Raw genomic sequence first — 54,432 nt, 5'->3', positions numbered from 1 at the left:
CACCATTCCGGTGTCGAGCCGGTCAAGGCCCTCCAGGGCCGTGTTCAGGTCGGCGGTGTGGACGGAGGTGACCAGGCCGTACGGCACGGAGTTGGTGATCCGCACCGCGTGGGCCAGGTCGTCGGCGGGCAGCAGGACGGCGAGGGGGCCGAAGACCTCTTCGCGCAGCAGCGGGTGGCCCGGCGGGACCTTCTCCACCAGAGTCGGGGTCGCGTACCAGCCCGGCTGGTCGGGCACGGTGCCTCCGGCCAGCACGGACAGGCCGTGCCGGGTGTCGACGGTCCTGTCCCGGGCGCGCTCGTCGATGAGGGGACCGCACACGGTCGCCGCGTCGGCCGGGTCGCCCACCGGTACGGCCCGCAGCGCGTCGGCCAGGGCCGTGCGCAGCGGGTCGAGCGCCGCGCCGACGGCGATGACGCGGCTCGTGGCCGTGCACTTCTGGCCCGCGTATCCCGCGACAGCCGCGGCGATGTGCGCGGCGGCCCGCTCGATGTCGGCGTCCGGGAGAACGATCGCCGCGTTCAGGCCGCCCATCTCCGCCTGGACCGGAACACCGCGGGCCATCGCGGTACGAGCGACGGCGCTGCCGACGACGGTCGAACCGGTGAAGGAGACCACGTCGGCGGCGGAGACGAGCGCGTTGCCCTCCGTCGCGCCGCCCGGCACGACCGTGAACACCCCTGCGGGCAGCGCCTGTCGGACGATCTCGGCCAGGCGAAGACCGCACGCCGTGGCCTCGGGTGCGGGCTTGAGGACGACCGTGTTGCCCGCCGCGAGCGCCGGGGCCGCCTTCCAACTCGGAATGGCGAAGGGGAAGTTCCACGGAGTGATCAGCCCTGCCACGCCGTGCGGACGACGCCGGGAGAGCAGAAGGCCGGGACCCGCCGCGGCCTCGTGGACCGCGCCGACGGGCTCGTAGGGAGCCTGCGCGTAGTAGCGCCAGATCGCGACGGCGCGCGCCACCTCGGCCCGCGCCTCGGCGAGTGGCTTGCCGACTTCGCGTACGGCGAGCGCGGCCAACTCCTCCCGGGCGGCGTGGAGTCCGTCGGCGACCGCGCCGAGGGCGGCCGAGCGGGCCGCGGCCCCGCCGGACAGCCACTCCGGCTGGGCGGCATGGGCCCGCTCCACGGCGCCGACGGTCTCGAAGGCGCCGGGTGCCGGGGTCCGCAGGAGCACGTCGTCGGGGTCGGCCGGGTTGTGCGAGGTGATGAGGGGGCCGGCGGCGGTCACAGGAGAAAACCTCCGGGGAAGGGGTCGTCCGGGTCGAGGAAGTACTGGGCGGTGCCGGTGATCCAGGCGCGCCCGGTGACGGTCGGCACGACGGCGGGCAGGCCTGCCACGGTGGTCTCCTCGACCAGGCGGCCCGTGAACCGGGTACCGATGAAGGACTCGTTGACGAAGTCGCGGCCGAGGGGCAGCTGCCCGCGCGCGTGCAGCTGCGCCATGCGGGCCGAGGTGCCGGTGCCGCACGGGGAGCGGTCGAACCAGCCGGGGTGAATGGCCATCGCGTGCCGCGAGTGTGTGGCGTCGGAGCCGGGGGCGGCCAGGTAGACGTGTTTGACGCCTGCGACCTCCGGGCGCTCGGGATGCACGGGCCGCTCGGGCGAAGCGTTGATGGCGTCCATGATCGCGAGCCCCGCGGCAAGGAGTTCCTCCTTGTGCGCCCGGTCGAACGGCAGCCCCAGTGCATCGAGTTCGACGAAGGCGTAGAAGTTGCCGCCGAAGGTGAGGTCGTAGGTGACCGTGCCGTACCCGGGCACGGATATCTTGCTGTCGAGGGCGACGCCGAAGGCCGGCACGTTGGTCAGCGTGACCGCCGTGGCCGCGCCGTCCGACACCTGGACCTCGACGCTCACGAGCCCCGCGGGGGTGTCGAGCCGCACGGTGGTGACCGGCTCCGTCACGGGCACCATGCCCGTCTCGACCAGGACGGTGGCGACGCCGATGGTGCCGTGCCCGCACATCGGGAGCAGCCCGGAGACCTCGATGAACAGGACTCCGTAGTCGGCGTCCGGGCGGGTGGGCGGCTGGAGGATCGCGCCGCTCATCGCGGCGTGACCGCGCGGCTCGTACATCAGGAGCGTCCGGAGGTGGTCCATGTGCTCGATGAAGTGCAGCCGCCGCTCGGCCATGGTGGCGCCGGGGACGACGCCCACGCCACCGGTGATCACACGCGTGGGCATGCCCTCGGTGTGGGAGTCGACGGCATGGAAGACATGTCGCGTACGCACGGGCTTCCTCTCGTTCGGTGGACGGTGCGGTCAGGCGACCGGATGGCGGTCAGCGGTGGCCTTCGGCGACGACCTTCTCGGTGGCGGCGCGCACGCCCGCGTCGATCTCGCCGACGAGCGGGAAGCGCGGCGGACGGGTGGGGCCGCCGCGGCGTCCGACGAGGTCCATGGACAGCTTGATGGACTGGACGAACTCGGTCTTGGAGTCCCAACGCAGCAGCGGATGCAGGGACTTGTAGAGCGGCAGGGCCGTGGCCATGTCGCCGGAGACGGCCGCGTGGTAGAGCTCCGCGCAGCTGGCGGGGAACGCGTTGGGGTAGCCGGCGATCCAGCCGACGGCACCGGCCAGGGCGAGTTCGAGCAGGACGTCGTCGGCTCCGATCAACAGGTCGAGCTCCGGGGCGAGTTCGGCCAGCTCGTACGCCCTGCGGACGTCGCCGGAGAACTCCTTCACGGCGACGACGTCACCCTCGCGGTGCAGCTCGGCGAGCAGCTCGGGCGTGAGGTCGACCTTGGTGTCGATGGGGTTGTTGTACGCGACGACCGGCACCCCCACGCGGGCGACCTCGGCGTAGTGGGCGCGGACGGCCGACGCGTCGGCGCGGTAGGCGTTCGGGGGCAGCAGGAGCACCGAGCCGCAGCCCGCTTCGGCGGCCTGCTCGGCCCAGCGCGCGGCCTCGCCGCTGCCGTAGGCGGAGACGCCGGGCATGACCCGCGCGCCGTCGCCCGCGGCCTCGACGGCGGTCCGTACGACGCGGGCCCGTTCCTCGTCGGTGAGGGTCTGGTACTCGCCGAGCGAGCCGTTGGGCACGACGCCGTCGCAGCCGTTGTCGAGCAGCCAGCGAACGTGTTCGGCGTAGGCGTCGTGGTCGACGGACAGGTCGTCGCGCAGGGGCAGGACGGTGGCGACCATGATGCCGCGCCAAGGGCGGGCGCTGCTCCAGGTGTTCGCGGTGTTCGCGGTGTTCGCGGTGTTGGCGGTGTTGGCGGTGTTGGCGGTCATGTCAGGGCGACCTCTCTCTCGAGAATGTGACATTTCACTTATGTGGTGAGGGTGCTGTCGGAGCCATCAGGGGCGTCGGGGTCGTCAAGGACATCGGGGCCGTCAGAGACATCACGACCGTCGAGCGCCGCCAGCGCGGCGAGCGGCACAGGGGTGGCGAACGGGCGGCGTTCCAGCGAGGGTTGACCGGCCTCGCCGCGCGACGCGAGACAGGCCACCGCCGCGCCGCACATCCGGCCCTGGCACCAGCCCATACCGGCCCGGGTGAGCAGCTTGACGCTGCGGGCGTCGCGTGCGCCGAGGTCCTCGACGGCCTCCCGGACCCGCCCTGCGGTGACCTCCTCGCAGCGGCACACGTCGGTGTCGTCCGTGAGCCAGCGTGTCCATCCGGGGCCGGGCGCGTGGGCGGCGGTCATGGCATCGGCGAAGGCACGCATCCGCCGCCTGCGGCCCGCGAGTTCCCGCATCCGGCCGTGTCGTACGGTCCGGCCGAGGATCCGCGAGGCGACGGCGAGTGCCGCCAACTCCCCCTCCACCCTTGCCAGTTCGACGCCGCCCACTCCCCCGGTCTCGCCCGCCGCCCACATGCCGCGCACCGAGGTCTCCTGCAGGCCGCTCAGGGCCAGGGCCCTCGTGCCGTCGGGCAGGGCGCGCGTGGCACAGCCGAGCGCGGTCGCCAGGTCGATCTGCGGGACGAGGCCGTGCCCGACGGCGAGCGCGTCGCACTCGATGCGGCGCCCCGACCCCCGTACGGGGCGCCAGTCCCGGTCCAGGCGGGTGACCGTGACGGCCTCCACGCGGTCGGCGCCGTGCACCTCTGTGACCGCGCTGCGCTGCCGCACGGGCACCCGGTTCCGCAGCAGCGCGGCGCCGTGGACGAGGGCCTCGACCGCCTTGTGCGGGTTGGCGGCGAGAGTCCGCGGGTGCCGCCCGTACCGCAGATAGCCGGACGCCTCCACGACCGCCGGGACCTGCGCACCCGCCGCGCACAGCGAGGAGGCGACCGCCAGGAGGAGGGGGCCACTGCCCGCCACGACGATGCGGCGGCCCGGCAGCACCAGGCCGGACTTGAGCATGGCCTGGACTCCTCCGGCGCCTACGACGCCGGGCAATGTCCAGCCGGGGAAGGGGAGTTGACGTTCGTAGGCGCCGGTGGCGAGCAGTACCGTGCGGGCGCGCACGAGGGCGGGGCGTTCGCCGCCGCCGTCGGGGCCCGTGAGGGCGTGCACCGCCCAGATACCGGCCCCCGCCTCGGATTCCGTGTCCACCGCATCCCGCGTCAGACTCCAGACGTGATGTGCGGGAAGGTGTCTCACCTCGCTCCGTGCGAGACGTCGGCGCAGGGCGGCGTACGCGGACCAGTCGTGGTGCAGCGCTTCGGGCCTGGTCGCGCCGCTCGCCGGTGCGGGGTGCCGGTAGAACTGACCGCCGGTGTGGGTCGTGGTGTCCAACAGGGCTACGGACAGGCCGAGTTCGGCGGCCGTGACGGCTCCGGCGAGCCCGGCAGGGCCCGCGCCGATGACCGCGAGGTCGTACGGCTCGGCGGCCCCGTGACCGTGCGGTTCAGACGGCGAGTCCGGCACGGCCGTGTCCTTCCTGCGTGGTGACGGCGTCCCCCGGCCGGGCCGGGACGAGGCAGGCCCTGCGGTTGGGTTCGCCGTTGATCGTGGCGAGGCAGTCGAAGCAGTGCCCGATCCCGCAGAACGCGCCGCGCGGGCGCCCGCCGTCGCGCGTGGTGCGCCAGGCCAGGATTCCGGCTCCCCACAGCGCGGCGGCGACGGTCTGGCCGGGCAGGGCGGTCACGGTGCGGCCGTCGAAGGTGATGGGGAACGGCGGACCGGGCTGAGCGCCGACCAGGTCGGCGGGGGTGCGGGCCATGGGCGGGCCCCTCTCCTGTCGTGACGGGTGGACTCAGGCGGGTGAACTCAGGCGGGTGGGCTCAGGCGGGTGGACTCAGGCGGGTGCGCTCAGGCGGGTGCGCTCAAGGGGGAACGGACCCATGGGATCGGGGGAACGGACTCAGGGGGCGGGCTCGGAAACCTCGGCCGAGGGGAAGCGTTCGGGTCTGAACGGCCCCATGTCGAGGGGTGGTTCACCACCGGTCAGGGCGCGGGCGACGGCCAGCCCGGTGGCGGGAGCGAGCCCGATGCCCGCGCCCTCGTGGCCGCAGGCGTGCAGGAGGCCGGGGACGCGCGGATCGGGGCCGATGGCGGGCAGGTGGTCGGGCAGATAGGGCCGGAATCCGGCGTACGTACGCATCACCCGCACCCCGGCGAGCACCGGGAACAGGGCGGCGGCCTGGGCTGCCAGGCGCCGCAGCACCTCGGTCGAGAGCGTGCGGTCGAAGCCGACCCGCTCCCGGCTCGCGCCGATGAGGACCGGCCCCGCGGGGGTGCCCTCCACCACGGCCGAACTCTGCAGCGCGGCGGACCCGCTGGCCACGTCGGCCACGTAGTCGGCGGCGTACACCTTGCGGCGCACCACGCGCGGCAGCGGTTCGGTGACCAGGACGAAGCCCCGCCGCGGCCGCACGGGGAGCTCCACCCCGGCGAATCGGGCGACCTCGCCGCCCCAGGTACCGGCCGCGTTGACGACGTACGGGGCGTGGTGTTCGCCGGTGGCCGTCCGCACGCCGCGGATCTCGCCGGAGGCCCCGGTCAGCAGTCCCGTGACCTCCTCGCCGACGCGGAGGCGGATGCGGTCACCCCCCGCGCGCAGCAGGTGCGCCGCGGCGAGCGCGGGCATGACCTGCGCGTCCTGGGGATAGTGGAAGCCACCCGCGAGCCCGTCGGCGAGGTGGGGCTCCAGGTCGTGCAGTCGATCGGCCGGGATCTCGTCCGCCGTGACGCCCGCCTTGCGCTGCCCGTCCGCGAACTCCCGCAGCGCGCCGAACCCGGCCTGGTCCGAGGCGACGACCAGGCCTCCTTTGGGTTCGTACTCGATGTCCGGCGGAAGCTCGTCGGCAAGGTCCTGCCACAACCGGGCGGACACCAGGGCCAGTTCGAGCTCGGGGCCCGGTTCCTTGTCGGAGAGCAGGAGGTTGCCCTCGCCCGCTCCCGTCGTGCCGCCCGCCACGGGGCCGCGGTCGAGCACGGTGACGCGGAGGCCGGACCGGGCGGCGTAATGGGCGCAGGCCGCACCCGTCACGCCCGCCCCGATGACGATGACGTCCGCGGAGTTCCTTGTCAGCACGCCAGTAATATTTCACATGGCACTCGTGCTGCCAAGAGCCCGCGATCAACGGCCTCCGCGAAGGCGCCACCGGTTACGCGAAGGTGCCACCGTCGGCGAAGACCCGCTCGGCGAAGCGTTCGCCGATGCGGCGGTGCGCCGCCGCGTCCGGGTGGAGCTGGTCGGGCAGCGGGAGTTCGACGGAGTCCGCCGCGCCGTAGAGGTCACGGCCGTCGAGGTAGTGCAGGTTCGGGTCGTCGGCCGACCGCTGCTCCACGATCCTCGCCAGCTCGGCCCGGATGACGTTCAACGTGAGCTTCCCGCCCGCCGGTTCCGCCGGGTCGCCCATGGCCTTGAACAGCAGCCGCCCCTCGCTGACGTTGCTGAAGTCCGGGGCGCTCGGCCCGGGAGTGTCCTCGTGGATGGGGCACAGGATCGGCGAGACGACGAGGAGCGGGGCGGTGGGGTGCCCCTCACGGACGGTGTCGAGGAATCCGTGCACCGCCGGGCCGAAGGCACGCAGCCGCATCAGGTCGGCATTGACCAGATTGATGCCGATCTTGACGCTGATCAAGTCCGCAGGGGTGTCCCGCAACGTACGGGCGGTGAACGGGTCGAGCAGGGCACTGCCGCCGAAGCCGAGGTTGATCAGCTCCACACCACCGAGCGAGGCGGCGAGCGCGGGCCACGTGGTGGTGGGGCCCGCGGCGTCGGAGCCGTGGCTGATCGAACTGCCGTGGTGCAGCCACACCTTGCGGCCCGGGTCCGGCGCGGGTTCGACGGGGGCGTCGGTGCGCAGGGCGACGAGTTCGGTGGTCTCGTTGTGCGGCAGCCAGAGCTCGACGTCCTTCATGCCGCCGGGCAGATCGGCGAAGCGCAGCGTGCCGGGCTGCCCGGCGGTGTGCTCGACGGTCCCCTTGGACATGTCGACGGTCAGGGTGTTGCCGCCCGTGGCGCTCGCCCGGCCGACCACGCGGCCGTCGACGAGCAGCTCGTACACGCCGTCGGGGCGGGGCGGGGCGCCCACGTAGGAGCGCTTGGTGGGCAACGTGTCCAGCTCGACCGCGGTGGCGCCGGTACGGAAGGCCAGCCGTACGCCGGACGGTTGGGCCTCGGCCATGGCCAGCTGAGGGTCGGTGTTCTGGGCGCGGGCCCGCGCGGGCAGCCGGTGCGGGAGTACGCCGTGTTCGGTGTGCTCCACGTCGAGGGCGCCGCGCAGGAGGTCGGCGGTTATGGGTGTATTGATCCAGTGGTGCTCGGTGTGCATTGCCTCAACCTGTTGATCTCAGTGTGTGAACTAGTCGGCCTTCTCGGGCCAGTTCCTCAGCAGCGCGTCCAACGCGTCGATGACGCGCGTCCAGGTCTCCTGCGAGTCCGGGGCGCTGTGGCTGAAACCGCCGCCCAGCTCCAGGCTGACGTAGCCGTGGAAGACGCTGCCGAGGAGGCGGACCGCGTGCGTCTGGTCCGGCTCGGTCAGGTCGTAGCCCCTCAGGATCGCCCGCGTCATCTCCGCGTGCCTGCCGCCCGCGCTGGCGGCGGCCGCCTCCGGGGTGAGCCGCATCTGGGTCGCGGCGTACCGGCCGGGGTGCTCCCCGGCGTAGTCGCGATAGACGTTCGCGAGGGCGGCCAGGGCGTCCTTGCCGGCCCGCCCCGCGAGCGCGGCGGCGCCCCGGTCGGCGAGTTCCGCGAGGCCCAGCAGGGCGATACCGGTCTTGAGGTCCTGGGAGTTCTTGACGTGCGAGTACAGGCTCGCGACCTTCACGTCGAACTGCCGGGCGAGCGCCGAAACGGTCACCTGGTCGAAGCCGACCTCGTCGGCCAGCTCGGCCCCTGCCCTGACCAGTCGTTCCGCGGTCAGCCCTACACGCGCCATGACGTTCCCCTCTCTCGGCATCACCGATTATGCATTTACCTAAAACCTTTAGGCAAATCGGTATGCGCTTAAGGGGTGAGGGTGCGCGGCGCGCCTGCGGCCTGCGTCAGGACTTCGCGGTCACCGAGCACACCAGCGCGTCGTCCCGCACGTCCGCGACGATCGTGTCGCCCGGATTCGCCTCCCCGCTCAGCAGCAGGCTCGCGATCCGGTTGTCCAGCTCCGACTGGATGGTGCGGCGCAGCGGCCGCGCCCCGAACTCGGGCTGGTGGCCGTGGGCGACGAGCAGCTTCTTCGCGGCCTCCGTCACTTCGAGCGTCATCCCCTGGGCGTGGACGCGCCGCTTGCTGCCCTCCAGGAGGAGATCGACGATCTCGCCCAGGTCGTCCACGGTCAGACCGTGGAAGATGACGGTCTCGTCGATGCGGTTGAGGAACTCGGGCGGGAAGCGGCCCTGCAGGTCCCCCATGAGATCGCCCTTGATCTCGGAGACGTCTCCGTGGTGGGCGAGGATGCGCTGGGCCCCGATGTTGGACGTCATGATGATGACGGTGTTGCGGAAGTCGACGGTCCGGCCCTGCGAGTCGGTCAGGCGCCCGTCGTCCAGGACCTGCAGCAGGGTGTTGAAGACGTCCGGGTGGGCCTTTTCCACCTCGTCGAAGAGCAGCACGCTGTACGGCTGTCTGCGCACCTTCTCGGTCAGCTGCCCGGCCTCCTCGTGCCCGACGTATCCGGGCGGGGCGCCGACGAGGCGCGAGACGGTGTGCTTCTCCTGGAACTCGCTCATGTCGAAGCGGACCATCCGCCCCTCGTCGCCGAAGAGCAACTCGGCCAGCGCCTTGGCCAGTTCGGTCTTGCCGACGCCCGTCGGGCCGAGGAACAGGAAGGAGCCGACGGGCCGGTTCGGATCGCCCATGCCGGCCCGGTTGCGGCGCACCGCCTCGGCGATGGCGACGACGGCCTCGTCCTGACCGACCACTCTGGAGTGCAGCGCCTCCTCCAGCTTGAGGAGCTTGTCCTTCTCGCTCGCGGTGAGCTGGGCCACCGGGATGCCGGTGCGCCGGGCGACGATCTCGGCGATGTCGTCGGCGGTGACGTCCATGACGCCCTCGCGGCGTTCGGTGACCCCGGCGAGCTCGGCCTCGGTCTCGGCGATCTGCTTCTTCAGGTCGGAGGCCCGCTCGAAGTCCTCGGCGGCGACGGCCTGTTCCTTCTCGCGGCTCAGCTTGGCGATCCGGTACTCGCGGGAGACGACCTCGGTCGACCGGCCCAGGGACTTGAGGCGGACCCGGGCGCCCGCCTGGTCCACCAGGTCGATGGCCTTGTCCGGCAGGAAGCGGTCGCCGATGTACCGGTCCGACAGTTCGGCGGCGGCGACCAGTGCGTCGTCGGAGAAGCGGACCTGGTGGTGGGCCTCGTACGAATCCCTGAGGCCCTCCAGGATCCGGACGGTCTCCTCGACGCTCGGCTCGGGCACCATGACCGGCTGGAAGCGGCGTTCCAGGGCGGCGTCCTTCTCGATGTACCTGCGGTACTCGTCGATGGTGGTCGCGCCCACGACGTGCAACTCGCCGCGCGCCAGGGCCGGTTTGAGCATGTTGCCCGCGTCCATCGCGCCCTCGCCGGAGGCTCCGGCGCCCACCACCGTGTGCAGTTCGTCGATGAACAGGATCGTGGAGTCCTCGGCCTGCCTCACCTCGTCGATGACCTTCTTCAGGCGCTCCTCGAACTGGCCCCGGTACTGGGCGCCCGCGACGAGCCCCGACAGGTCGAGGCCGATCACGCGCTTGCCCTGGAGGGTGCGCGGCACCTCGCCCGCCACGATCCGCTGGGCGAGCCCCTCGACGATCGCCGTCTTGCCGACTCCGGGCTCGCCGATGAGCACCGGGTTGTTCTTCGAGCGCCGGGAGAGGATCTCGACGGTCTGCTCGATCTCCTCGGCCCGCCCGACGACCGGGTCGAGCTTGCCCGACCGCGCCTCCTCGGTCAGGTCGCGCCCGTACTCGTCGAGGGTGGGTGTGGTGCTCGCGCGCTCCGGCTGCGCCCCGTCGGCGCGGGCCGCGTGGTCGGCGGCGCCCCGCAGCTCGCCGACGTCGGTGCCGTACGCGCCCAGGGCCTTCGCCGCGCCGGAGTCGGGGGTGTCGAGCAGGGCGGCGAGGATGTGTTCCTGGCCGATGTAGGACACCCCGGCGGCCTGCGAGCGCTCGAACGCCTTGAGCAGGACGCGCTTGGCGGCGGGTGTCATCCGCGGGTCGGCGGACGGGGTGGCGCTCTCGCCGGGCAGCGCCGCCGCGAGCTCCTCGGCCAGCCGGTCGGGGTCGGCCCCCGTCTTCGCGAGCAGGGCGCGCGCGGGATCGACCTGGGTGGCCGCCCACAGCAGGTGCTCGGTGTCCAGGTCCCTGCTGCCGTCGGCCACGGCGCGCGCCGTGGCCGCCTCGATGAGCTCGCGCGCCGAGTCGGTCAGCAGCCGTCCGATCGGCACCCGCTGGACCTGCGGCGGGGAGGACGCGGGGGACGTGCCGAAGAACCGGTCCAGCATCTCGGAGAACGGGTCCGGGCCACCGAAGGACCCGAAGGAGGACATGGTCATCGAAGCCGTCCTGAGGTGGGAGGAGGGATGCGGCACGGGCCCCCGACAGCCCCGGTCCACTGGTCCTCAGTGGACCAACAGCCCCTGCGGCACGCAATGCGGCCCCGGGCCACGACCCCGCCGAACGGGTGACGCCCCCAGGCCGACCCCCTCGGGCCGGCTCCCTCACGCCGGTGGCTTCGCGGTGAGCCGCTTCTCGAACCAATAGTGGGCGTACGGCTCGTCGTTGAAGGCCGGGACTTCCTGGAAGCCGAAGGAGCGGTACAGGCCGAGCGCCGCGCTGAGCGCCTTGTTGGTGTCCAGGCGCAGGGCGTCGCGCCCGTGCTCCAGGGCGCGCGCCTCCAGCTCGGCCAGGAACCGGCGGCCGAGGCCGAGGCCCCTCGCCTCGGGCGCGACCCACATGCGTTTGATCTCGGCCGGGGTGTCGGTCGGCAGCTTGAGACCGGCGCAGCCGACGGGCTCGCCGTGGGCCCTCGCGACCAGGAACAGGCCGTGCGGCGGGCGGAGTCCGCCCGCGTCGGGCAGCAGGCTCCGGGCGGGGTCGAAGCCGGTGTCGAAGGCGCCCTGGAGTTCGGTGAAGTAGGAGCGCAGGCAGTGCAGCGCGTCGGGGTGGTCCGGGTCGACGGCGTCGAAGGTGACCATCGCCGCCGTGAGCAGCCGGTCGACCTCGGCCATGGCGGCGACGAGGCGGGCGCGCTGCGCGGTGTCGAGCGGGCGCAGCAGGGAGCTCGCGAGAGCGTCGCTGCGGTCGTCGAGCAGGGCACGCTCGGCACGGCCTGCCTCGGTGAGGCGGACCGTGCGAACCCGCCGGTCCTCGGGCAGCGGTGCGACCGTCACCAGGCCGTCGGACTCCAGGGCGCGCAGCAGGCGGCTGACGTAGCCGGAGTCGAGGCCGAGGCGCTCACGCAGGCGCCGCACGTCCCGCCCCTGCTCACCGGTCTCCCGCTCACCGGCCCCTCGCTCGCCGGTCTCCCGCTCACCGGCCTCCCGGACGCCGATCTCCCACAGCAGCCGGGCCTCGCCGACGGGGCGTTCACCGCCGAGGTAGCGGTCGTGGAGCACGCCCATGCGCTCGGTGACGGTGCGATTGAACCTTCGTACCTGATCGATCTGCCCGGCATCCATTCTCTGACCTTAGTCAGAGAATGGATGCCGGGCCAAGCGGACCTGCCCGTCAGGTCAGGGCAGCGTGATGTATCCGGGGGCGGGCAGGCGCGGTGCCGTGGCGGGCTCGTGGATGTCGGCGAGGGCCATGAAGAGCAGGGCCACGGCGAGGGCGCCGGGGTCCGGGACGCCGAGGGCGTGGTCCCCGACGTAGCTGGCGCGACCTCGCCGGGGCCGCAGGGACGCGGTGGCCAGGGCGCCGCGGATGGCGGCCTGTGCGGCTTCGGTGAGCGGCGCCTCGGAGGCGGCGTCCCCGGTGGCCGCGGCGAGCGATTCGGCGGCGGGCGCGAGGGCGTCGACCAGCGTGCAGTCGCCGGGCACGGCCCTGCCCACGCGGTGGATGGCGGCGTGGCCCGCCGCCGCGGCCTCGGCGAGCGCGGCGACCGACGGGGCCGAGCCGGCCGCGGGCGACGCGGCGGCCAGGTGCTGGAAGAGGAGCCCGAACAACGGGCCGCTGGTGCCGCCGACGTCGTTGAGGAACGCCGAGGCCAGCGCGGCCGTGCCGTCCATGCCGCTCTCGTCGGCAAGCTTCACCGCGCGCCGTACGCCACCGGCGAGGTTGTCGCCGAAGTCGCCGTCGCCGACGAGCTGGTCGAGCTTGGTCAGGTTGTCGCGGACCTGCGTGACGGTGAGCGCGTACCGGTCGAGGAGGGCGCGGTCACCGCCCGAACGCGGCGCGTCGGCCGGGGAGTTCACGCCCTCCCGCGCGGCCGGCGCGGACAGGTCGGGTGCGTGGGTGGGGGCGTGGGTGGGGCGGGGCAGCACGAGCGGGGTCCGGCTGGGGGCGGTCCACAGGTCGGCCCAGCCGTCCTCGAGCCGGGTGAGGGTGAGCGAGAAGCCCGCCATGTCCAGGGCCGCGGTGAAGGTGCCGGGGACGACGAACACCGGCCGGACGCCGCGCGCGGTGAGCTCGTCGTTCAGCAGGACGCCGATGGCGTGGAGCTCCAACTCGGTGGTGGCGCCGAGGCCGTTGACGAGGGCGATCACCTCGTCGGGCCCGTCGGGCAGGGCGTCGAGCAGGTCGTCGGTCATGCGCCGGACGAGGTCGCCGACGGCAGGCCTCGCGATGGTGCGGGTGCCGCGCTCGCCGTGGATGCCGACGCCGTAGTCCAGCGTGCCCTCGTCCAGCGCGAACGCGGGGGCCAGCGTCGTGGGCGAGGTCTGGGCGCGGGCGGCGACCGCGATGCTGCGGGAGCGGGCCACGATCCGCCGCCCCAGATCGGCGAGTTCCTCCAGCGTCGCACCCCGGTCGGCGGCCGCGCCGAGGAGCTTCTCGAGGACCACCGTGGCGGCGGTTCCCCTGCGCCCTGTCGCGCTGTCCGCGCTGTCCGTGGCGAGGTCGTCGTCGACCAGGACCGTGGCGACGTCGATCCCGTCGTGCCGCAGGCGCTCCGCCGCGATCTGGAAGTTGATCACGTCGCCCGTGTAGTTCTTGACGATGAGCAGGACGCCGCCGCTCTTGGCCGCCGCCGCGCTCGCCTCGTAGATCTGGCGGTTGTGCGGGGAGGCGAAGACCTCGCCGGGACAGACGGCGTCCAGGCCGCCGCGGCCGAGGAGTCCGGTGTGCAGGGGCTCGTGGCCGGAGCCGCCGCCCGAGACCAGGGCGACCGTGCGGGCCGGGTCCGCCTCGGTCGCCCGCAGGTACAGCGGGCTGCTGTTCACCTCGATCATGCCGGAGTGCGCCAGGGCCAGCCCTCGGGCTGCGGTCAGAACGGGGTCGGTCTCCGGCAGGAAGTGGCTCATCGGGCGAATCTCCGTAGCTGTGCGACTCATGGATGTGTACGTCGACGGATGTGTACGTCGATGGATCTGTACGTCGATGGATCTGTACGTCGACGGATCTGCACGACGACCGGCGTGGGCGTCCGGCGGTGTCCGGTGACGTCCGGCACTGTCCGGCGACGTCCGGCACTGTCCGGCCCGCGCGAGGGCGCGGCCCGCCCCCTTCCCCGACCGGCACGTCCGAGTACCGATCGCCTCAGGTGGCGAGGCGCCCACCATGGCCGTCCGCCCGCCCACAAGGTCGGCACCGTCCACTACCGGCACTCTCGCGTTCCGGTTACCGACGCCGTGTGCGAGGCTGACACCCTGCACCGGCCCGGACGAGGAACCGCGAAGGGCACGCGGCGCACTTCGTACGACGATCCCGACTTTGCGAGGTCTTTACAGTTGCTGGACGCGCGACGCGAGGACCTCGGACGGATGCTGCGCGCCTGGCGCATGGCGAGGGACCCCCGCCTGCTGGACGACCCCGTCCCCTTCCGCGGCCACCGGAGCTACCTCACCCAGCTCGACATGGCGCTGCTGCTCGGCGTCTCCGAACGCTGGTACCGCGCCCTGGAGCGGGGCGAGGACCGCAAGTACGCGCGCGACATGATCGCCGGAGTGGCGCGGATCCTGGGCCTCTCCCCGGGGCAGGCGACCGCCCTCTACCGCGGCACGGGCCACCAGCCGCCCCGGCACCGGGCCGACGGCGCCCGTCCCGACGCCGCGATGCTGGACCTGCTGCACCAGCAGCGCAGGGTGAGCTGGATCTGCGACCAGGCCTGGGACGTGGTGGAGGCCAACGCCGTGGCGGCGCGCCACTGCCCCTGGCTCGTCCATCCCGAGGCGAACGCCATGACCTGGGCGTTCTCGGCCGAGGCCCGGTATCAGCTGCGCGAGTGGGACACGAAGTGGGCCGCACCGCTGCTCGGTCAGCTGCGTCTGGCCTGGCAGCGCTGGCCCGACAACGAACGCCTCGACGAGGTGGTGCGGAGCGTGCGGCGCGAGCCGGGGGTCGCCGAGCTGTGGGACGGCACCGCCGATGTCGGGGACGCCCCGGGCGGCGACGCCGCGCGCCCGATGTTCTTCCCGCTGGTCGCGCCCGATCCCGTGGACGTGCGCGTGGCGACGTACAGCCGCTTCGGCGACACGGCGCTGCGCTGGTTCGTCCTCACGCCGGTGGACCCGGCGGTCACCTTCCCGTGAGCGCCCGGAGGGAGAGGGCGTCGTCCCGCGCCTCCCCCTCGGTCCGCCTCCCGTGCCGGGCGCGCAGGGCCAGCAGGACGACGCCGACGACGGCGCCCGCTCCCCCGTACCCGATGACCATGTCCGTCTCGACGGCCGACTCCCCGATGTGGGCGGCGCCTTCCCGCGACACCCACACGCGGCGGCCTGTGACGTCGCTGGTCCCCTCGCCCTCCTCGTCCCACTCCCCGTCCTCGGGTACGCCCTCGATGGCGCCGCGCACGGTCCGGCCCGCCGGGTCCCGCCAGGCGAAGTCGTCGAGTTCGCGCCCGTCGGTGACCGTCGCCCAGTAGCCGGCCCGGTAGGCCTGCGTGGCGACGAGCGCGTGGCGCAGCGGCACCGCGAAGGCCACCAGGGCCGCCGCCCAGAGGACGACCGCCGTCACCGTGCCGAGCGTGCTCCGGCCGCGCTTGCCTCGCCGCATGTTCCCCACCGTGCCCCGCCCCCGCATCTCGCCCGAGCCGCCACCCTAGGCGAAGGCCCTGGCGAAGGTCTCGACGGCGGCGGCCGCGGCGGCTCAGTGACAAGGTCGGGGCCAGGCGGCTCGCCCCGCTCGGCGCCCTCGTCATCACCCTGAGCTCCCTGGCGTACACCCGGGCGGGGGCCGACACCAGTGAAGTCCTGCTGGGCGTCTGCGCGTTCACCACCGGCGTGGGCCTCGGCTTCATCGGCGCGCCCACCCTGGGCTCGCTGTACCGGACGCTGCCGGGCGAGTCCGTCGCGCAGGGCACGTCGGCGCTCTACATCATCAACCAGCTCGGCGCCTCGCTCGGCATCGCCGTCGTCGCCCTGCTGCTGCAGCGCCAGGCCGACAGCGGCCACAGCCCGGTGGAGTCCTTCCGGAGCACCTCCTGGTGGGTGTTCGGGGCGGCCCTCGCCGTGCTGATCGCCGGATGGTTCCTGCCGGGCAGCCCCCGGGCGGCCACGGCCGATCCCGAGCGGCAGGACACACCGAGTACGGCCCCTGCCCCCGGCCGGCCACGCGACGTGGTGGCCGACTAGCGGGCGAGCCGGGACAGTTCAGGTCGGCAGGCCGGCGAGGAAGGCGGTCAGGAGCCGGTTGACCTCGGCGGGGCGTTCCTGCTGGATCCAGTGGCCGCAGCCGTCGAGGACGTGCGAGGCGCGCAGTCCCGGCAGGGTGGCGGGGAACGCCTCGATCGCGTCGGCGAGCCAGGTGGTGGAGGCGTCCAGGGCGCCGCCGACGAACAGGGACGGCTGGGTGATCGGGGCGCCCGCGTAGCGGGGGGTGAGGTCCTCCCAGTCCCGGTCCATGTTCCGGTAGCGGTTGAGCGCGCCGGTCAGGCCCGTGCGCTCGAACTCCCCCGCGTAGACGTCGAGATCGGCCGCGTCGAGCCAGGAGGGCAGGCGGCCCGCGGGGAAGTGCTCCCGCAGGGTCCCGCCCGGTCCGGTGAAGTGCGGGTCGGGCGCGTCGGGCCCCGGCATGGTGTCGGCGGACAGGGCGGCGTAGAACCCGGCGAGCCAGCCGCGCACGTCGGGCTCGATCTCGGCCTCGGCCCGGCCGGGCTCCTGGAAGTAGGAGACGTAGAACTCCCCTGCCCCGCCCGCGTCCTCTGCCATCCCCGCGAACACCTCGCTCGGGCGCGGCCCGCCCGGCGGCGTGTAGGGGACGCTCAGCAGGGCGACGGCACTGAACACGTCCGGCCTCACGAGCGCGGAGTGCGCGGCGATGGTCGCGCCCCAGTCGTGGCCCACGATCACGGCGGTCTCCTCGCCGAGCGCCCGCACCACGGCGACGTTGTCCTCGACGAGATCGAGCATCCGGTACGCCGCCACGTCGCCGGGCCTCGATGAGCGTCCGTAGCCGCGTACGTCGACGGCGACCGCACGGTGGCCTGCCGCGGCCAGGGCGGGCAGCTGGTGGCGCCAGGAGTACCAGGACTCGGGGAAGCCGTGCACCAGCAGGACCAGCGGCCCCTCGCCCTGCTCCACCAGGTGGATCCGGCCCGCGGGCGAGGGGATCAGGCGGTGTGTGCGGTCCTCGGCGGCGGTGGGGGAGATCAGGGACATGGACCCTCCTCGTGCACTGGGGCGGCGCTCTTCTTCGGTCCCGAGCGTGCGTCCTGGCCTACGAGCAGGGCGACCTTTGTTGCCGCTTCGGCAAATCGGGGCCCGGCTGCCGCCCTGAGGTCAGGACCTCCATCACCCCGAAGTCAGGACGTCCACCAGGACCCGCGCATGCCCGTGCGGAAGGTCCTTGGTGGCCGTCAGGAGCGTGAGGCGCCCCTCGCGGGCGAGGCCCCGGAGTCGGTCGAGCTCCGCGGCGCGGTCGTCGTCCGCGAGCTCCTGGCGGTAGCGCTCGGCGAACTCGTCGAAGCGGGCGGGGTCGTGGTCGTACCAGCGGCGCAGCTCGTTCGAGGGGGCCACATCCTTGTCCCACGCGTCGAGCCCGGCCCGTTCCTTGGACACGCCGCGCGGCCACAGCCGGTCGATGAGGACCCTCGCGCCGTCGTCCGGGGCGGCGGGGTCGTAGACGCGCTTGACCTGGATGTCGAGGGAGCGACTTGTCGTCATACGGGCATTCTCCGTCCGATCCGCGTGTTCGGTTTCTCCGCTCGATCCGCGGTTCCGGTTCCTCCGCTCGATCCGCGCGCCCCGTCCGACGGGCCCGCGTGACCCGTTCGGGCGAGCAGCGCGGGCCACGGCCCGTGCGCCCTGTTGCAGTGAGGCCATGACGGGACGGATCGGCAGGATGGACCGGCGGTGGTTCGAGCGCGTGGCGGCGGCGCGGCTGCCCGGCGCGGAACAGGTGCTGCCGCCGCTGAGCCGTGCGGCGAACCACGGCCGTGTGTGGTTCGGCTCGGCCGCGCTGCTCGCGGTGGCCGGCGGGCCCGCGGCGCGGCGTGCGGCGCGCCGCGGTGTCGGCGCCCTGGCGCTGGCCTCGCTGACCACCAACGCGCTCGCGAAGTACGCCGTACGCCGTCGGCGCCCCGTGCTCGACGCGGTGCCCCTGGTGCGGCGCCTGGGGAAGCCGCCGTGGACGTCGTCGTTCCCGTCCGGGCACGCGGCGTCGGCGGCGGCGTTCGCCACCGGGGTGGCCCTGGAGGCGCCCCGCTACGGCGCCCTGGTCGCGCCGGTGGCCGCGGCAGTGGCGTTCTCGCGGGTGTACGTGGGCGTCCACTACCCCGGCGATGTCCTCGCGGGGTGCGCGCTCGGGGCGGCCGCCGCCGCGCTCACCTGCTACTGGTGGCCGCCGCGCCCCGCGCCCGCCCGCGACGAGAGGACCTGGGCGAAGGCGCCCGCACTGCCCGACGGCGAGGGCCTGTTCGTGGTCGTCAACTCCGGCTCGGGCAAGGGCATCCCGGAGATCCTGCCGCCCCGGGAGTATCTGGCACAGCTCCTGCCCAAGGCCGAGATCGTCCCGCTCGGTCCCGGTGACGACCTCGGCGAGCTCCTGGACGCGGCGGTGGCGCGGGCCGCCGACGCGGGCGGGGTGCTCGGGGTCTGCGGCGGCGACGGCACGGTGAACGCCGCGGCCCGACGCGCCGCTGCGGCCGGGCTGCCGCTCGCGGTGTTCCCCGGCGGCACCCTCAACCACTTCGCCCTGGACGTGGGCGCGGCCACCTTCGAGGACACCGCGTACGCCGTGCGCAACGGCGAGGCCGTGCGGGTCGACCTGGCGCGGGCCAGGGACGGCGAGGGCGAGGACGTCACCGGCTTCGTCAACACCTTCAGCATCGGGCTCTATCCGGAACTGGTGCGCAGGCGCGAGAAGTTGGAGGGGCGCATCGGCAAGTGGCCCGCGGCCGCCGTGGCGCTGGCCGCCGTCCTGCGGACCGCGACGCCGCTGCGGATCAGGCTCGACGGGCACGACCGCGTACTGTGGCTGCTCTTCGCGGGCAACGGCCGCTATCTGCCGGACGGCCTCGCCCCCTCCCATCGGCCCCGGCTCGCCGAGGGGCTCCTCGACGTCCGCACGGTCGACGCACAGGCGCCGCTGGCCCGCACCCGGCTCGCGTTCTCGGCCCTGACCGGGACGCTGCGGCGATCCAGGGTCTTCAGCACCGAGCGCGTCGAACAGCTGCGGATCAGCGGCCTGGAGGACGTGGCCGATCTCGCGTACGACGGGGAGACCGCGCCCGCGCCGAACACGCTGCTCCTGGACAAGCGGCGGGCCGCGCTGACCGTCTACAGCCCGGCCGTGCCGCAGGACGAGTTCGCGCAGTGGGCCGCGGTGGCCTCGTACCGTAGAGTGCAGAAATGATCGATCATCACTCATCATTTCTCGGGGAGCCCGCATGACCGCCGATGTGCCGCCGCGCACCCCCACCGACGCACCGCCGCACATCCCCGCTGTCCCCGCCGTCCCCGCCCCCGTGGCGCGCGTCCCGCTCAGTGACCAGGTCCGCACCTTCGTGCTCGAAGGCCTCCTCAACGGCCGCTGGCAGCCCGGCGACCGGATCGTGGAGCGGCGCATCGGCCTCGAACTCGGCGTCAGCCAGACCCCGATCCGCGAGGCGCTGCGGGACCTGCAGGCCATGCAGTTGGTCGAGTCGATCCCCAACAAGGGCATGCGCGTCAAGGAGTTGACGCCGGGCCAGCTCACCGAGGTCTACCCCGTGCGGGCCGCCCTGGAGAAGCTCGCCGCGGAGCTCGCGGTGCACCGCATGGCCGGCGACGTGACCGCCCTGGAGCACCATCTGCTGCGCCTGCGGGAGTTGGCGGACGCCGGGGACATCGACGGGCAGATCCACCACGGCGTCGAGTTCCACCGCGAGATCGTCCGGGCCTCGGGCAACCAGGTGCTGCTGCGCAACTGGGAGTCCCTGGCCATCGAGTTGTGGACCCGGCTCTCCCTGAAGTGGCTGCGCACCGAGCCGCACGAGAACGCCTGCGACCACGAGGCCATCGTCGAGGCGTTCCGGCGGAGGGACCCGTACGTGGGGCGCCTCGTCCAGCTGCACGTCCTGGGATACGCCTCTGCCTCGCACTCGGCCAGCAAATGATCGATCATCACTCATTACCGGGAAGTAACTGTTGACTGCACGCATCTCCGGCTCCTAGATTTCTGAATCACGGAACTGAGATTCCACATACCGGAACTCGCGTGTACGCGAAAGGGGATCACCCGTGTCCCAGCTCGACCAACTTCCCGACCAGGACCCGACCGAGGTCGCCGAGTGGCGCGAATCGCTGGACGCCGCCGCCCGGTTCGGCGGCCCCGACCGCGCCGCGCACCTGCTGCGCCGCCTCGCCGAGCACGCGCTCCGGACCGGGATCAACCTCCCGCCGCTGCTCGAGACGCCGTACGTGAACACGATCCCCACCGCCGACGAGCCCGCCTTCCCCGGCGACGAGGCGATGGAGGCGCGGATCACCGCCTGGAACCGCTGGAACGCCGCCGCGATGGTCACGCGCGGCAACCAACGCGGCGGCCTCGGCGGCCACATGGCGACCTTCGCCTCGGCCGCCTGGCTCTACGAGGTGGGCTTCCAGCACTTCTTCCGCGGCAAGGAGGCCGACGGCTCCGGCGACCAGCTCTACGTCCAGGGGCACGCGTCCCCGGGCGTCTACGCCCGCGCCTTCCTCGAAGGCCGCCTGAGCGAGGGGCAGTTGGACCGCTTCCGGCAGGAGGCGGGCGGCGACGGGCTCCCGTCCTACCCGCACCCGCGGCGGCTGCCCTGGCTCTGGGAGTTCCCGACCGTCTCCATGGGCCTCGGCCCGCTCTCCGCGATCTACCAGGCGCGGTTCAACCGCTACTTGGAGCACCGCGGCATCAAGGACACCTCCGGCTCCCGCGTCTGGGCGTTCCTCGGCGACGGCGAGATGGACGAGCCCGAGGCGACCGCCGCGCTGGCGCTTGCCGCGCGCGAGAAGCTGGACAACCTCACCTTCGTCGTCAACTGCAACCTCCAGCGCCTGGACGGTCCGGTCCGCGGCAACTTCAAGATCGTGCAGGAGCTGGAGCGGCAGTTCCGCGCCGCCGGCTGGAACGTCGTGAAGTCCCTGTGGGGTTCTGCCTGGGACCGACTCCTCGCGCAGGACACCGAAGGAGCGCTCGTCCGGCATCTCGGGCAGATCCCCGACGGCCAGTTCCAGACGTTCGCCGCGCGTGACGGCGCGTACATCCGCGAGCGCTTCCTCGGCGCCGACCCCGCGCTGCGGCCGCTGGCCGACCGGCTCACCGACGGGCAGCTGGAAGAGATCGTCGGCACCTCGCGCGGCGGCCACGAACCGCGCAAGGTGTACGCCGCCTACCGTGCCGCGGTGGAGCACAAGGGCGCGCCGACCGTCGTCCTCGTCCAGACGGTCAAGGGCTGGACGCTCGGCCCCGGCTTCGAGTCCCGCAACGCCAACCACCAGATGAAGAAGCTCTCGGGCAAGGAGTTCCGCGCCATGCGGGACCTGCTCGAACTCCCCATCCCCGACAGTGCGTTGAACGACGACCTGGTGCCCTACGCCCACCCCGGCGAGGACTCCCCCGAGGTCGCCTACCTGCGCGAGCGACGCGCCGCGCTCGGCGGCCCCGCCCCCGCCCGCAAGGTCGCGTCGCGACCGCTGCCTGCCGCGGAGTCCGCCGTCGCCGAGAAGGCCTTCGCCGCGCTCAAGAAGGGCTCGGGCAGCCAGGAGATCGCCACGACCATGGCGTTCGTACGTCTGGTCAAGGAGCTGATGCGGGACAAGGAGACGGGCAGGCGCTGGGTGCCGATCGTCCCCGACGAGGCCCGCACGTTCGGCATGGAGTCGCTCTTCCCTTCCGCGGGCATCTACTCGCCGCTCGGCCAGACGTACGACCCCGTAGACCGCGACCAACTCCTCTACTACAAGGAGGCGAAGGACGGTCAGATCCTCAACGAGGGCATCACGGAGGCCGGTTCGCTCGCCTCACTGACGGCGGCGTCGACCTCGTACGCGACACACGCCGAGCCGATGATCCCCTTCTACATCTTTTACTCGATGTTCGGCTGGCAGCGGACGGCCGATCAGTTCTGGGCCCTGGGCGACCAGTTGGGCCGCGGGTTCGTCATCGGCGCGACGGCGGGACGCACCACGATGACCGGCGAGGGACTCCAGCACGCCGACGGCCACTCGCATCTGATCGCCTCGACCAACCCGGCCGCGATCAGCTACGACCCCGCCTTCGCCTACGAGGTCGCGGTGATCGTCGAGGACGGCCTGCGCCGCATGTTCGGCCCCGACGCCGAGGACGTCTTCTACTACCTCACCGTGTACAACGAGACGAAGGTCCAGCCGCCGATGCCGCCCGGCGACGACGTGGCGGAGGGCATCCGGCGCGGCCTGTACCGCTACAAGGAGGCCGACGCCCCGGCCGCCGACGCCCCGCGCCTGCAGCTCCTCGCGTCGGGCACGGCCATCCACTGGGCCCTGGCGGCACAGCAACTGCTCCACTCCGACTGGGGAGTCGCCGCCGACGTCTGGTCGGCGCCGTCCTGGACCGAGCTGCGCCGAGACGCGCTGGCCTGCGACGCGGCGAACCTCGCCGCCGCCTCCCGCGGCGCGGAGGCGAGCGACCGGATCCCGTACGTCACCCGGGCCCTGGCGGGCGCCCCCGGTCCGGTCGTCGCGGTCAGCGACTGGATGCGTGCCGTGCCCGACCAGATCCGGCCGTGGGTCGAGCAGGACTGGACGTCCATCGGGACGGACGGCTACGGCCTCTCCGACAGCCGCGAGAACGCCCGCCGCCACTTCGGCGTGGACGCCCCCTCGATCACGGTCGCCGCCCTGGCCGCCCTCGCACGCCGCGGCGAGATCAAGCCGGAGACGGTCCGGGAGGCCGCCGCGCGCTACGGCCTCTAGGGCGCGCGTCGCGACAGCCCCGGTGAACGGCGCGCGGCGGCCCCCTTGCGCCCGCCGCGCGCCGTTCACTTCAATGCGGCGTATGGCAGCCCGTCGCAACCCCTCGCAGCAGCACGAAGGCCCTTCAGGAGGAGGGCTGCCGCCGACCGCGTGGGCGGTGCTCGGGCTGCTGTCCTTCCCCGGGGAGCGGACCGGGTACGAGCTCAAGAAGTGGGCCGACGCCTCGCTGCGCTTCTTCTACTGGTCGCCCGCCATCAGCCAGATCTACGCCGAACTGCGCCGCCTGGAGGGCCTCGGGTACGCCACGTCGCGGCGCTCGGGGCCCGACGAGCCCCGGACCAAGCGTTCGTACGCGATCACCGACGAGGGCCGTGCCGCGCTCGCCGCGTGGGCGGGCGGCGGCCGGGACGCGGGGCCGCCCGTCCTGAAGCACCCGCTGCTGCTGCGGGTCTGGCTCGGGCATCTGACGGCGCCGGACCATCTGCGGGCGCTGGTCGCGGAGCACGTCGCGCAGACCAGGGGCGAGCTGAAAGAGGTGCGGGACGCGCTCGCGCGGGCGGACGACGCGGAGGCCTGGTCCCACCCCCAGGTCGCGCTGCGCTGGAGCGAGCGGCGCCTGGAAGCGGAGGTCGAGCTGGCCGAGGCGATGCTGAACGACCTCGCGGGCCTCGACGGCCTCACGGACCTCGACAACCCAGCGGGCCCCGACGACTTCACCGGCTCCGGCGGCCACGACGGCCCCGGCCGTCAACCCATGGAGGACTCGCCCACCCCGGGGTGAAGCGGCTCGCCCCGGTGGCGCCCCTGCCGGTAGGACGGACGGGGTCAGCCGTCCCCGCCGTACGGAGCAGCGCACCCGTGAGCACCCGCGCCGTCCTTGTCGCCGCCCTGATCACCGGACTCCTCCTCGGCATCGCCGGAACCAGAGCGGACGACTCCGGTCACTCTCGTCCGAGCGGTTCCCTCACCGAGGCGGGCCATTAGGCTGCGACATTGCCGCGTGGCTTCTTCCGTCCTCGCCATGCGGCCGCCGAGCCGCCGTCGACGGAAGCGAGTGAACCTTGAACTTCCTCACCATCGGTCATCGCGGGGTCATGGGTGTCGAACCCGAGAACACCCTCCGTTCCTTCATCGCCGCGCAAGCCGCGGGCCTCGATCTCATCGAGCTGGATCTGCATCTGAGCAAGGACGGCGCTCTCGTCGTCATGCACGACGCCGACGTGGCCCGTACGACCGACGGCAAGGGGCCGATCGCCGAGAAGACCCTCGCCGAACTGCGGGAGCTCGACGCCGGCCGCGGCGAGCGCATCCCCGTGTTCGAGGAGGTCCTCGACGCCGTGAAGGCGCCGCTGCAGGCCGAGATCAAGGACGTCGCGGCCGCGCGCGCCCTCGCCGAGGTCATGCACAGCCGCGACCTGGTCTCGCGGGTGGAGGTGATCTCCTTCCACGACGAGGCGATCGCGGAGATCTCACGCCTGGTCCCCGGCGTGCGCACCGCCCTGGTCGCGAGCCGCTACGGCACCGACGTCGTGGAGCGCGCCACGGCCGTCGGCGCCACCACCCTCGTACTGAACATCCGGCGGCTGACGCTGGAGATCGTCGAGCACGCCAAGAAGGCCGACCTGCGGATCATCGGCTGGGTGGTGAACACGCAGGACGATCTCCGCCTGGTGCGGGCGCTGCAGTTGGACGGGGCGACCACCGACTACCCGGAGATCAAGCGGACGGGCCGCTTCACCGCCTGACCGATCCGGCGCCTCGTCAGGCCAGCGGCTTGACGAGGAGCTCGAACTCCAGGTCGTCGCGCTGCGGAATGCCGAAGCGCTCGTCGCCGTACGGGAAGGGGGTCGTCTTTCCCGTACGGCGGTAGCCGCGCCGCACGTACCAGGCGATGAGGTCCTCGCGTACGGAGATCACGGTCATGTGCATCTCGGGCACGCCCCACGTCGCGCGCGCCGTCCGCTCGGCCTCGGCGATGATCACCTTGCCGAGGCCCGCGCCCTGCAGGGCCGGGCTCACCGCGAACATCCCGAAGTAGGCGTGGTCGCCGCGGTGCGCCAGCTGGCAGCAGGCGACGAGCGCGCCGTCCCGCTCCACGGCGAGCAGCCGGCTCACCGGCGACTCGATGACCTCGGCGACGCCCCGCGGGTCGATGCGCTGCCCCTCCAGGATGTCCGCCTCGGTGGTCCAGCCGGCCCGGCTCGAGTCCCCGCGGTACGCCGACTCGATCAGCTCGACGAGCGCGTCGACGTCGGTGGCGACGGCGTCACGGAAGGTGAGGTCGCCGGTGGCGGGGCGGGTGGCGGTGTCCATGGACGTCGTTCTCCGATCGTGCGGGATCTTGGCTCAGCCTGGGGCTCCGTCGAGCCTAACGCCCGGCTAGGGTGCGGCCGCATGGTGCACGTACTGAGCAGCAGGACCCTTCTCCGCCCCACCGACCCCGAGCGATCGCGGGCCTTCTACGGCGAGGCCCTGGGCCTCGCCGTGTACCGCGAGTTCGGCACGGGCCCCGAGCGCGGCACGGTCTACTTCCTCGGCGGCGGCTTCCTGGAGCTCTCGGGCCGCTCCGAGACTCCGCCGTCCCCCGGCCTCCAGCTCTGGCTCCAGGTCGCGGACGTCCACGCGGCGCACGACGAGCTGACCGGGCACGGTGTCGAGGTGGTGCGGCCGCCGGTCAAGGAGCCATGGGGGCTGGTCGAGATGTGGATCGCGGATCCGGACGGCGTCCGCATCGTCCTCGTCGAGGTCCCCGAGGACCATCCGATCCGCTACCGCCCCGGGATCTGACCGCTTCGGCAGTCTCAGCATGCTCGGCCGTGCCAGCATGAAGGTCCGCGTCCGTGGCCGCGTGAAGGTCCGTCGCCGAGCCGCCCGTTGGAGGCCTCCTCGTGTCCGAGCTCGACAGCCAGACCGCGTACTGGGACTCCGTCGCGGCGACCAAGACCTTCACGCATCCCCTGCATCAGCCGTGGCTGGAACCGGTGGGCAGGGACGCCGCCGTCCTGGACTACGGCTGCGGGTACGGCCGCACCGTGGACGCCCTCGCGCGGCAGGGCTTCCACGACCTCTCGGGCGTCGACACCTCGCCGGGGATGATCGCCAGGGCCCGCGCCCTGCGTCCCGCGGTGCGCTTCGACGTCCTGGCGGCGCCGCCCGCGCTGGACCGCCCGGACGCGAGCGTCGACCTGGTGGTCCTGTTCGCCGTGCTGACCTGCGTGCCCGACGGCGGTGCCCAGCGGCGGCTGATCGGTGAGGTGGGCCGCGTCCTCAGGCCGGGCGGTCTGCTGTACGTCAGCGATCTCCTGCTGCAGGACGACGCGCGCAACCAGGAGCGGTACGCGCGCTTCGCCGAACTCCACGGCACCCACGGCGTGTTCGAGACCAGCGACGGCGCGGTCTGCCGCCACCACACCGAGGAGTGGCTGAGCTCCCTGCTCGCGGCGTTCGAGGCGGTCGGCAGCCGTCGCATCACCGTGGCGACGATGAACGGGCACGCGGCGACGGGCATGCAGTTCCTGGTCCGCAAGGCCCTCGGTTAGTTCTCCCGGGATGCGAGGGTACACGCCCCCGGGTACGGTCCGCAGAAGATCTTCCACGGCCTGGAGAGATACCCATGGCAGCTCCCCGGATCCTCGTCGTCGGCGGCGGTTTCGCCGGTATGGAATGCGCCCACAAACTGGAGAAGAAGCTCGCGTCGCACGAGGCGGAGCTACGGCTGATCAGCCCCACCGACCACCAGCTCTATCTCCCGCTCCTTCCGCACGTGGCCTCCGGGGTCCTGACACCTCAGTCGGTCGCCGTGCCGCTGCGCCGGATGCTGCGCCGCACGGCGATCGTGCCGGGCGGCGCCGTCGGCATCGACACCGAGGCCAAGGCCGTGATCGTACGGAAGATCAACGGCGAGGAGGTCGTGGAGCGTTACGACTACCTGGTCCTGACGCCCGGCAGCGTCACGCGGCAGTTCGACATCCCCGGCGTCGACCGGTACGCGGTGGGCGTCAAGACGCTCGCCGAGGCCGCCTGGATCCGCGACCACGTGATCTCCCAGCTGGACCTGGCCGCGGCGAGCTCGCACCGCGAGGAGCGGGAACAGCGGCTGCAGTTCGTCGTGGTGGGCGGCGGCTACGCGGGCACGGAGACGGCCGCCTATCTGCAGCGGCTCACCAGCGCCGCCGTCAAGCGCTATCCGGGGCTCGACCCCGATCTGATCAAGTGGCATCTCGTGGACGTCGCACCGAAGTTGATGCCGGAGCTGGGCGAGCGGCTCGGCGAGAAGGCCATGGCGATCATGCAGCGGCGGGGCGTGCGGGTCTCGCTCGGCGTATCCGTGGCCAAGGCCACCGAGGACACCGTCACGCTCACCGACGACCGCGTCCTGCCGTGCCGCACGCTGATCTGGACCGCGGGCGTCGCGCCCAGCCCGCTCATCGCGACGCTGGGGGCCGAGACGAACCGCGGGCGGCTCGTGGTCAAGGCCGATCTGACGGTTCCGGGGCTGGAGGGGGTGTTCGCGCTCGGGGACGCGGCGGCCGTGCCGGACGTCGTCAAGGGCGGCGACGCGATCTGCCCGCCGACCGCGCAGCACGCCATGCGCCAGGGCTGGGCCGCGGCGAAGAACGTCGTGGCGGCGCTGCGGGGCTTCCCGCTCACCGACTACCGGCACAAGGACATGGGCCTGGTCGTGGACCTCGGCGGCATCCAGGCGGTGTCGAAGCCGCTGGGCGTGCAGTTGACCGGGCTGCCCGCCCAAGTCGTGGCGCGCGGCTACCACTTGGGGGCGCTGCGCACGCTCACCGCGCGCTTCCGCACGGCCGCCAACTGGGGGCTCAACGCGGTCGCGGGCGACGACTACGTGCGTACCGGCTTCCAGGCCAGGCGTCCGGCCACGCTCAAGGACTTCGAGCAGACCGACGCGTATCTGACGCCGGAGCAGATCAGGGAGCGGCTGGCCGCAGCGTGACGGTGCGGACGGTGTGCTTCTCGACCTGCTCGCGGGAGTAGAGCAGCGGGAAGGCGCCGTCGGCAGCCCAGTCCTCGAACAGGTCGGCGTAGTGCGGGCTGCGCGGATCCCCGGACTGTCCCGGGGAGTTCATCGCCACGGAGCCGTCCCAGGCGCCGACGTCGACGACCAGGCGGAAGGTGGCGCCGGTCGTCTGCCGGAAGCCGGGCCCGTAGGCGGCGGCGCCGACCGTGTCCCCGCTGCCGCCGCGCCGCGCGGGGCCGACGCTCGTCCACGGCGGAGCGGGGCGGTCGCCGAGCAGGGCGGCGGCGGGGTGGTGCGGGTGCGCGTGCAGGAGGTCGCCCCAGGCCCAGCCCGCGGGGTCGGGGCCGAGCAGCGCGGAGACCTCCGCGACGGCGGCGGCCAGCGTGGCGCACAGCAGCTGCGGGTCGGGGTCCTCGGCGAGCAGGGCCAGATCGACGCGCGGGTCGGCGGCGACGTCCTCGGCGGGCAGGACGCGCGCGAGGGCGCGGACGCGGAGCTCCGCGGGTGTCAGGCCCTCAAGTGCCCGCTCCAGCAGGGCGGGACGCAGATGCCGCCGGTACCAGATTTCGAAGAGCGCGGCGGCAGCGGAGTCCGTCGTCAGGCACGCGTCCCAGCCGCGGAGCAGGTCGAGCGCGGCGGCCACCCGGGTGTCCGCGCCGTCGACGCCGGCCAGCAGGGCCCGGATGTGCCGTGCGGGCAGGCTGAGTCGGTCCGTCTGGAGGCGTACGCAGTCCTGGACCGTCCAGTCGGCGCGCGCGGCGAGGACCTCGCTGATGCGGTCGTGGCGCGTGGGGGCGTACCAGTCGTACGTGACGGTCCTGCTGTCGTTCGGGTAGGCGGGCGGCAGGTTCATCTGGTTGGCCGTGGCGAGCCAGCCGCGCTCCGGGTCGCGCTCCGCCGGCAGGTCCCCCGCGTCGAGGAAGCCGTCCCACTCGTACCGCCCGTCGCCGGGCACGGGCAGGGTGCCGTCCCAGCCGCGGCGGACCGGGACGCGGCCCGCGGGGCACCAGCCGATCGTGCCGTCGGGGGCGGCGTACACCTGGTTCTCGCCGGGCGCGCCCCAGCGGCGCATCGCGGCCACGAAGGCGTCGGGGTCGCGGGCCCGCAGGTAGTCCATGCTGCCGAGGTAGGGCGCCATGCCGGGGCCGAGCCAGGCGGCGCGGACCGCGAACGCCGCTTCACGCTCGGGGCGTTGGCGGATCACCGGGCCGTGCCGGGTGAACCACAGCTCGGCGGTGACCGGTTCGCCGCCGCGCACCGGGATCTCCTCGGCGACGCGGGTCATCGGCTCCCAACGGCCCTCGTACCAGTACTCGTGCGGATTCTCCGGGTTGGTGCGGTAGACGTAGAGGTCCTCCTGGTCGATCGGGAAGATCGTCAGGCCGAACGCGATGTGGCCGTTGTGGCCGATGGAGATGCCGGGCAGGGCGGGCTCCCCCGCCCCGATGGCGTCGATGCCGGGCGCCGAGAGGTGCGCGAGGTAGCGCAGGGCGGGCAGGGTGACGGCGCGGTGCGGGTCGTTGGCGAGCAGGGGGCGTCCGGTGGCGGTGCGGGAGGGGGCGAGCACCCAGTTGTTGGAGCCGTCCAGGCCCTGGCGCGGCGCCTCGTCCGCCGCCCAGGGCGGGGTGGTCGCGAGGGTGTGGACGTGCAGGACGTCGTCGGGGAGGACGGACAGGTCGAGGCCTTCGGGGACGCGCAGGCGGTGCGGGGCGGGTTCGCGGCGCCTGCGCAGCTCCTCGACGGCCGGGCCGTGGTCGCGCAGGGTGAGGGCGCGGGCGACCTCGTCGTGGAGGTTGTACTGCAGGCCGTGGCTGCGGATGCGGGCCACGTCCGAGGGGTCCCAGTAGCTGGGCTCGTATCCCAACAGGCCGAACTCCGGCGGGCTTTGACGCGGCTCCTTGCGGCACAGGGCGACGTAGGCGTTGATGCCGTTCACGAACGCCGTCGTGACGCGCTCGGTGTCGGGACCGTAGGCCTGCCACTCCTGCGCCATGTCGCCGCGATAGAGGAAGAGGCGGGTGGCACGGTCGTGTTCGACGTACGCGTCGCCCAACACCTCACTGAGCAGGCCGAGTCCGCGGCGACGCCACAGGTCCAGCTGGAAGAGCCGGTCACGGGCGGCGTTGAAGCCCTGGGCGAGGAACAGGTCGTCCTGCGAGGCGGCGTAGAGGTGCGGGACGCCCCACTGGTCGATCAGGATCTCCACGGGCCGGGCGAGACCGGGCACGTCGAACTCCGTCGTCGCCGAGGTGCCGCTCATCGTCCCTCCTTCGCTCGGGGCATGGTCACACGCTCGGGTCGTACCGCCCGTCGACCGCGGTCCAGCCGCCGTCGACGGTCAGCACGCTGCCGGTGACGTACGTGGCCGCGTCGGACACGAGGTAGGCGACGGCACCGGCGATCTCCGCAGGCCCTGCCCACCGCTTCAGCGCGGAGGCCTGGGCGTACGCCTCGTACCAGGCGGGGTCGGCGGCGATCTGGTCGGTCAGCGGGGTGCGTACGACGCCGGGCGCGACGGCGTTGAACCGCACCCCGTGCGGGCCCCACTCGGCAGCGGCCGTCCGCAGCAACTGGATGAGCCCGGCCTTGGACGCGGCGTACACGCTCTGCCCCGGCTCGACCTGGAAGGCCCGCATGGACGCGAACCCGACGACGCTGCCGCGCCCGCGCGCGGCCATACCGGGGGCGACGGACTGCACGAGCGTGAGGTAGGCGCGCAGGTTGAGCGCGACGACGCGGTCGAAGTCGGCGAGGCTGTAGTCGGCGATGCGCTTGCGCACGTTGACTCCGACGGTGACGACGAGCCCGTCGAGCGGCCCCCACTCGACGGCCGCCTCCCGCACCTCCTCGGGGTCGAGGACGTCGAGGGAGTAGGGGGTGGCGGAGCCGTGGGACCGGCGAGACGCGGCGGCCTCAGGGGGACGGACGGCTTCGGGGGAGGCAAGCCGGACCGTCTCCGCCGCGCCCGCCTCGTCGCGATCCGCCACGATGACCTCCGCGCCCTGTGCCGTCAGCGCTCGGGCGGTTTCGCGGCCGATGCCGCTCGCTCCGCCGACCACCGCGATGCGGCGGCCGTCCAGGCGGAACAGGTCGGCGTAGTTCGTGGCGTGCTCCATGTCGTGTTCCATGCCCCTCTGCCTCTCCCTCACTTGGTGCCCCCACTCGACGCGGACGTGAGGAAGGCGCGGGCCGCGGCCGCGTACACGCGGGCGTACTCGCCGATCTCGCGCACCTCGACGTACTCGTCCTTCTGGTGGGCGATCCACTTGCCGCCGGGGCCGTAGACGACGGTGGCGAGACCCGCGTCACGGGTGAGGATCGTGCCGTCCGTGGTGCCCGGCACCGCGCCGAACGCCGGTGTCCGGCCGTGCACTTGGCGGTGCCCTTCGACCAGGGCGGTCACCACGGGATGGTCCTCGGCGAGCTCGATGGCGGGCCGGTCGTCGACCACGGTCAGGTCGACGTCCACACCGAACGCGAAGGCGGCTCCCTCGGTCGACTTCCTTACGCGGTCGATGAGTTCGGCGTGGTCGACGCCGGGGACGGTGCGGACGTCGACGCCGACGACGGCGTGCGCGGGGATGACGTTGAGCTGGTCGGGGTCGCCGCCGAGCAGCACGGTCGGCGTGACGGTGACGTGGCCCGCGTACGGATGGGTGCCGTAGCGCCTCCCGGCCCACTCCTGCACTCCGGTGAGCGCCTCGACGACGCGGGCGCCTGCCGCGATGGGACTCCTGGCCTCCTGCGGCATCGCGCCGTGCGCCATCACGCCGTGCAGGTCGAGCCGGAGCCGGATGCCGCCACGGGCGCAGGCGCACACCTCGTACCCCTCGGGCTCGCACACGATGACACCGTCCACGCCCCGCGCGAGCGGCGACGCGGCGAACGCCTTCGCGCCGAGCATCAGCCCTTCCTCGTCGCACAGCACGCCGACGACGATCCGGCCGGGGAAGGGACCGGCCAGCTGGAGGGCGCGCACCGCGTAAATCATGGCCGCTACACCGGACTTCATGTCGGCGGCGCCGCGCCCCCACAGCTTTCCTTCGCGGATCTCGGCGCCGTACGGGTCGACGCTCCAGTCGGCGGGGTCGCCTTCGGTGACGACGTCGACGTGCCCCTCGAACATCAGGGTCGGCCCGTCGCCTCCCCCGCCCTCGACGACGGCGACGGTGTTGGGCCGCCCCGGGGCGACCTCCATGACCTCGTACGCCCACCCGAAGTCGGCGAAGAGGCGCTGGACGAGGCGGGCTGCGGGCTGCTCGACCTCGGTGGCACCCGCGGCGTTCACGGTGCGCAGCCGCACCAGGTCCCGGGTGAGGGCGACGGCGGCTTCGGTGTCGACGACGGGGACGGTCGGGGGTGCGGTGGCCATGGAGAACCTCCAAGTCGTCCGGCTGGTCGGGCCAGTCGATCTCCCGTACTCTCCCGCCGCGTTCAGCCCCGGTCAACCGTCAGATCTTGGACGGAAAGCCGTCGGCAGCGACGGACGACCGACGGCTCAGCCCCTGCGCACTCCGAGCCGCCCCTCCAGCTGTGCCAGCAATTCGCCCAGGAGGCCGCTCAGTTGACCTTGGCCGTCGCCGTCGAGCACGGACAGGACGACTGTCTCGTACGCGAGTTGCTCCGGCAGGATCGTGTCGACCAGATCGCGCCCGGCGTCCGTGAGACGGACGTGTGCGACGCGGCGGTCCCTGGCGTCGGCGCGGCGGTCGACCAGTTCCCGCTCCTGGAGCTGCTTGAGCCGCTTGGTGACCGCGGCTCCGGAGGAGAACGTCTCGCGGGCCAGCTCCCCCGGCGTCAACTCGTGCCCGGTGCGGCGCAACGCGCCGAGCAGGTCGAACTCCGCGCGGGTCAGGCCCGCACGGCGCAGCGGGGCGTCCTCGGCCTGCTGGAGGAGGGCCGCACAGCGGTTGATGCGGCCGATCACCTCCATCGGCCCGGTGTCGATGTCGGGGCGCACCGTCTGCCACTGCCGCACCACCGCGGCCACGGTGTCCCCACCGAGGCCCGCCACCGGACCGTTCTCTTCTGTCATGCTCGTGCGCCCTCCCAGGCGTCGGCGGCTCCCGCGCGGGCCCGCGTCCCCTGTCCGTTCTCACCGCTCCGTCGTCGGACCGTCGCCGCGAGCGTACGGTGTCCGGCGCGCTCGGCGTCGACCACCCGCTGCTCGGGCAGGGCGCGCTGCCACCATTCCCCGGCGGCGGCGTCGGCCGCGGCGCGCAGGTCGACGAGGGCGGCGGCGAGCCTGCGCCCCGCCTGATCGACCGCGCCCGCCCCGGCGAGGCCGGCCTCGGCGCGCTCCCTGGCCAGGTCGGTGGCCGCGAGGGCCCGCTCGATCTGGTCGGCCGCGCGCCGGTTGGTGACGAGGACGGCGGCGGCGACGCCGAGCGCGGCGCCGACGAGGGTGTCCACGACGCGTTCGACGATCAGCTCGCCGGGCTGCTGGAACCGTGCGAACTCGGTGACCAGCAGCGCCATCGGCGTCACGCAGACGCTGCCCATCCAGTAGTTCCTGCTGATCAGCGCCTCCGCGCCGAAGGCGAGGACCAGACAGCTGACGATCAGCTCGGCGTGACCTAGGTGCGCGAACGGCGCGATGGCGGCGAAGGCGAGCACCCCGACGAGGTTGCCGACCACGCGCTGCACGCCGCGGTTCCAGGTGAGGGTGACGTTGGCCTGGTAGAGGGACGCGGCGGTGACCAGCGCCCAGTAGGGGCGGCCGATGCCGAGCGCGAGCGAGGCGTATCCGGCGAGGGCGCAGCCGACGGCGGTGCGCAGCGCGATGGGCAGCAGCGGGGAGCCGGGGGCGATGCGCCGCCACAGGGACGCCTTGGGCCCCGCGAGTTCGGCGTCCACGCCGAGCAGTTCGTCCTCCTCGCCGGGGCGTACGTCACCGGGGCGCGGGACGGCTCCCGTGCCGCGCAGTCCGGCCGCCCAGGAGCGCAGCGCGGCGGGGTCGGCCGCGGCGGGCGCGGCGAGGGCCTCCTCCGCGCGGACGACGAGGCGGGCCAGGGCGCGCCGGGCCGCGACGCCGGGGGCACCGGTGGCGAGCAGCGACTGCCAGGCGGCGTGCACGGCTCCGGCAGCGGCGGCGCGCGCCTTCTCCGCGGCGGGTCCGGAGTCCTGGGCTGTCCGGGCCGCGCGGGTCTCGGTGTACGCGGCGGCGGCGTGGAGGGCGCGCGCGGTGGCGCGGCGCTCGGGTCCGTGCGGCCGCACCAGCGCGGGCGCCATGCCGACCAGCCAGGCGACGGCGCCGCCCGCGACGGTCAGCGCGACGTGGCCGGGGACCTGCCCGAGGGTCTGCGGGGCGAAGAGGCTCGCGGAGCTGATGAAGGTGAAGATCAGGTGGCCGGGCGGGCCGATGCGGGTGGCGTCGCAGAGCGTCTTCTGCGCGGCGGCGAGCACCGCGCCGACCGCGACGAGGACGACGGCGGAGGCGGTGAGCGAGGCGGTGACCAGCGCGACGGCGATGCTCGCGGTCATTCCGGCGACGACCCAGGCCAGGGCGCGCGCCCTGGCGGCGTAGGGGAGGTTGTGGGCGTACAGGGCACAGAACGATCCGGCCATCGTGTACATCACGAGGTCGAGCCGCCCGAGGGCGAGCAGCGTCAGGTTCGGTATCGCGGTGGCGACGACCACGCTGGACGCGGGCTTGAACCAGATGTCGGACGGCTTGCCCGGTCGCAGCACACCGGCGAGCGGGAGCCGGCGGATGCGTGCGGGGCGGGGTGACGGGGACGGTGGTGCGCTGCTCATACCCGGAAGGTTAGCAAGTGTTTTACTCGAAAAACACTTGGAAAAGATCAGGGCCTCACGGTGACCGCCGCTCCCCCGTGCTCCCCGTGCACCCCCATGCGCTCGCGTACGTCCTCACGGCCCCGGGCATCGACCCGACGACACCGTCGACAGGGGGAGGTGCGCGGTGCACGGACCGGCGCAGGCCGCCTGGCTGCTCGTCGCGCTGTGCGCGGCGGCCGGGGCCTACTGCCTGCTGAGGATGCGCAGCAGGATCGAGGAACAGCGCCGCACGGCCGGCGGCGACGCGCTCATGGGGTTCGGAATGGCGGTGATGGCCGTACCCGCGGCCGTGATCGCCCCACCACGCTGGGCCTGGCTGGCCTACACAGCGGTGTTCGGCGCGGCAGCGCTGCGCGCCGTGTGGGCGGCCCGCACGGACCGCCACCACCTGCACCATCTGATCGGCGCGTTCGCCATGGTCTACATGTCGGTGGCGATGCTCACGGCCCCCGGCGCACACGCGGGGCACGGAGGCGCAGGCGTCCCACCCCTGACGGGCGCGCTCCTCCTCTACTTCACCGGATACGTCCTGTGGTCGGGCGCCCGCCTCGCCCCACGGCCGCCCGCACCGGCCAGGGGCGGCCCGAGCGCGGGAGCCCCAGGAGGCCCACCGCCCCTCGGCTGGGGCGACCGCCCCGAAGTCGCCCTGGCCTGCCGGGTGTCGATGGGGATCGGGATGCTGGCGATGCTGCTGACGCTGTGACAGGCGTCCCGCCCAGACGACAGACCGCGCCGACGACAGACCGGCGACGACGGACCGGCGACCGCGGCGTGGCGCGGCTCCGCCGCCTTTCGGCCCACGGCATCCGGGACCTTTGCCCCTGCCCCGCACCGCGAGGGTGCGCGAGGGTCGGAATCCGCTTCCCGATGTCACGCCGAGAAGACGTCGCGCCCAGAACCAGGAGAGCCTCGTGGGGTTCAGCCATCGCAAGTCGTTCAAGGTCGCCCCTGGCGTCCGCGTGACCGCGTCCAAGTCCGGCATCAGCTACTCCGCCGGAACCAAGGGCGCACGCGTCACCAAGCGCGCGGACGGGCGCGTACAGACCTCGATCTCCGTCCCCGGCACCGGCATCCGCCACACGTCGTCGTCGAAAAGTCGGGCGGACGAGCCTGTGGCGGAACGGTCCGCGCACCAGGACCACGCACGCGAGAAGCGGGCCCTCGAAGCCGACTACCGCAGGATCTACAGCACCGCGGTCACGGAAATGCGCGATCGGGGGTTCACCGCCGACGAACTCGTCGCCCAGCTCCGGGGGCAGGGTGTCGCGGACCGACGCCTGCTGCGAGCCGTCGACGACGCGGACAAGTACCTCAAGCGCTCGGCCGCGCAGTCCGCGAAGCAGGACGCCGCGATCGCCAAGGAGCAGGAGATCGACGAGCTCGCGCGGGGCGCGGCGCGGCTGCTCCGCGAAGGAATGAAGCCGCGGCACGTGGACGCCCGGCTCAAGGATCAGGGGGTCGGATTCATGATGCGCGGTGAAGTCGTGAGCCGGGCCAAGAAGTTCAACAAGCACCTGCGGTGAGCGACGCCGCGGACGGCGGTCCGCACGTCCGCCGCCCGGCGGCGAGAGCTCAGTGGCCGATCAGGGCCGGGAGTGCGATCAGACCGTCGATCTGCCAGTCCACCGCGTCCAGTACCGCCTGATCGTCCGCCCAGAAGTGGCCCCACGGGCCACGGCGGACGTGCGCCGTGCGCAGGCCCGCCTGCCGTGCGGGGAAGACGTCGTGCGCGGGGTGGTCGCCGACGTACAGCGTTTCGGCGGGGGCCGCCTGGGCCACTTCGAGGACGCGGGCGTAGAAGGCGGGGTCCGGTTTCGCCACGCCCCAGTCGCCCGAGGTGACCACGAGGTCGGCGGGCAGATCGAGGTCGCGCAGGAGTTCGGCGGCGCGCGCGGTCTGGTTGCCCGCGACGATGACGCGCACCCCGATCCGTTGCAGGCTGCCGAGCGCGGGCCGCACGTCCGGGTAGAGGTCGGACTCGTCGAGGTGCTCGCCCCGGCCTGCCGCCTCGCGCGCGTGGTACGCCGAGGCGACGTCCATGTCCGGACTGATGAGCCGCAGGGCGTCGGCGCTGTCCCCGCCCCGCGCCACGACGGCGCCGACCAGCGCGGAGACGGTGTGCCGCGGAACCTGCAGCCAGTCCGCCCACGAGGCCCAGTAGCGGTCGTCTTTGGTGAGGGTCTCCCCCACGTCGAACACGATGGTCTGGATCATCGTCAGCACGCTACTGCGTCGCGCGGGCCCGATCCGCGGTCGTCACCCGTACGGGAAATACACCCGTGTCGGCCGTGAATACACCCGCGCCGACCGTGGCGTCCGTCACTTGAGGTGACAGCCCATACCCTCCGGTAGTGCGGCCCTCATAGGCTGGGCGCCATGATGGTCCCCGTCGCGCTGTTGCTGCTGGGCGCCCTGACAGCCCTCGTCGCCCCCCGGATGCTCGCACGGGCCGACTGGCCGGAGCGCGAACCCGTGGTCGCGCTGTGGGCTTGGCAGTGCGTGGTGGCGGGTGTCCTGCTCTGCTGCGCGCTCTCCATGACGCTGAGCGCCGCCGCCGCGTGGCAGGCCGTGCGCGGCCATCTCTTCGCTCCCGCCCCGCACGCCGTCGTCGAGGCGTACGCCCTCCAGGCCCCGGGCCCCTGGGCCGCCGCCACCGCCGTGACGCTGGCCTGCGGCGGCGTGTGGACCGCCGCGATGCTGACCAGGGAGATCGCACGGGCGCGCGCCCGGCGGGCCGCGCGACGGGCCGAACTCCTCGTGCGCGCCCCGCTGTTGCCGGGCGAGGAACCGGGCGCCGACCGCCTGGTCGTCCTGGAGGGCGAGCGCCCCGACGCCTGGTGGCTGCCGGGCCAGGCGCCCCAACTGGTCATCACCACGGCCGCGTTGCGCCGCCTGAAGGGCCGTCAGCTCGACGCCGTGCTCGCGCACGAACAGGGCCACGCCCAGGCCCGGCACGACTGGCTGCTGCACTGCTCGGGCGCGCTGGCGACCGGCTTTCCGCAGGTACGGGTGTTCGCGGCGTTCCGTGACGAGATGCACCGCCTGGTGGAGCTCGCCGCCGACGACGTCGCCTCGCGCCGCTTCGGCCGCCTCACCATCGCCCTCGCCCTGGTCGAACTCAACGAGGCCCGCGGCGTGTTCGGCCCCTGCCCGACCCCGCAGGCACACGTCCCGCAGCGCGTCCACCGGCTGCTCGCGGCCCGCCCGCGCCTGACCGCGGGGCGCCGGCTGCGACTGACGGCCACCGCGGCGCTCGTACCGGTGATCCCCGTCCTGGTCACCTTCGTCCCGGGACTGCGCGCACTGGGCTAGCCCCGACGCGCGCGGCGCCCCCGGGATGGCCCCACCCCCACCCCGTCGGCGAGGATCACTTCATGCACCCCGCGCCCCCCGCATCCCCGCCCCGCCCGCCCGGCTCGCGGGCCGCGCTCGCCGCCGCGGCCCTGTGCGTGCCGTCGATCCTGCTGCTCCTCCTGGTCGAACTGGAGTGGAACCCGCTGCTCTCGCTCGACGACGACATCGCGCGCACCACCCACCGCTGGGCCGTCGACGACCCGGACGCCACACAGGCCAGCCGCGTCCTCAGCGACTGGGTGTGGGACCCCTGGACGATGCGCGCGCTGTGCGCCGTGACGGTGATCTGGCTCGCGGTGCGCGGCGCGTGGTGGCTCGCCCTCTGGCTCGCGGCCACCTCCGCGCTGGGCTCGGCGGTGCAGCAGTCCCTCAAGGCTGCCGTGGACCGGCCGCGCCCGGCCTGGCCCGACCCCGTGGACTCCGCGCACTACGCGGCGTTTCCCTCGGGTCACGCGATGACCGCGACGGTCGTCTGCGGTCTGCTCCTGTGGCTGCTGCGCTCCCACGGCGCGGGCCCCGCCCTGTGGCGCACGGCCCTGGCCCTCGCCGCGGTCTCCGTCCTCGGCGTCGGCCTGACACGGATCTGGCTCGGCGTGCACTGGCCCTCCGACGTCCTCGGCGGCTGGCTCCTGGGGGCCATGATGGTGGCCCTCGCCGTCGCGACGTACGCGTACGGGCCGGGCAGGCGCACCACGGGCGGCGCTTGACCGCGCCTCGGGCGGTCCCGGAGGATCCTGGGCATGACGATCAAGGGCGTGCTCTTCGACTTCTCCGGAACCCTCTTCCGCGTCGAACCGACCGTGACATGGCTGCGGGCCGTGCTCGACGACCTTGAAGTCTCGTTGCCGGAGCCGGAGTTGAGGCGGACCGCCGAAGCGCTCGAGAGGGCGGGCGCGCTGCCCGGCGGGGCATCCCCCGTCGCCGTTCCCGAGCACCTCGCCGAACACTGGGCCGTCCGCGACGAGAGCGCCGAGCTGCACCGCGCCGCGTTCACGGGCCTCGCGCGCGAGGTGCCACTGCCCGACCCCCGGCTCCACGACGCCCTGTACGCACGCCACATGACGCCCGCCGCGTGGTGCCCCTACGGCGACGCGGCGGAGGTCCTGGCCGGCCTGCGCGAGCGGGGCGTCGGCGTCGGAGTGGTCAGCAACATCGGGTGGGACCTGCGGCCCGTCTTCCGCGCGCACGGCCTCGCCCCGTACGTCGACGCGTACGTCCTGTCGTACGAGCACGGGATCCAGAAGCCCGACCCGCGCCTCTTCGCGCAGGCCTGCGACGCGCTCGGGGCCGATCCGCGCGACGTCCTGATGGTGGGCGACGACCGGCGGGCCGACGGCGGCGCGGCCGAACTCGGCTGCGCGGTGCACTTCGTCGACCACCTGCCGACCGACCGGCGCCCGGACGCCCTGCGCCCGGTGCTCGACCTCGTGGGGTGACCGCTGCTCGACCTCGCGGGGTGAGGGCCAGCCCTCCTCCGGCTCCCCCGAAGGGCCCTCCGAATCACAAGGGCCGGCGTGGTCGCAGTACGGCTGGTTTCCGCTGCACCCGCAGCCGCACGGCGTCACCCGGGTCTCGTGCGCGGCCTCCCCGTCCCCGGCGGCGATCCGCAGATCGCCTCGGAGGGAGTCACGCGGCTTCTTCTCGTGCTCGAGGGCGGACGGGATCGGCGAGGAGAGCGAGGACGAGGGCGGACCGGAGCCGCGGAAACACCTGTGAGCAGGCAACACTCCCCCGCGGTGTTGCCTGCCCCAGGCCGCCCCGGCCCGTGCGAGAGCTCGCACGAAACCTCATACGAAAACTCGTACGAAACCCCGTACGGCACTCCGGACCGGGACGCGCTGAGTATATTGGCTCAGAGCCAGTCAACGCAGGAGTTACAGAATGTCCCCGCGTAGCCCATCGGTCAACGAAGAGCTGCGCAGGCGTTCCCGGGAACGGCTGCTGCAGGCCACGGTGGAACTGGTGGGCGAGCGGGGGTACGAGGCCACGACCCTCGGCGACATCGCCGACCGGGCCGGTGCGGCCCGCGGCCTGGTGTCGTACTACTTCCCCGGCAAGCGCCAGCTGCTGCAGTCGGCGGTGCACCGGCTGATGCACCGGACGCTGGAGGAGGCCCTCGAACGGGAGCCGCGCGCCGAGGACGGGCGCGAGCGCCTTGCGCGGGCCGTCGACGCGATCCTGGGCCTGGCCCGCGACGAGCCGCTGCTGATGCGGACGCACATGGCGGGAATCCTGCAGGCGGAGGGCTTCGTGCAGTGCCCCGAGCAGCAGCGCCTGGCCGAGCTGCTGCGCGACACCGTCGTGCGGCACGGCACGACGGACGTCGACCGGGACTATCCGCTGCTGCGGGCGCTCCTGATGGGCGCGGTCTTCGCGCTGCTCATCCCGGGGGCGCCGATGCCGCTGGTCACACTGCGGGCCGAGCTCTTCCAGCGCTACGACCTGGACTGGGAGCTCGGTGTTCCGCCGAGCGGCACGCCGCCCGGCGGAACGTTCGTGACGGGTCGACCGAAGTGACCGATCAGTCGAAGTAGTCGGGCTGCGTCTGGACGTTGAGCTCGCTCAGCCTGACCTTCTGCCCGGGGTCCGTGCGCCTGTCGTTGATCTTCAGGACGTCGAGCCCCTTGGCGATGTCGTTCGAGTAGATCCGGCCGTTGTAGTAGTACGCCGACCACGAACCGGCGGTGACGATCTTGTCGGTGGTGAGCGGGCCGCGCTCGAAGTAGCCGATCTCCTTGGGCTTCGTCGAGTCGGTGAAGTCCCAGACGGAGACGCCGCCCTGGTACCAGGCCTGGACCATCAGGTCCTTGCCCTTGACCGGGATCAGCGAGCCGTTGTGGGCCACGCAGTTCTCGGTGTCGGCCTGGTGGCGGTCGATCTTGAAGTAGCTCTTGAAGACCAGCTTGCGCTTGTCCCCCTTGCCCTTGATGTCGTAAATGCCGTTGGCGCCGCGCTCGGGGCCCGTGACCTCGTTGCAGGTGGCGCCGGAGCCACCGCCCAGTTCGTCGGTGAAGACGACCTTGTCGGCCTTCTGGTTGAAGGTCGCCGAGTGCCAGAAGTTGAAGTTCTTGTTGTCCTGGACCTGGTCGATGATCTTCGGGTTCTCCGGGTCCTTGATGGAGAACAGGATGCCGTCGCCCAGGCAGGCGCCCGCCGCGAGGTCCCTGGAGGGCAGCACCGTGATGTCGTGGCAGCCGGTGGTCTTGGAGACGCCCGGGTTGGTGGGCCCACCGGGGTTGCCGCCGCCGTCGGGACCCTCACCGGGGAAGAGCACGGGGAAGTTCACGACCGCGGCCTTCTGCGGGGCCTTGCGCGGCACCTTGATGATCGAGATGCCGTCGTGCGGCGGCTTGCAGTCGGGGAACGTCGCGTTCGGGGAGTACGAGGAGACGTAGAGGTAGACGTTCCTGCGCTCCGGCACCAGCGTGTGCGTGTGGGAGCCGCAGGCGGTCTCGACGGCCGAGACGTACCTGGGGTTCGCCTTGTCGCTGATGTCGAAGATCTTCATGCCCTCCCAGGAGGACTTCTCCGTCGCGGGCTGCGTCGTGCTGTTGCAGGAGTTGTCGCTGCGCGAGGAGTCGGTGGAGAGGAAGAGCAGGTTTCCGGAGACGGAGACGTCGTTCTGCGATCCGGGGCACAGGACCTGCGAAACGGTCCTGGGGGCCTTGGGGTTACTGATGTCGTATATGCGAAAGCCGTCGTAATTTCCGGCGAAGGCGTACCTCCCCTGGAAGGCTATGTCCGTGTTGAGTCCGGGCAGTGCGTCCTTGGGGATGTTCGCCAGGTGCTCGATGTTGTCCGAGTGGACGACCTCGTCGGGGGCGGGTATGTCGCCCCGCTCGATGGCGTCCCTGGTCTCGGCGGCGTCGCTCTTGGAGACGCTCTTCGGGACGGCGGGAGTGTCGCCGGGCTCGGGGACGGCTCCCGCGGGCGCGGCGGTGAGCAGCGCGGCGAGCAGTCCGGCCGCGACGGCGCCAACTCCCAGGCGTCTGCGCCGAGTTCGTGGGTTGTTCAACAGGGTCACTGTGTCCTCCCTTGTCGCCGTTCGCAGTCGAACGGTTCACGGACACCCGCAGTATCGTGCTAGTCATGCACAGATCAATAGATGGCTACACGTCCGTCACGAGAACGTCCGATCACGGGTGTTCATCCGCGTGCTAGGACGGATCCCCACTCGCCCGCCCGCCACAGGAGGTCGCCGTGCCCAACCGTCGTACGTCCGCCGCCACCGCGCTCATGACGACTGCCGTCCTCCTGCTCGGGGGCTGTGAATCCGAGGGGAGCGACGGGGGCGGGGCGGACACGGGGAAGAAGGCGGCGCCCGGCCCCTCGGTGATCGCGCCGGGCAGGCCGGGCGAGACCGCGGCGACGATGTCCGCAAAGGACGCCGCCAGGAAGAGGGTCGACGACGACACCCCCAACGCGGCCGACTTCACCTACACGCAGATGATGATCGTGCACCACGGCCAGGCCCTGAAGATGACCGAACTCGCCCCGAGACGGGCCGAGTCGGACCGGCTCAAGCGGCTCGCGTCCCGCATCAGCGCGGCGCAGGGGCCGGAGATCGGCGCGATGAAGGGCTGGCTGAAGACCCACGGCGGCCCGCGCGAACACGCCGGCCACGACCACGGCTCGATGCCGGGTATGGCCACGGACGCGCAGATGAAGCAGTTGCGCGCCGCGCAGGGCAAGGCGTTCGACGAACTCTTCCTGAAACTGATGATCACTCACCACACCGGCGCGGTCACGATGGCCGGGGACGTCCTCTCCGAGGGCAACAACATCCAGGTGGAGGAGATGGCGAACGACGTGATCGCACAGCAGTCGAGCGAGATCAGCAGGATGCGGAAAATGGGCTGAGGCCGGCTGGTTCGCGGCAGCGGCGAGGCGGGGGCCGGTCCGCGACGACTCGGAGACGCCGCCCGATGACACGGAGGCGCCGCCCGCCTCGCGTGATGCCGAGGCAGGGCGGCTTGTCCGCCGTCGCGCCAAGAGACCGCCCGGCGACGGTCATGACGAGGGAGCACCGGTCCGCAGTCGCGCCGAGGTGCCCCTCCCCTGCCTGTGGTCGCGCCCGAGGGCCGCCGGTCCGGCAGCGAGAGGGGCGGCTACCTGCGGTTGTGGCGTGGGGCCAAGTAGCCCGCGTCCCTTGCTGCCGCGATCAGTTTCAGGGACTTGCGGCGGCTGCGGCCCGTCGCGCACATGACGGCGAGCACCGGGTCGCGGCCCTCGTCCTGCGCGGCGCGATACGCGTCGGCCACGATGCGGCGCCCCTCGCTGCCGCGCGGCCAGGCGGGACGGGCGCGCCGGGCTGCGGGCCCCTCCGGGTAGTCCGCGAGGTCCTCGCCCCAAGGTCGTCGCCCCCCGGTGTTCGCCGCGTGCTGCTCCGCCACCACGCGGCAGGCGTCCTCCAGCGGGCGCTCGATCCAGTCGGCGAGCGCGGCGAGGTCGTCGAGGGAGAGCGGGGGCTGGGCGCGCAGGTCCTCGATGGCGATCCGGCCGTGCGCGACGACGGCGAGCACGTCGACGGCGGCGCCGTCACCGAAGGTCAGCCGGACGTGGAACCACGGCGGAAGGGCGTCACCCCGAGGCCCCTCGCCCCACTCCGCCGCCGCGGAGCCGTGCCCCTGCAGCTCCCAGGTCGGCCAGACCGAGACCGCGGCGTCCGGTCGATAGTGATCAGAAACATCAGCAAATGAGCTATCGAGCACAGGCGAACGTTATCCGCGTAGTCGCATTTGATCAGGAAAGGCACGCAGATGGGCATCGAGGAGGCAGGGAGGGGCACCCTGACAGCGCACGCACGCCCGGCGCGAACCTCCGTCACCGCGCGGCCACGACCCGCCGCACACCCCTGACATCGCGCACCCCGCGGTGCGATCCTGAGACCGTCCCGGGGTCGCCTCGCGGAAGGAGCACCACCGTGCTGCAGGTCGCCGTCGTCGGATCGGGTCCCAGTGGGGTGTACGCCGCACAGACCCTCGTCCAGCAGGACCGGGTGCCGGACGTGCGGGTCGATGTGCTCGACCGCCTCCCGTGCCCCTACGGCCTGGTCCGCTACGGCGTCGCGCCGGACCACGAGAAGATCAAATCCCTCCAGAACAACCTGCGTACGGTCCTCGAACACGAGCGCGTCCGCTTCCTCGGCGGCATCGACATCGGCCCCGGCACCCTCCCTCCCGACCGGCTGCTCGGCCTCTACCACGCGGTGGTCTACTGCGTCGGCGCGGCGGCGGACCGCAGGCTCGGGGTGCCCGGCGAGGACCTCCCCGGCAGCCACTCGGCGACCGACTTCGTCTCCTGGTACAGCGCGCACCCGGACGTACCGGACGCGGACGGCTTCGAACAGGACGGTTTCGTAAGGGGCGTGGAGTCCGCCGTCGTGATCGGCGTCGGCAACGTGGCGGTGGACGTCGCCCGGATGCTCGCCCGCGGCGTCACCGAACTGCGGCCCACCGACATGCCGGACGCGGCGCTCGGCGTACTCGCGGGCAGCCGGGTGCGCGAGGTGCACATGGTGGGGCGGCGCGGCCCCTCGCAGGCACGGTTCACCACCAAGGAGCTCCGGGAGCTCGGCTCGCTCCCTGACACCGAAGTCGTGGTGGACCCGGTCGAGTTGGCGCTCGACCCCGCCTACGTCGAGCCGTCGGGCCTGCCCGCCGCGAGCCGCCGCAACGTGGAGGTCATGCGCGGCTGGGCCGAGCGTCCCGCACGTGGCCTTGCCCGGCGGATCAACCTGCGCTTCTTCCTGCGTCCCGTCTCGCTCGCGGCGGGCCCCGCGGGCCACGTCGCCGGCGTGCGGTTCGAACGCACGCTGCCGGACGGCCACGGCGGTGTGACGGGTTCGGAGCGGTACGAGGACATCGCGGCGCAGCTGGTGCTGCGCTCGGTCGGCTATCGCGGAGTGCCCATCGAGGGACTGCCGTTCGACCCCGAGCGGGGCACGGTGCCGCACGCCGCGGGGCGGGTGCTGCGCGACGGGGCGCCGTCGGCCGGGGAGTACGTGGCCGGGTGGATCAAACGCGGCCCGACGGGCGTCATCGGCACCAACCGCCCGTGCGCCAAGGAGACGGTGCTGTCCCTGCTCGACGACGCCCCCGCACTCGTACGCAGGGACGTTCCGCGGGATCCGCTGGCGGGGTTCAGGGCCGCGGGGCTGCGGCCCGTCCAGTGGTCGGGATGGCTGGCGATCGAGCGCGCGGAGGCGGAGCTCGGGCGCTCGCTCGGGCGGGGCGTGGTGAAGATCCCGGACTGGGCGGGGCTGCGGGCGGCGGCGCAGGGTGCGGGGGACTGAGCGCTCGGGCCCGTATCCCTTCGCTCGACCCCGCACGCCTTCGCTCGACCCCGCACGCCTCCACTCGGCCCCGCGCCCCTTCGGGGATCCGGCGGCCGGTCAGCCCTCGGTGCCGAGCCGCTCCGCCTGGCGGGCCGCCGCGGCGAGGACGCTGTCGAGCAGGCCGGGGAAGAGCGCGTCCAGGTCGTCTCGGCGCAGCACGTTGAGCTTGGCCGTGCCGCGGTAGATCTGCCGGATGACGCCGCTCTCGCGCAGCACCCGGAAGTGGTGCGTACAGGTGGACTTGGTGACGGGCAGCGCGAAGTACGAACAGGAGAGTCCGTCCGCCCCCTCCTCCCGGGCCAGGGCCCGCACCACCCGCATCCGCATGGGGTCGGCGAAGGCGTGCAGCACGGCTTCGAGTCGGATGTCCTCGGGCTCGGGGTGGGCGAGCGTCCTGCTGCTCGCGCTGCCGGTCGCGGCGGCGGTCGTCATGGCGGCTCCACTTCGTCCTGGGTCCCTGATCGCGGGCGGCCCTGATCCTGCGTCCTGAATCCGGCCGGATACGGCGCCCTGCTCCTGCGTGCCATTGTACGAGGCCCTTCGTAGTTTGACAGTCGCCGTACTACGAGGTCTATCGTACGAGCAGTACTTCAGCCGCGACACCTGGAGGCCGCCGTGAGCGCCCTGTTCGAGCCGTACACCCTGCGATCTCTGACGATCCCGAACCGGGTCTGGATGCCTCCGATGTGCCAGTACTCGGCGGCGCCCGAGGGCCCCGAGGCCGGCGTCCCGCGGGACTGGCACTTCGCGCACTACGCGGCGCGCGCCGCCGGAGGGACGGGCCTCATCGTCGTCGAGGCCACCGCCGTCAGCCCCGAGGGCCGCATCAGCCCCTACGACCTGGGCATCTGGAACGACACCCAGGTCCAGGCGTTCCGCCGCACGACCGACTTCCTCAAGAGCCAGCACACCGTGCCTGCGATCCAGCTCGCCCACGCGGGCCGCAAGGCGGCGACCGACCGGCCCTGGAAGGGCGGCGCCCCGGTCGGCCCGGACGAGCACGGCTGGCAGCCGGTCGCCCCCAGCGCGGTCGCCTTCGACGAGAAGCACCCCGTGCCGACGGAGCTCACCGTCGAGGAGATCCGTACGGTCGTCGGACAGTTCGCCGACGCCGCGCGGCGCGCGCTGGACGCCGGGTTCGAGGTCGCCGAGATCCACGGCGCCCACGGCTACCTCATCGGCGAGTTCCTCTCCCCGCACTCCAACAAGCGCACCGACGAGTACGGCGGCTCGTACGAGAACCGCACCCGTTTCGCGCTCGAGGTGGTCGACGCGGTGCGTGCCGTATGGCCCGACGACAAGCCCCTCTTCTTCCGCATCTCCGCCACCGACTGGCTGGAGGAGGCGGGTTGGACGCCGGACGACACCGTGCGCTTCGCCCGCACCCTCAAGGAGCACGGCATCGACCTGCTCGACGTGTCCACGGGCGGCAACGCGGCGGGCGTCAGGATCCCCGTCGGGCCGGGCTACCAGGTCCCGTTCGCGGCGCGCGTGAAGGCCGAGACGGAGCTGCCGGTCGCCGCCGTGGGTCTGATCACCGAGGCGGAGCAGGCCGAGAAGATCCTCGCCAACGGCGAGGCGGACGCCGTCCTGCTGGGCCGTGAACTGCTGCGCGACCCCTCCTGGGCACGGCGCGCGGCGCGCGAGCTCGGCGCCGAGGCGCATGTGCCGGACCAGTACCACCGGTCCGTGTGAGCCGTCCGCGGGCGCGGACGGGCCGCTACTCGTCCGCGCCCGCGGTGACGAAGCCCGACTCGTACGCGGCGATCACGGCCTGCACGCGGTCGCGCACGCCGAGCTTCGCGAGGACCGCGCTCACGTGCGTCTTCACCGTCTCGGTGCCCAGGTGGAGTTCGGCGGCGATCTCCGCGTTCGCCAGGCCGCGCGCGACCAACCGCAGTACCTGGCCCTCGCGTTCGGTGAGCGCGGCCTCGGCCAGTTCGCGCCGCGCGGATTCGTTGCCGTGGGCGGCAGCGAGGGAGCGCAGTGCGGGCGGGAAGAGCAGCGACTCGCCCTCGGCGACGAGCCGTACGGCGTGCACGATCTCGGCGGGCCGGGCGCGCTTGAGCAGAAACCCGTCGGCGCCCGCGCGCAGCGCCCCGTAGACGTACTCGTCCTCCTCGAACGTGGTGATGACGAGGATCTTCGGCGGGTCGGCGACCGTCCGCAGCACGGCCCTGGTCGCCTCGATGCCGTCCATCAGCGGCATGCGTACGTCCATGGCGACGACGTCCGGCTTCGTCTTCGCCACCAGGGGGATGACGGCCGCCCCGTCCGCCGCCTCGCCGACGACCTCGATGTCGGGCTGCGCCTCCAGGATGGCGCGCAGCCCGGCGCGTACGAGTGCGTCGTCGTCGACGAGCAGGACGGTGATCGGCATGCCGGTCACTGTAATGACAGACAGTCGGCTCCCCCGCGCGGGGGAGGACGTCCCCTCCGCCGGGGGAAGCGGATCATCCCCCGCGAGCGGCACCGTCGTATCCATGACAGCCATCGAAGTGAAGGGCCTCACCAAGGTCTACGGGCAGGTGCGTGCGGTCGACCGCCTCACCTTCTCCGTGCGGCCGGGGCAGGTCACCGGGTTCCTCGGGCCCAACGGCGCGGGCAAGTCCACCACCATGCGGCTCGTCCTCGGCCTGGACCGGCCGAGTTCGGGCACGGCGACGATCGGCGGGAGCCCGTTCACCCGGCTCGCCGCGCCGCTGCGCCACGTGGGCGCGCTGCTCGACGCCCAGGCGCCGCACGGTTCCCGGACCGCCCGCAACCATCTGCTGGCCCTCGCCGCGAGCAACCGCATTCCCGACCGGCGGGTGGACGAGGTCCTCGGCCTCACGGGCATCGCGAGCGCGGGATCGCGCCGCGTGAGGACGTTCTCGCTCGGGATGCGCCAGCGCCTCGGCATCGCCGCGGCCCTGCTCGGCGACCCCGAGGTGCTGCTGCTCGACGAGCCCTCCAACGGCCTCGACCCCGAGGGCATCATCTGGATCCGCGAGCTGATGCGCGGCCTCGCGCGGGAGGGCCGCACCGTGCTGGTCTCCAGCCATCTGATGGGCGAGACGGCCTCGTTCGCCGACCACCTGATCGTCCTGGGCCAGGGGAGGCTGCTGGCGGACACGCCGACGAAGGACTTCATCGCGGCCCGCGTCAAGCCGCGCGTGCGGGTGCGTACGACGGATCCGGCGCGGTTGCGCGAGGTGGTGCTGAGGCACGGCCACGCCCTCGTCGACTCGGACGACTGCCACGTGCCGGCCGATGGCGGTACGCCGAGCGACGGCCACATGCTGATCGACGACGTCCGGACCGACGCCATCGGCGCGCTGGCCGCCGAGGAAGGCATCGCCCTCCTCGAACTCACCGCCGAGGAGGCCACGTTGGAACAGGCGTATCTCGACCTCACCACCGCCGCCACGGAGTTCTCCGCCCGCGCGACGCAGGAGGCCTGACGATGCCCACATCCACATCGACATCCACGCCCACCTCCACGTCCACCGCAGCCGTGCTCCGCTCAGAGTGGATCAAGATCAGGACCCTGCGCGGGACCGTGTGGTCACTGCTCGCCGTCTTCCTGCTGACGGTGGGGTTCGCCGTCGCGGCCAACGCGGCGACGGGCGACTCCGAGGCGGACAGCGCCGACTTCGACGCGCTCTTCTCCGTCTTCATCGGCCTCGACCTGGGCCAGATCGCGGCGATCTCCTTCGGCACGATGTCGGTGTCGTCCGAGTACCAGGGCGGCGCCATCCGCGCCTCGCTGACGGCGGTGCCGAACCGGGGCCTGTTCTACGCCGCGAAGCTCGCGAACGTGGCGGGCCTCGCGCTGGCGATGGGCCTGGCGACGACGTTCGTGTCGTTCCTGGGCGGCAGCGCCTTCCTGGGCGAGGCGGCGCGGGGCCCGGGCGACGGCGACACTCTGCGGGCCTGCCTGGGCGGCGCCGTCTACCTCGCTCTGATGGCCCTCTTCGCGGCCGGCCTGACGACGGCCCTCCGCAGCGGTCTCGCCACGCTGAGCATCCTGATCCCGTTCATCCTCGTCGTCTCGATGGTCCTGGGCGAGGCATCGGGCTCGGCAGCCGACTACCTCCCCGACCGCGCGGGCCAACAGGTCCTGTACGCAGACCCCCCGAGCGACCTGGCCCCACTGACGGGCCTCGGGGTGACGGCCCTGTGGGCGGGGGCGGCCGTGCTCACGGGGTGGTGGTCGCTGAGGCGGAGGGACGCGTAGGCAGGTATACGGCAGGCGCTCAACTGTACGTCCACTTAAGCAGGTTGACGTCAACCCTCTTGTTGTCATCGGTCCACACGCACTCTTACAGTGGTAGGGCGCGAGGCCTCTTGGGGGCAACGTCTCAGCCGTTGCCCGCCATGTCGCTTCGTGACCGCGACCCCTGGCCACTGCAATGGCAGGGGTCGCCAGCCCGCGCCGAACAGCACCTGTGTGGTTCAAGGTCTCAACGAAGCCTCCGGTCGTCCGGGGGGCGCAGTCGGCGGGCACTGCGTCATGACAGGCGTCCGCCTGCCTTCGTTGGGATCTTCGCTCCCGGCGGAGTCCTCTCGGAAGCGGCGGCTGGACCGTCCCGGGAGGCGGTATGTGGGCCGTGCTGGAGCAAGTGGCTGTCGCCACCCCGACGATCTTCCTCTACGTCGTCGGCCTCTTCGTCGCGATGATCCTGTTGTCGCTCGTCATCAGCCTGCGACGCGCGGACGCGGCCGAACGGCCGGAGATCATCCGCGCGTTGGCGGACCTGATGGCGTTCTGGAAGAAGCGGTGATGCCTGAAGACGCGCTTCGCCTACTTGCCCCCGCACGATGTCTTGGCCAGGGCCTCGAACTCGTCGTCCGTCGGCTTGTACTGCTGTTCGTAGCCCGCCACTCGTTCCGTGATGCTGGGGAAGTGGGCCCTGAACGCCAGCGCCCACTGGGTGTCGAGGAAGCGTTTGAGGGCGTCGTTCAGTTTGTGGCAGTCCGCCTCGTGGCCCTCCCTCAGGCCTATCCCGTAGAACTGCAGCTTCTTCACCGTGATGTTCCGGACCACCTCGACGTCGTCGTGGTAGCGCGGGTCCTGCGCGAAGCCCTCAAGGATGATCTTGTCCGTCCAGACCGCCTCGAAGTTGCCGCGCGTGAGCTCCTTGACGCAGGTCTTGTAGCTGTTGCGGAACTCGGCCACCACGTTCGGGCCCAGCGCGTCCCGCACCGACTTCCTCGCCTTCGCGTCCCGTTCGCTCTCGGGGTCGCCGGTCGAACCCCGCACGCTGCAGACCCGTTTGCCGTCGACGTCCGCCAACCTCTTGATGCGGTTCTCGTTCTTGCGGACGAGCACCCCTTGGTACGTCTTGAGATAGGGCGCGGTGAAGTCGACCTCCTTGTCGCGGGGCGCCGTGATGGAGTACGTGGCCACCACCAGGTCCATGCTGCGTTCGCGCAGCACCTTCTCGCGGTTGCGCGACTGGACGTCCCAGTCCGCCGCCTTGAAGTCCAGGTCCGTACTCAGGAATTGCACCAACTGCGCCTCGAACCCGGCGAAGTCGTCCTCCTCCTCGCTGCGCGTGCTGAACCCCGGCTGCCCCTTCTTCACCGCGATGTTGAGCGTCTGCTGGTCGAACAACGACTCCTGCGCACGTGCCCGGGAGTCGGTGGTCCGGGTCGGCGATGCGCCGTCCGACCCGTCGCCCGAGCCGCCGCCGCACGCCGTGACCAGAGCCAGCGCGGACAGGCAGACGGCGGCGAGGAGACGAGGACACGGCACTCTGCCGGGCGACGACACGCTGTGCGGCATGGGCACTCTCCTTGGGCTACCGGCGGTACTCCGCCTTCTCGAGCGTGAGCTTGACCCGGCAGTCGGCGCTGCCGACCAGCTGGATGTCGACCGACACCTCGGGGCCGGGGTCGTCAAGGCCGAGGGTGACGGTGAGCGTCTCCTCCAGGGCCACCGGATCCGTCTCCCCGACGTCCCCGCCCTGGAACCTCAGCTTTCCCAGCCGCAGGCACGGCGATGCACCCGCCACACTGTCCCGTGCCGCGAACGTCACCTTCAACTCGTCGCTGCCGCCCGGCTTCTCGTCCACCACGAGCCGCGCCACCGACCCCGCGCCGAGCGTCCCGCCCTTCAGGCTCGCGCTCCCCGTCACGTCATCGGGCTGCGCCGCGCGGAGCCACCACACGACGCCCCCGACGACCGCCGCGACGACGAGCGCGGCGAGGAACGCCAGCAGATGGTGGGTGACTTCCTGTCGTTCGTCCCGACGCGCGTAGAGCGTCATGGCCGATACGTACGCGATGAATCCGCCGCCCGCGACCGTCACCGCCGTAGCCGAGTCGCCGTAGACCGCGATGCCGACGAGGACCAGCATCAGGATGAAGTGCACGGAGAACAGCACCGCGAAGTACCGCCGGCCCTCACGGTCGGGCGCCCCACCACCCTCGCTCTCCCGGGCCGGTCCACCACCGCCCGGCACAACGGGCTTCGACTGCGCGACCACGTGGCGCCCCCTCCCCCGCCCGCATGATGCGTGTGGACGGCAAGGATGCCACAGAGGGTGATGTGATGGGCATCAACGTGCGTATACCCAGGGGGAGTTCCGCTCTCGGCTCAAGTGGAGGCTCCATCTCGGCTCAAGTGGAGGCTCCACGGAAGCCGTTCACTCGGGAATGGCCGCCAGCGTGAAGGAGTGGCCCGCCGGATCGGAGTACGTACGCGTGTCCCGCGGCCCGTTGTTGTCCTTCGTGTCCACGGGCCGCGCGCCCAGGCCGACCGCCTCGCGCTCCGCCTCGTCCATGTCGTACCGCCCGACCATGATCCTCAGATGCGCCTGCTGCGAGTCCTCGGGGCGGGGCCAGCTCGGCGGGATGTAGTCGCGCTCCCTGTGCACGGCCAGGCAGACGCCGCCCTCGCTCGCGACCTCGACGTAGTCGGGGTCCTTGCTCAACCGGACCTCCCCGCCGAGCAGTCCGGCGTAGAACTCGGCCAGCCGCTCGGGCTCCGAGCAGTCCAGTACGAGCACGGTGTTCTTGTTGACCGTCATGGCGGGCGAGTCCCCCGCGCCGCGCCTCCGAAACGGGCCGCGCCACCGAGACGGGCCGCGCCACCGAGACGGGAAGCACGGTTTCCGGACTCCGGCCGAGGGCACTCGCGCGCCCATGGAGTGGTTGATGAGGGCCGCCTGCGCCGACGAGGACCCCGACCTGTTCTTTCCCGTCGGCCTGGCCGGGCCCGCCCTGCGCGACACCGCCGCCGCCAAGCGGGTCTGCGCCCGCTGCCCGGTGAGCGGACAATGTCTGGCCTGGGCGCTCAGGACCGGGCAGGCGTCGGGCGTGTGGGGCGGCACCTGCGCGGAGGAACGGGCGGCGCTGCGCAGGAAGACGCGGCGGGCGCGGCGCGCGTGATCCGTAGCCTGTGACCCGTAGCCCGTAGCCCGTAGGTGGGCGCGGGCGTGACCCGTACGTGATCCGTACGCGACGCGTAGATGCGCGTGACCCCGTAGGTCTCTGTGGGTCTCACTTCGCAGGTCCCTGTGGGTCTCACTTCGTAGGTCTCCGTGGGGCTCACTTCCGGGTGGGTGTCACTTCCGGCGGGACCTCACATGGCTCGAACCCTTCAGGCGGTGAGGCGTCAACCGTCCGCCGTCCCTGGGGACTTCGTCCGGCTCACGGTTCTCCACGACGTCCCCCACGGGCCCGCCGGGTGGCATCCGCGGCTGCTCCTGGGGCTTCGGCGGCCGCGGTTCCCTCCGCCGTACCCGGATCCCCAGCCACACGGCCCAGACCAGCAGGGCGGCCACGCCCAGACCGGCCAGGAACGGCGCGAGTCCGCCGAGGGGCACCGACGCCGCCATTTCTCCCGCTTCTCCCGTACTGAGATCAGTCATGCGCGCCGGGTACCCGCGCATCGAGCACAAAAGCGTGTGCGGCACGGACCGCGTGCGGAGACCATGACCCGATGAGACCGAACCCGGGCGAAGTGCTGCACTTCTCTGAGGACCCGTCCATCACCGTGTTCCACCCCCACGTCGCCGCCACCGCCCGGCAGCGCGAGGCGTACGTCTGGGCCGTCGACGCCGACCAGGCCCCCTCGTACTGGTTCCCCCGCCAGTGCCCCCGCGCCATGGCCTGGGTGACAGCCGACACCTCCGACGAGGACCGGCGCGTGGTGCTCGGCGCCGGCCGCGAACGGCGCGTGCACGCCATCGAATACGCCTGGGCCGAGCGCTTCCTGACCGCCCGGCTCTACGCCTACCGGCTGCCCGCGGCCGACTTCGCCCCCTTCGGCGGAGCCGAGCCGCACGCATGGGTGGCCACACGGACCGTGACGCCGCTCGGCCCGCCCGAGCCGGTGACGGACCTCCTCGCCCTGCATCAGGAAGCCGACATCCAACTGCGGTTCGTCAACGACCTCTGGGAGTTCTGGGGCGCCGTCACGGCCGCCGGTCTCGGCTTCAGCGGCATCCGGCTGCACAACGCCGCACCCCCCTCGGGCCCCGTGTCCGACCCTGCGCCGGCCCCCTGACATCGGGCCCGAAACGGGATCGTCAGACCCCTCACTTACTGTGATCGACATGGAAAGCAGGAGGTCTGGGAGGGGTCCTGCCAGGGGCTGGGTCGAGACGGCGGGTGGGTACGCGGTCACCCTGGACGGCACCCAGGTGCTGTGCAGGAACGCCGCGGGGCGCACGCTGAAGCAGGTCCCCGCGAAACTGCGCGACGACGCCGAGGTGGTGCGCCTGCGCCAGCTCGCCGAGCGGCTGGAGCGGCACGAGCGGGAGTGCCGCGCACAGGTGGACACCTGGCTGATGCGCTCGCTGCCCGTCCCCGCACGGCTGCTCGACCGGGTGTGGCCGGACGCGGCGTGGCAGGGGGCGTTGCGGGACCTGGTAGTGGCGCCGGTGGGGGCCGACGGCTCGGCTGTCGTGGAGCGCGCCGGGTTCCTGCGGGACGCCGACCCCGAGCGGGGCATCGGCATCGTGGACCTGGACGGCGACTCGGTCCGGCTCGACGCCGAGCAGGTGCTGATTCCGCACCCGGCGCTCCTCGAAGACCTCGACGACCTGCGGGAGTTCGCCGCGGAGCTGGGCGTCGAGCAGGGCCTCGACCAGCTGTTCCGCGAGGTCTGGCCGCGCCCTGAGGACATCGACGGGACGGCGCGAGTGGGGTGC

Annotated in this window: 54 protein-coding genes and 1 pseudogene (2 of these 55 cut by a window edge); 26 read left to right on the top strand and 29 right to left on the bottom strand. The window is 72.7% G+C overall.

Annotated elements, in window-relative coordinates:
* From AB0B50_RS25635 to AB0B50_RS25585, 11 genes are all read right to left on the bottom strand, one after another.
* Window positions 1-1,230, bottom strand: partial view of an aldehyde dehydrogenase family protein gene (locus AB0B50_RS25635; protein WP_362336324.1) — the 5' portion only. The gene continues 144 nt to the left of window position 1, outside the view; 1,230 of the gene's 1,374 nt are visible here — the first part of the coding sequence; the start codon lies at window positions 1,228-1,230; its stop codon lies off the left edge, out of view.
* A complete protein-coding gene (locus AB0B50_RS25630) occupies window positions 1,227-2,231 on the bottom strand; it encodes a proline racemase family protein (RefSeq protein ID WP_362336321.1) in 1,005 nt (334 codons plus the stop codon). Before AB0B50_RS25630 ends, AB0B50_RS25635 begins: the two co-directional genes overlap by 4 nt.
* A 49-nt stretch (window positions 2,232-2,280) precedes the next feature.
* Window positions 2,281-3,234 (bottom strand): dihydrodipicolinate synthase family protein, encoded by a 954-nt coding sequence (locus AB0B50_RS25625; protein WP_362336319.1) that lies wholly within the window; start codon window positions 3,232-3,234, stop codon window positions 2,281-2,283.
* Between the two features lie 38 nt (window positions 3,235-3,272).
* On the bottom strand, window positions 3,273-4,817 hold the full coding sequence (locus tag AB0B50_RS25620) for an NAD(P)/FAD-dependent oxidoreductase (RefSeq protein WP_362336316.1): 1,545 nt from the start codon (window positions 4,815-4,817) through the stop codon (window positions 3,273-3,275).
* Window positions 4,798-5,112 (bottom strand): (2Fe-2S)-binding protein, encoded by a 315-nt coding sequence (locus tag AB0B50_RS25615; RefSeq protein ID WP_362336314.1) that lies wholly within the window; start codon window positions 5,110-5,112, stop codon window positions 4,798-4,800. The genes AB0B50_RS25620 and AB0B50_RS25615 overlap by 20 nt, the downstream gene beginning before the upstream one ends.
* A 141-nt stretch (window positions 5,113-5,253) precedes the next feature.
* The gene (locus tag AB0B50_RS25610; protein ID WP_362336311.1) at window positions 5,254-6,426 is read right to left on the bottom strand and encodes an FAD-binding oxidoreductase; all 1,173 of its coding nucleotides are present in this window, start codon (window positions 6,424-6,426) and stop codon (window positions 5,254-5,256) included.
* Window positions 6,427-6,499: 73 nt separating this feature from the next.
* Window positions 6,500-7,672: a GDSL-type esterase/lipase family protein gene (locus AB0B50_RS25605; RefSeq protein WP_362336308.1), complete on the bottom strand. Its 1,173-nt coding sequence runs from the start codon at window positions 7,670-7,672 to the stop codon at window positions 6,500-6,502.
* A 30-nt stretch (window positions 7,673-7,702) separates the two neighbouring features.
* Window positions 7,703-8,278: a WHG domain-containing protein gene (locus tag AB0B50_RS25600; protein WP_362336306.1), complete on the bottom strand. Its 576-nt coding sequence runs from the start codon at window positions 8,276-8,278 to the stop codon at window positions 7,703-7,705.
* Window positions 8,279-8,384: 106 nt separating this feature from the next.
* Window positions 8,385-10,868 (bottom strand): AAA family ATPase, encoded by a 2,484-nt coding sequence (locus AB0B50_RS25595; RefSeq protein ID WP_362336303.1) that lies wholly within the window; start codon window positions 10,866-10,868, stop codon window positions 8,385-8,387.
* 165 nt (window positions 10,869-11,033) lie between these two features.
* Window positions 11,034-11,993 (bottom strand): helix-turn-helix domain-containing GNAT family N-acetyltransferase, encoded by a 960-nt coding sequence (locus tag AB0B50_RS25590; protein WP_362336300.1) that lies wholly within the window; start codon window positions 11,991-11,993, stop codon window positions 11,034-11,036.
* Between the two features lie 54 nt (window positions 11,994-12,047).
* Entirely contained in the window at window positions 12,048-13,775 is a 1,728-nt protein-coding gene (locus AB0B50_RS25585) for a dihydroxyacetone kinase subunit DhaK (RefSeq protein ID WP_362336297.1), read from the bottom strand.
* Between the two features lie 426 nt (window positions 13,776-14,201).
* Between AB0B50_RS25585 and AB0B50_RS25580 the strand changes: the two genes are divergently transcribed.
* Window positions 14,202-15,002, top strand: coding sequence for a hypothetical protein (locus AB0B50_RS25580; protein WP_362336294.1), 801 nt, complete (start codon window positions 14,202-14,204; stop codon window positions 15,000-15,002).
* On the opposite strand, the gene AB0B50_RS25575 is transcribed toward AB0B50_RS25580, so the two are convergent.
* Window positions 14,989-15,465, bottom strand: coding sequence for a hypothetical protein (locus AB0B50_RS25575; RefSeq protein ID WP_362336291.1), 477 nt, complete (start codon window positions 15,463-15,465; stop codon window positions 14,989-14,991). The genes AB0B50_RS25580 and AB0B50_RS25575 overlap by 14 nt on opposite strands.
* Window positions 15,466-15,566: 101 nt before the next feature.
* On the opposite strand from AB0B50_RS25575, the pseudogene AB0B50_RS25570 reads away from it, so the two are divergent.
* Window positions 15,567-16,043 (top strand): annotated as a pseudogene (locus AB0B50_RS25570) (MFS transporter); the annotation flags it as partial.
* An 18-nt stretch (window positions 16,044-16,061) separates the two neighbouring features.
* On the opposite strand, the gene AB0B50_RS25565 reads toward AB0B50_RS25570, so the two are convergent.
* Entirely contained in the window at window positions 16,062-17,069 is a 1,008-nt protein-coding gene (locus AB0B50_RS25565; RefSeq protein ID WP_362336288.1) for an alpha/beta hydrolase, read from the bottom strand.
* A gap of 132 nt (window positions 17,070-17,201) precedes the next feature.
* Window positions 17,202-17,573, bottom strand: coding sequence for a DUF488 family protein (locus AB0B50_RS25560; RefSeq protein ID WP_362336285.1), 372 nt, complete (start codon window positions 17,571-17,573; stop codon window positions 17,202-17,204).
* 157 nt (window positions 17,574-17,730) lie between these two features.
* Here AB0B50_RS25560 and AB0B50_RS25555 point away from each other — a divergent pair, with 157 nt between their 5' ends.
* The 6 genes from AB0B50_RS25555 to AB0B50_RS25530 all read left to right on the top strand — a co-directional run bounded on the left by AB0B50_RS25555 (window position 17,731) and on the right by AB0B50_RS25530 (window position 24,562).
* Window positions 17,731-19,263, top strand: a complete 1,533-nt coding sequence (locus AB0B50_RS25555) for a phosphatase PAP2 family protein (protein ID WP_362336282.1) — start codon at window positions 17,731-17,733, stop codon at window positions 19,261-19,263.
* A gap of 34 nt (window positions 19,264-19,297) precedes the next feature.
* Window positions 19,298-20,005 carry a GntR family transcriptional regulator gene (locus AB0B50_RS25550; RefSeq protein ID WP_362336279.1) on the top strand — a complete coding sequence of 236 codons (708 nt, stop codon included), beginning with the start codon at window positions 19,298-19,300 and terminating at the stop codon, window positions 20,003-20,005.
* 124 nt (window positions 20,006-20,129) lie between these two features.
* Window positions 20,130-22,817, top strand: a complete 2,688-nt coding sequence (gene aceE, locus AB0B50_RS25545; protein WP_362336277.1) for a pyruvate dehydrogenase (acetyl-transferring), homodimeric type — start codon at window positions 20,130-20,132, stop codon at window positions 22,815-22,817.
* 82 nt (window positions 22,818-22,899) lie between these two features.
* Window positions 22,900-23,598 (top strand): PadR family transcriptional regulator, encoded by a 699-nt coding sequence (locus AB0B50_RS25540; protein WP_362336274.1) that lies wholly within the window; start codon window positions 22,900-22,902, stop codon window positions 23,596-23,598.
* Window positions 23,599-23,675: 77 nt separating this feature from the next.
* A complete protein-coding gene (locus tag AB0B50_RS25535; protein WP_362336272.1) occupies window positions 23,676-23,801 on the top strand; it encodes a hypothetical protein in 126 nt (41 codons plus the stop codon).
* A gap of 77 nt (window positions 23,802-23,878) precedes the next feature.
* Window positions 23,879-24,562 (top strand): glycerophosphodiester phosphodiesterase family protein, encoded by a 684-nt coding sequence (locus AB0B50_RS25530; RefSeq protein ID WP_362336269.1) that lies wholly within the window; start codon window positions 23,879-23,881, stop codon window positions 24,560-24,562.
* Window positions 24,563-24,578: 16 nt separating this feature from the next.
* Here the strand turns inward: AB0B50_RS25530 and AB0B50_RS25525 are convergent, their stop codons facing one another.
* Entirely contained in the window at window positions 24,579-25,130 is a 552-nt protein-coding gene (locus AB0B50_RS25525; RefSeq protein WP_362336266.1) for a GNAT family N-acetyltransferase, read from the bottom strand.
* A gap of 81 nt (window positions 25,131-25,211) precedes the next feature.
* On the opposite strand from AB0B50_RS25525, the gene AB0B50_RS25520 reads away from it, so the two are divergent.
* The 3 genes from AB0B50_RS25520 to AB0B50_RS25510 all read left to right on the top strand — a co-directional run bounded on the left by AB0B50_RS25520 (window position 25,212) and on the right by AB0B50_RS25510 (window position 27,777).
* A complete protein-coding gene (locus tag AB0B50_RS25520; RefSeq protein ID WP_362336263.1) occupies window positions 25,212-25,604 on the top strand; it encodes a VOC family protein in 393 nt (130 codons plus the stop codon).
* A 101-nt stretch (window positions 25,605-25,705) separates the two neighbouring features.
* Window positions 25,706-26,356, top strand: a complete 651-nt coding sequence (locus AB0B50_RS25515; RefSeq protein ID WP_362336261.1) for a class I SAM-dependent methyltransferase — start codon at window positions 25,706-25,708, stop codon at window positions 26,354-26,356.
* Window positions 26,357-26,430: 74 nt separating this feature from the next.
* Window positions 26,431-27,777 (top strand): NAD(P)/FAD-dependent oxidoreductase, encoded by a 1,347-nt coding sequence (locus AB0B50_RS25510; RefSeq protein ID WP_362336258.1) that lies wholly within the window; start codon window positions 26,431-26,433, stop codon window positions 27,775-27,777.
* Here AB0B50_RS25510 and AB0B50_RS25505 read toward each other — a convergent pair.
* The 5 genes from AB0B50_RS25505 to AB0B50_RS25485 all read right to left on the bottom strand — a co-directional run bounded on the left by AB0B50_RS25505 (window position 27,752) and on the right by AB0B50_RS25485 (window position 34,557).
* The gene (locus AB0B50_RS25505; protein ID WP_362336255.1) at window positions 27,752-30,061 is read right to left on the bottom strand and encodes a penicillin acylase family protein; all 2,310 of its coding nucleotides are present in this window, start codon (window positions 30,059-30,061) and stop codon (window positions 27,752-27,754) included. The two genes, AB0B50_RS25510 and AB0B50_RS25505, sit on opposite strands and share 26 nt — an antisense overlap.
* Before the next feature lie 25 nt (window positions 30,062-30,086).
* A complete protein-coding gene (locus AB0B50_RS25500; protein WP_362336252.1) occupies window positions 30,087-30,929 on the bottom strand; it encodes an SDR family oxidoreductase in 843 nt (280 codons plus the stop codon).
* Between the two features lie 17 nt (window positions 30,930-30,946).
* Window positions 30,947-32,173 carry a M20 family metallopeptidase gene (locus tag AB0B50_RS25495; RefSeq protein WP_362336250.1) on the bottom strand — a complete coding sequence of 409 codons (1,227 nt, stop codon included), beginning with the start codon at window positions 32,171-32,173 and terminating at the stop codon, window positions 30,947-30,949.
* A 126-nt stretch (window positions 32,174-32,299) separates the two neighbouring features.
* Window positions 32,300-32,836 (bottom strand): MarR family winged helix-turn-helix transcriptional regulator, encoded by a 537-nt coding sequence (locus AB0B50_RS25490; protein ID WP_362336247.1) that lies wholly within the window; start codon window positions 32,834-32,836, stop codon window positions 32,300-32,302.
* On the bottom strand, window positions 32,833-34,557 hold the full coding sequence (locus AB0B50_RS25485; protein WP_362336244.1) for an FUSC family protein: 1,725 nt from the start codon (window positions 34,555-34,557) through the stop codon (window positions 32,833-32,835). Before AB0B50_RS25485 ends, AB0B50_RS25490 begins: the two co-directional genes overlap by 4 nt.
* A gap of 166 nt (window positions 34,558-34,723) precedes the next feature.
* Between AB0B50_RS25485 and AB0B50_RS25480 the strand changes: the two genes are divergently transcribed.
* Window positions 34,724-35,302 carry a DUF5134 domain-containing protein gene (locus tag AB0B50_RS25480; RefSeq protein WP_362336241.1) on the top strand — a complete coding sequence of 193 codons (579 nt, stop codon included), beginning with the start codon at window positions 34,724-34,726 and terminating at the stop codon, window positions 35,300-35,302.
* 208 nt (window positions 35,303-35,510) lie between these two features.
* Entirely contained in the window at window positions 35,511-36,122 is a 612-nt protein-coding gene (locus tag AB0B50_RS25475; RefSeq protein WP_362336238.1) for a DUF4236 domain-containing protein, read from the top strand.
* Window positions 36,123-36,171: 49 nt separating this feature from the next.
* Here the strand turns inward: AB0B50_RS25475 and AB0B50_RS25470 are convergent, their stop codons facing one another.
* Window positions 36,172-36,813: an HAD family hydrolase gene (locus AB0B50_RS25470; RefSeq protein ID WP_362336235.1), complete on the bottom strand. Its 642-nt coding sequence runs from the start codon at window positions 36,811-36,813 to the stop codon at window positions 36,172-36,174.
* Window positions 36,814-36,975: 162 nt separating this feature from the next.
* Between AB0B50_RS25470 and AB0B50_RS25465 the strand changes: the two genes are divergently transcribed.
* The 4 genes from AB0B50_RS25465 (at window position 36,976) to AB0B50_RS25450 (ending at window position 40,470) form a co-directional block, all read left to right on the top strand.
* Window positions 36,976-37,911, top strand: coding sequence for a M56 family metallopeptidase (locus AB0B50_RS25465; protein WP_362336232.1), 936 nt, complete (start codon window positions 36,976-36,978; stop codon window positions 37,909-37,911).
* 62 nt (window positions 37,912-37,973) lie between these two features.
* Window positions 37,974-38,660 carry a phosphatase PAP2 family protein gene (locus AB0B50_RS25460; RefSeq protein ID WP_362336229.1) on the top strand — a complete coding sequence of 229 codons (687 nt, stop codon included), beginning with the start codon at window positions 37,974-37,976 and terminating at the stop codon, window positions 38,658-38,660.
* Window positions 38,661-38,693: 33 nt separating this feature from the next.
* On the top strand, window positions 38,694-39,389 hold the full coding sequence (locus AB0B50_RS25455; protein ID WP_362336226.1) for an HAD-IA family hydrolase: 696 nt from the start codon (window positions 38,694-38,696) through the stop codon (window positions 39,387-39,389).
* A gap of 445 nt (window positions 39,390-39,834) precedes the next feature.
* Window positions 39,835-40,470, top strand: a complete 636-nt coding sequence (locus AB0B50_RS25450; protein ID WP_362336223.1) for a helix-turn-helix domain-containing protein — start codon at window positions 39,835-39,837, stop codon at window positions 40,468-40,470.
* Window positions 40,471-40,474: 4 nt separating this feature from the next.
* Here AB0B50_RS25450 and AB0B50_RS25445 read toward each other — a convergent pair whose 3' ends face one another.
* Window positions 40,475-41,977 (bottom strand): hypothetical protein, encoded by a 1,503-nt coding sequence (locus AB0B50_RS25445; RefSeq protein WP_362336220.1) that lies wholly within the window; start codon window positions 41,975-41,977, stop codon window positions 40,475-40,477.
* A gap of 212 nt (window positions 41,978-42,189) precedes the next feature.
* Between AB0B50_RS25445 and AB0B50_RS25440 the strand changes: the two genes are divergently transcribed.
* Window positions 42,190-42,813 (top strand): DUF305 domain-containing protein, encoded by a 624-nt coding sequence (locus AB0B50_RS25440; RefSeq protein ID WP_362336847.1) that lies wholly within the window; start codon window positions 42,190-42,192, stop codon window positions 42,811-42,813.
* Window positions 42,814-43,061: 248 nt separating this feature from the next.
* Here AB0B50_RS25440 and AB0B50_RS25435 read toward each other — a convergent pair whose 3' ends face one another.
* Window positions 43,062-43,664 carry a DUF6214 family protein gene (locus tag AB0B50_RS25435; RefSeq protein WP_362336217.1) on the bottom strand — a complete coding sequence of 201 codons (603 nt, stop codon included), beginning with the start codon at window positions 43,662-43,664 and terminating at the stop codon, window positions 43,062-43,064.
* A 212-nt stretch (window positions 43,665-43,876) separates the two neighbouring features.
* Here AB0B50_RS25435 and AB0B50_RS25430 point away from each other — a divergent pair, with 212 nt between their 5' ends.
* Window positions 43,877-45,247 carry an FAD-dependent oxidoreductase gene (locus AB0B50_RS25430; protein ID WP_362336214.1) on the top strand — a complete coding sequence of 457 codons (1,371 nt, stop codon included), beginning with the start codon at window positions 43,877-43,879 and terminating at the stop codon, window positions 45,245-45,247.
* Window positions 45,248-45,346: 99 nt separating this feature from the next.
* On the opposite strand, the gene AB0B50_RS25425 is transcribed toward AB0B50_RS25430, so the two are convergent.
* Window positions 45,347-45,721, bottom strand: a complete 375-nt coding sequence (locus tag AB0B50_RS25425; RefSeq protein ID WP_362336211.1) for a helix-turn-helix domain-containing protein — start codon at window positions 45,719-45,721, stop codon at window positions 45,347-45,349.
* Window positions 45,722-45,904: 183 nt separating this feature from the next.
* Between AB0B50_RS25425 and AB0B50_RS25420 the strand changes: the two genes are divergently transcribed.
* On the top strand, window positions 45,905-46,984 hold the full coding sequence (locus AB0B50_RS25420) for an NADH:flavin oxidoreductase/NADH oxidase (RefSeq protein WP_362336208.1): 1,080 nt from the start codon (window positions 45,905-45,907) through the stop codon (window positions 46,982-46,984).
* Between the two features lie 25 nt (window positions 46,985-47,009).
* Here AB0B50_RS25420 and AB0B50_RS25415 read toward each other — a convergent pair whose 3' ends face one another.
* The gene (locus AB0B50_RS25415; protein ID WP_362336205.1) at window positions 47,010-47,669 is read right to left on the bottom strand and encodes a response regulator transcription factor; all 660 of its coding nucleotides are present in this window, start codon (window positions 47,667-47,669) and stop codon (window positions 47,010-47,012) included.
* A 103-nt stretch (window positions 47,670-47,772) separates the two neighbouring features.
* On the opposite strand from AB0B50_RS25415, the gene AB0B50_RS25410 reads away from it, so the two are divergent.
* The 3 genes from AB0B50_RS25410 to AB0B50_RS25400 all read left to right on the top strand — a co-directional run bounded on the left by AB0B50_RS25410 (window position 47,773) and on the right by AB0B50_RS25400 (window position 50,055).
* Window positions 47,773-48,732, top strand: a complete 960-nt coding sequence (locus AB0B50_RS25410) for an ABC transporter ATP-binding protein (protein ID WP_362336202.1) — start codon at window positions 47,773-47,775, stop codon at window positions 48,730-48,732.
* Between the two features lie 2 nt (window positions 48,733-48,734).
* Window positions 48,735-49,508: an ABC transporter permease gene (locus AB0B50_RS25405; RefSeq protein WP_362336199.1), complete on the top strand. Its 774-nt coding sequence runs from the start codon at window positions 48,735-48,737 to the stop codon at window positions 49,506-49,508.
* A gap of 364 nt (window positions 49,509-49,872) precedes the next feature.
* A complete protein-coding gene (locus AB0B50_RS25400; RefSeq protein WP_362336196.1) occupies window positions 49,873-50,055 on the top strand; it encodes a hypothetical protein in 183 nt (60 codons plus the stop codon).
* Window positions 50,056-50,075: 20 nt separating this feature from the next.
* Here the strand turns inward: AB0B50_RS25400 and AB0B50_RS25395 are convergent, their stop codons facing one another.
* The 3 genes from AB0B50_RS25395 to AB0B50_RS25385 form a co-directional block, all read right to left on the bottom strand.
* Window positions 50,076-51,059 (bottom strand): transporter substrate-binding domain-containing protein, encoded by a 984-nt coding sequence (locus AB0B50_RS25395; protein WP_362336193.1) that lies wholly within the window; start codon window positions 51,057-51,059, stop codon window positions 50,076-50,078.
* Window positions 51,060-51,075: 16 nt separating this feature from the next.
* Window positions 51,076-51,762 carry a hypothetical protein gene (locus tag AB0B50_RS25390; protein WP_362336191.1) on the bottom strand — a complete coding sequence of 229 codons (687 nt, stop codon included), beginning with the start codon at window positions 51,760-51,762 and terminating at the stop codon, window positions 51,076-51,078.
* A gap of 159 nt (window positions 51,763-51,921) precedes the next feature.
* A complete protein-coding gene (locus tag AB0B50_RS25385; RefSeq protein ID WP_362336188.1) occupies window positions 51,922-52,305 on the bottom strand; it encodes a VOC family protein in 384 nt (127 codons plus the stop codon).
* A 115-nt stretch (window positions 52,306-52,420) separates the two neighbouring features.
* On the opposite strand from AB0B50_RS25385, the gene AB0B50_RS25380 reads away from it, so the two are divergent.
* The gene (locus AB0B50_RS25380) at window positions 52,421-52,666 is read left to right on the top strand and encodes a WhiB family transcriptional regulator (protein WP_362336186.1); all 246 of its coding nucleotides are present in this window, start codon (window positions 52,421-52,423) and stop codon (window positions 52,664-52,666) included.
* A 176-nt stretch (window positions 52,667-52,842) separates the two neighbouring features.
* Here the strand turns inward: AB0B50_RS25380 and AB0B50_RS25375 are convergent, their stop codons facing one another.
* Window positions 52,843-53,148, bottom strand: a complete 306-nt coding sequence (locus AB0B50_RS25375) for a DUF6479 family protein (protein WP_362336183.1) — start codon at window positions 53,146-53,148, stop codon at window positions 52,843-52,845.
* Window positions 53,149-53,219: 71 nt separating this feature from the next.
* On the opposite strand from AB0B50_RS25375, the gene AB0B50_RS25370 reads away from it, so the two are divergent.
* Together AB0B50_RS25370 and AB0B50_RS25365 are read left to right on the top strand one after the other, a co-directional pair.
* Window positions 53,220-53,786: a DUF6886 family protein gene (locus AB0B50_RS25370; protein WP_362336180.1), complete on the top strand. Its 567-nt coding sequence runs from the start codon at window positions 53,220-53,222 to the stop codon at window positions 53,784-53,786.
* A gap of 49 nt (window positions 53,787-53,835) precedes the next feature.
* On the top strand, window positions 53,836-54,432 hold the 5' portion of the coding sequence (locus AB0B50_RS25365) for a DUF4132 domain-containing protein (protein WP_362336177.1). The gene runs 195 nt beyond the window's last position; 597 of the gene's 792 nt are visible here — the first part of the coding sequence; the start codon lies at window positions 53,836-53,838; the stop codon falls past the right edge of the window.

This window comes from Streptomyces sp. NPDC041068 (genome assembly GCF_040647455.1).
In the GTDB taxonomy this organism is placed as follows: domain Bacteria; phylum Actinomycetota; class Actinomycetes; order Streptomycetales; family Streptomycetaceae; genus Streptomyces.
The sequence above is the reverse complement of the archived record's forward strand: the minus strand, read 5'-3'. Positions and strand labels throughout refer to the sequence as shown.

Bases quoted from the DNA above. Each gene is read 5' to 3' on its own strand.
- AB0B50_RS25415 (WP_362336205.1), bottom strand. From the start codon at position 47,669: ATGCCGATCACCGTCCTGCTCGTCGACGACGACGCACTCGTACGCGCC.
- AB0B50_RS25495 (WP_362336250.1), bottom strand. From the start codon at position 32,173: ATGGCCACCGCACCCCCGACCGTCCCCGTCGTCGACACCGAAGCCGCC.
- AB0B50_RS25370 (WP_362336180.1), top strand. From the start codon at position 53,220: ATGAGACCGAACCCGGGCGAAGTGCTGCACTTCTCTGAGGACCCGTCC.
- AB0B50_RS25590 (WP_362336300.1), bottom strand. From the start codon at position 11,993: ATGGATGCCGGGCAGATCGATCAGGTACGAAGGTTCAATCGCACCGTC.
- AB0B50_RS25595 (WP_362336303.1), bottom strand. From the start codon at position 10,868: ATGACCATGTCCTCCTTCGGGTCCTTCGGTGGCCCGGACCCGTTCTCC.
- AB0B50_RS25600 (WP_362336306.1), bottom strand. From the start codon at position 8,278: ATGGCGCGTGTAGGGCTGACCGCGGAACGACTGGTCAGGGCAGGGGCC.
- AB0B50_RS25425 (WP_362336211.1), bottom strand. From the start codon at position 45,721: ATGACGACCGCCGCCGCGACCGGCAGCGCGAGCAGCAGGACGCTCGCC.
- AB0B50_RS25605 (WP_362336308.1), bottom strand. From the start codon at position 7,672: ATGCACACCGAGCACCACTGGATCAATACACCCATAACCGCCGACCTC.
- AB0B50_RS25625 (WP_362336319.1), bottom strand. From the start codon at position 3,234: ATGACCGCCAACACCGCCAACACCGCCAACACCGCGAACACCGCGAAC.
- AB0B50_RS25405 (WP_362336199.1), top strand. From the start codon at position 48,735: ATGCCCACATCCACATCGACATCCACGCCCACCTCCACGTCCACCGCA.
- AB0B50_RS25450 (WP_362336223.1), top strand. From the start codon at position 39,835: ATGTCCCCGCGTAGCCCATCGGTCAACGAAGAGCTGCGCAGGCGTTCC.
- AB0B50_RS25615 (WP_362336314.1), bottom strand. From the start codon at position 5,112: ATGGCCCGCACCCCCGCCGACCTGGTCGGCGCTCAGCCCGGTCCGCCG.
- AB0B50_RS25440 (WP_362336847.1), top strand. From the start codon at position 42,190: ATGACGACTGCCGTCCTCCTGCTCGGGGGCTGTGAATCCGAGGGGAGC.
- AB0B50_RS25585 (WP_362336297.1), bottom strand. From the start codon at position 13,775: ATGAGCCACTTCCTGCCGGAGACCGACCCCGTTCTGACCGCAGCCCGA.
- AB0B50_RS25465 (WP_362336232.1), top strand. From the start codon at position 36,976: ATGATGGTCCCCGTCGCGCTGTTGCTGCTGGGCGCCCTGACAGCCCTC.
- AB0B50_RS25375 (WP_362336183.1), bottom strand. From the start codon at position 53,148: ATGACTGATCTCAGTACGGGAGAAGCGGGAGAAATGGCGGCGTCGGTG.
- AB0B50_RS25460 (WP_362336229.1), top strand. From the start codon at position 37,974: ATGCACCCCGCGCCCCCCGCATCCCCGCCCCGCCCGCCCGGCTCGCGG.
- AB0B50_RS25470 (WP_362336235.1), bottom strand. From the start codon at position 36,813: ATGATCCAGACCATCGTGTTCGACGTGGGGGAGACCCTCACCAAAGAC.
- AB0B50_RS25400 (WP_362336196.1), top strand. From the start codon at position 49,873: ATGTGGGCCGTGCTGGAGCAAGTGGCTGTCGCCACCCCGACGATCTTC.
- AB0B50_RS25510 (WP_362336258.1), top strand. From the start codon at position 26,431: ATGGCAGCTCCCCGGATCCTCGTCGTCGGCGGCGGTTTCGCCGGTATG.
- AB0B50_RS25410 (WP_362336202.1), top strand. From the start codon at position 47,773: ATGACAGCCATCGAAGTGAAGGGCCTCACCAAGGTCTACGGGCAGGTG.
- AB0B50_RS25490 (WP_362336247.1), bottom strand. From the start codon at position 32,836: ATGACAGAAGAGAACGGTCCGGTGGCGGGCCTCGGTGGGGACACCGTG.
- AB0B50_RS25500 (WP_362336252.1), bottom strand. From the start codon at position 30,929: ATGGAACACGACATGGAGCACGCCACGAACTACGCCGACCTGTTCCGC.
- AB0B50_RS25575 (WP_362336291.1), bottom strand. From the start codon at position 15,465: ATGCGGCGAGGCAAGCGCGGCCGGAGCACGCTCGGCACGGTGACGGCG.
- AB0B50_RS25540 (WP_362336274.1), top strand. From the start codon at position 22,900: ATGGCAGCCCGTCGCAACCCCTCGCAGCAGCACGAAGGCCCTTCAGGA.
- AB0B50_RS25485 (WP_362336244.1), bottom strand. From the start codon at position 34,557: ATGAGCAGCGCACCACCGTCCCCGTCACCCCGCCCCGCACGCATCCGC.
- AB0B50_RS25505 (WP_362336255.1), bottom strand. From the start codon at position 30,061: ATGAGCGGCACCTCGGCGACGACGGAGTTCGACGTGCCCGGTCTCGCC.
- AB0B50_RS25555 (WP_362336282.1), top strand. From the start codon at position 17,731: ATGACGGGACGGATCGGCAGGATGGACCGGCGGTGGTTCGAGCGCGTG.
- AB0B50_RS25385 (WP_362336188.1), bottom strand. From the start codon at position 52,305: ATGACGGTCAACAAGAACACCGTGCTCGTACTGGACTGCTCGGAGCCC.
- AB0B50_RS25525 (WP_362336266.1), bottom strand. From the start codon at position 25,130: ATGGACACCGCCACCCGCCCCGCCACCGGCGACCTCACCTTCCGTGAC.
- AB0B50_RS25455 (WP_362336226.1), top strand. From the start codon at position 38,694: ATGACGATCAAGGGCGTGCTCTTCGACTTCTCCGGAACCCTCTTCCGC.
- AB0B50_RS25565 (WP_362336288.1), bottom strand. From the start codon at position 17,069: ATGTCCCTGATCTCCCCCACCGCCGCCGAGGACCGCACACACCGCCTG.
- AB0B50_RS25380 (WP_362336186.1), top strand. From the start codon at position 52,421: ATGGAGTGGTTGATGAGGGCCGCCTGCGCCGACGAGGACCCCGACCTG.
- AB0B50_RS25395 (WP_362336193.1), bottom strand. From the start codon at position 51,059: ATGCCGCACAGCGTGTCGTCGCCCGGCAGAGTGCCGTGTCCTCGTCTC.
- AB0B50_RS25550 (WP_362336279.1), top strand. From the start codon at position 19,298: ATGACCGCCGATGTGCCGCCGCGCACCCCCACCGACGCACCGCCGCAC.
- AB0B50_RS25560 (WP_362336285.1), bottom strand. From the start codon at position 17,573: ATGACGACAAGTCGCTCCCTCGACATCCAGGTCAAGCGCGTCTACGAC.
- AB0B50_RS25520 (WP_362336263.1), top strand. From the start codon at position 25,212: ATGGTGCACGTACTGAGCAGCAGGACCCTTCTCCGCCCCACCGACCCC.